This is a genomic window from Desulfovibrio sp. 1188_IL3213 (genome assembly GCF_036763145.1).
In the GTDB taxonomy this organism is placed as follows: domain Bacteria; phylum Desulfobacterota; class Desulfovibrionia; order Desulfovibrionales; family Desulfovibrionaceae; genus Desulfovibrio.
The window spans coordinates 1-54,330 of sequence record NZ_JBAIYR010000001.1 but is presented as its reverse complement, the minus strand read 5'-3'; the positions used below and the strand labels follow the sequence as shown (position 1 = coordinate 54,330).

46 protein-coding genes are annotated in these 54,330 nt (G+C 55.6%); 26 read left to right on the top strand and 20 right to left on the bottom strand.

Annotation, left to right across the window (positions count from 1 at the left end):
• Both V6C16_RS00230 and V6C16_RS00225 read right to left on the bottom strand, forming a co-directional pair.
• Nucleotides 1-915, bottom strand: a 915-nt coding sequence (locus V6C16_RS00230; protein ID WP_333542706.1) for an NAD(P)H-hydrate epimerase, incomplete at its 3' end; no start/stop codon positions are given.
• Nucleotides 915-1,289 (bottom strand): holo-[acyl-carrier-protein] synthase, encoded by a 375-nt coding sequence (locus V6C16_RS00225; protein ID WP_333536475.1) that lies wholly within the window; start codon nt 1,287-1,289, stop codon nt 915-917. The genes V6C16_RS00225 and V6C16_RS00230, both read right to left, overlap by 1 nt.
• Nucleotides 1,290-1,462: 173 nt before the next feature.
• Between V6C16_RS00225 and V6C16_RS00220 the strand changes: the two genes are divergently transcribed.
• The gene (locus V6C16_RS00220) at nt 1,463-2,797 is read left to right on the top strand and encodes a UDP-glucose dehydrogenase family protein (RefSeq protein ID WP_333536474.1); all 1,335 of its coding nucleotides are present in this window, start codon (nt 1,463-1,465) and stop codon (nt 2,795-2,797) included.
• A gap of 363 nt (nt 2,798-3,160) precedes the next feature.
• A complete protein-coding gene (locus tag V6C16_RS00215) occupies nt 3,161-4,729 on the top strand; it encodes a sigma-54 interaction domain-containing protein (protein WP_333536473.1) in 1,569 nt (522 codons plus the stop codon).
• A 220-nt stretch (nt 4,730-4,949) separates the two neighbouring features.
• On the opposite strand, the gene V6C16_RS00210 is transcribed toward V6C16_RS00215, so the two are convergent.
• Complete coding sequence (locus V6C16_RS00210) at nt 4,950-5,096, bottom strand: hypothetical protein (RefSeq protein ID WP_333536472.1); 147 nt, start codon at nt 5,094-5,096, stop codon at nt 4,950-4,952.
• A gap of 148 nt (nt 5,097-5,244) precedes the next feature.
• Between V6C16_RS00210 and V6C16_RS00205 the strand changes: the two genes are divergently transcribed.
• From V6C16_RS00205 to V6C16_RS00185, 5 genes are all read left to right on the top strand, one after another.
• Nucleotides 5,245-6,450 carry an ammonium transporter gene (locus V6C16_RS00205; RefSeq protein ID WP_333536470.1) on the top strand — a complete coding sequence of 402 codons (1,206 nt, stop codon included), beginning with the start codon at nt 5,245-5,247 and terminating at the stop codon, nt 6,448-6,450.
• An 18-nt stretch (nt 6,451-6,468) separates the two neighbouring features.
• Nucleotides 6,469-6,807 (top strand): P-II family nitrogen regulator, encoded by a 339-nt coding sequence (locus tag V6C16_RS00200; RefSeq protein WP_333536469.1) that lies wholly within the window; start codon nt 6,469-6,471, stop codon nt 6,805-6,807.
• A 51-nt stretch (nt 6,808-6,858) separates the two neighbouring features.
• On the top strand, nt 6,859-9,051 hold the full coding sequence (locus V6C16_RS00195; RefSeq protein ID WP_333536468.1) for a glutamine synthetase III family protein: 2,193 nt from the start codon (nt 6,859-6,861) through the stop codon (nt 9,049-9,051).
• Nucleotides 9,052-9,413: 362 nt separating this feature from the next.
• Nucleotides 9,414-10,277 (top strand): diaminopimelate epimerase, encoded by an 864-nt coding sequence (gene dapF, locus V6C16_RS00190; RefSeq protein ID WP_333536467.1) that lies wholly within the window; start codon nt 9,414-9,416, stop codon nt 10,275-10,277.
• A gap of 20 nt (nt 10,278-10,297) precedes the next feature.
• Nucleotides 10,298-11,524 (top strand): LL-diaminopimelate aminotransferase, encoded by a 1,227-nt coding sequence (locus V6C16_RS00185; RefSeq protein ID WP_333536466.1) that lies wholly within the window; start codon nt 10,298-10,300, stop codon nt 11,522-11,524.
• 259 nt (nt 11,525-11,783) lie between these two features.
• Here V6C16_RS00185 and gdhA read toward each other — a convergent pair whose 3' ends face one another.
• Nucleotides 11,784-13,133: an NADP-specific glutamate dehydrogenase gene (gene gdhA, locus V6C16_RS00180; protein ID WP_333536465.1), complete on the bottom strand. Its 1,350-nt coding sequence runs from the start codon at nt 13,131-13,133 to the stop codon at nt 11,784-11,786.
• 540 nt (nt 13,134-13,673) lie between these two features.
• Between gdhA and V6C16_RS00175 the strand changes: the two genes are divergently transcribed.
• The 6 genes from V6C16_RS00175 to V6C16_RS00150 all read left to right on the top strand — a co-directional run bounded on the left by V6C16_RS00175 (nt 13,674) and on the right by V6C16_RS00150 (nt 21,933).
• Nucleotides 13,674-14,726, top strand: coding sequence for a transglutaminase-like cysteine peptidase (locus V6C16_RS00175; protein ID WP_333542705.1), 1,053 nt, complete (start codon nt 13,674-13,676; stop codon nt 14,724-14,726).
• An 8-nt stretch (nt 14,727-14,734) separates the two neighbouring features.
• Nucleotides 14,735-16,831 (top strand): HD domain-containing phosphohydrolase, encoded by a 2,097-nt coding sequence (locus V6C16_RS00170; RefSeq protein WP_333536463.1) that lies wholly within the window; start codon nt 14,735-14,737, stop codon nt 16,829-16,831.
• Nucleotides 16,832-17,420: 589 nt separating this feature from the next.
• Entirely contained in the window at nt 17,421-18,479 is a 1,059-nt protein-coding gene (locus V6C16_RS00165; RefSeq protein ID WP_333536462.1) for a glutamate synthase, read from the top strand.
• Nucleotides 18,467-20,092, top strand: coding sequence for a glutamate synthase-related protein (locus V6C16_RS00160; RefSeq protein WP_333536461.1), 1,626 nt, complete (start codon nt 18,467-18,469; stop codon nt 20,090-20,092). The genes V6C16_RS00165 and V6C16_RS00160 overlap by 13 nt, the downstream gene beginning before the upstream one ends.
• Nucleotides 20,093-20,114: 22 nt before the next feature.
• Complete coding sequence (locus tag V6C16_RS00155) at nt 20,115-21,248, top strand: 4Fe-4S dicluster domain-containing protein (RefSeq protein ID WP_333536460.1); 1,134 nt, start codon at nt 20,115-20,117, stop codon at nt 21,246-21,248.
• A gap of 175 nt (nt 21,249-21,423) precedes the next feature.
• The gene (locus tag V6C16_RS00150) at nt 21,424-21,933 is read left to right on the top strand and encodes a nitroreductase family protein (protein WP_333536459.1); all 510 of its coding nucleotides are present in this window, start codon (nt 21,424-21,426) and stop codon (nt 21,931-21,933) included.
• Between the two features lie 515 nt (nt 21,934-22,448).
• Here the strand turns inward: V6C16_RS00150 and V6C16_RS00145 are convergent.
• The 4 genes from V6C16_RS00145 to pdxR all read right to left on the bottom strand — a co-directional run bounded on the left by V6C16_RS00145 (nt 22,449) and on the right by pdxR (nt 25,796).
• Nucleotides 22,449-23,156, bottom strand: a complete 708-nt coding sequence (locus V6C16_RS00145; RefSeq protein ID WP_333536457.1) for a DNA-3-methyladenine glycosylase family protein — start codon at nt 23,154-23,156, stop codon at nt 22,449-22,451.
• A complete protein-coding gene (locus V6C16_RS00140; RefSeq protein ID WP_333536456.1) occupies nt 23,134-23,634 on the bottom strand; it encodes a methylated-DNA--[protein]-cysteine S-methyltransferase in 501 nt (166 codons plus the stop codon). Before V6C16_RS00140 ends, V6C16_RS00145 begins: the two co-directional genes overlap by 23 nt.
• Before the next feature lie 45 nt (nt 23,635-23,679).
• A complete protein-coding gene (locus V6C16_RS00135) occupies nt 23,680-24,282 on the bottom strand; it encodes a bifunctional transcriptional activator/DNA repair enzyme AdaA (RefSeq protein WP_333536455.1) in 603 nt (200 codons plus the stop codon).
• An 89-nt stretch (nt 24,283-24,371) separates the two neighbouring features.
• Entirely contained in the window at nt 24,372-25,796 is a 1,425-nt protein-coding gene (gene pdxR / locus V6C16_RS00130) for a MocR-like pyridoxine biosynthesis transcription factor PdxR (RefSeq protein WP_333536454.1), read from the bottom strand.
• A 186-nt stretch (nt 25,797-25,982) separates the two neighbouring features.
• Between pdxR and V6C16_RS00125 the strand changes: the two genes are divergently transcribed.
• The 4 genes from V6C16_RS00125 (at nt 25,983) to V6C16_RS00110 (ending at nt 29,561) form a co-directional block, all read left to right on the top strand.
• Entirely contained in the window at nt 25,983-26,444 is a 462-nt protein-coding gene (locus tag V6C16_RS00125) for a pyridoxamine 5'-phosphate oxidase family protein (RefSeq protein WP_333536453.1), read from the top strand.
• 419 nt (nt 26,445-26,863) lie between these two features.
• Nucleotides 26,864-27,184 carry a cupin domain-containing protein gene (locus V6C16_RS00120; RefSeq protein ID WP_333536452.1) on the top strand — a complete coding sequence of 107 codons (321 nt, stop codon included), beginning with the start codon at nt 26,864-26,866 and terminating at the stop codon, nt 27,182-27,184.
• A gap of 199 nt (nt 27,185-27,383) precedes the next feature.
• Nucleotides 27,384-28,859 carry a DUF438 domain-containing protein gene (locus V6C16_RS00115; RefSeq protein WP_333536451.1) on the top strand — a complete coding sequence of 492 codons (1,476 nt, stop codon included), beginning with the start codon at nt 27,384-27,386 and terminating at the stop codon, nt 28,857-28,859.
• A gap of 348 nt (nt 28,860-29,207) precedes the next feature.
• A complete protein-coding gene (locus V6C16_RS00110; protein WP_333536450.1) occupies nt 29,208-29,561 on the top strand; it encodes a hypothetical protein in 354 nt (117 codons plus the stop codon).
• 149 nt (nt 29,562-29,710) lie between these two features.
• Here the strand turns inward: V6C16_RS00110 and V6C16_RS00105 are convergent, their stop codons facing one another.
• Genes V6C16_RS00105 through V6C16_RS00090 form a run of 4 tightly spaced genes read right to left on the bottom strand, consistent with a single transcriptional unit; the run spans nt 29,711 to nt 34,240 of the window.
• Entirely contained in the window at nt 29,711-30,544 is an 834-nt protein-coding gene (locus V6C16_RS00105; RefSeq protein WP_333536449.1) for a lysophospholipid acyltransferase family protein, read from the bottom strand.
• A 2-nt stretch (nt 30,545-30,546) separates the two neighbouring features.
• Entirely contained in the window at nt 30,547-31,770 is a 1,224-nt protein-coding gene (locus V6C16_RS00100; protein ID WP_333536447.1) for a replication-associated recombination protein A, read from the bottom strand.
• On the bottom strand, nt 31,767-32,525 hold the full coding sequence (locus V6C16_RS00095; protein WP_333536446.1) for a 16S rRNA (uracil(1498)-N(3))-methyltransferase: 759 nt from the start codon (nt 32,523-32,525) through the stop codon (nt 31,767-31,769). Before V6C16_RS00095 ends, V6C16_RS00100 begins: the two co-directional genes overlap by 4 nt.
• Complete coding sequence (locus V6C16_RS00090; protein WP_333536445.1) at nt 32,522-34,240, bottom strand: hypothetical protein; 1,719 nt, start codon at nt 34,238-34,240, stop codon at nt 32,522-32,524. The genes V6C16_RS00095 and V6C16_RS00090 overlap by 4 nt, the downstream gene beginning before the upstream one ends.
• A gap of 274 nt (nt 34,241-34,514) precedes the next feature.
• On the opposite strand from V6C16_RS00090, the gene V6C16_RS00085 reads away from it, so the two are divergent.
• The 3 genes from V6C16_RS00085 to V6C16_RS00075 all read left to right on the top strand — a co-directional run bounded on the left by V6C16_RS00085 (nt 34,515) and on the right by V6C16_RS00075 (nt 37,573).
• Nucleotides 34,515-35,555 (top strand): GAF domain-containing protein, encoded by a 1,041-nt coding sequence (locus tag V6C16_RS00085; protein WP_333536443.1) that lies wholly within the window; start codon nt 34,515-34,517, stop codon nt 35,553-35,555.
• 2 nt (nt 35,556-35,557) lie between these two features.
• Nucleotides 35,558-36,583, top strand: coding sequence for a rod shape-determining protein (locus V6C16_RS00080; RefSeq protein WP_333536442.1), 1,026 nt, complete (start codon nt 35,558-35,560; stop codon nt 36,581-36,583).
• Between the two features lie 204 nt (nt 36,584-36,787).
• Nucleotides 36,788-37,573 carry an inositol monophosphatase family protein gene (locus V6C16_RS00075; RefSeq protein ID WP_333536441.1) on the top strand — a complete coding sequence of 262 codons (786 nt, stop codon included), beginning with the start codon at nt 36,788-36,790 and terminating at the stop codon, nt 37,571-37,573.
• 60 nt (nt 37,574-37,633) lie between these two features.
• Here V6C16_RS00075 and V6C16_RS00070 read toward each other — a convergent pair whose 3' ends face one another.
• Nucleotides 37,634-38,149: an NUDIX hydrolase gene (locus V6C16_RS00070; RefSeq protein ID WP_333536440.1), complete on the bottom strand. Its 516-nt coding sequence runs from the start codon at nt 38,147-38,149 to the stop codon at nt 37,634-37,636.
• Here V6C16_RS00070 and rimI point away from each other — a divergent pair.
• From rimI to V6C16_RS00050, 4 genes are all read left to right on the top strand, one after another.
• Nucleotides 38,148-38,621, top strand: coding sequence for a ribosomal protein S18-alanine N-acetyltransferase (rimI, locus tag V6C16_RS00065; protein WP_333536439.1), 474 nt, complete (start codon nt 38,148-38,150; stop codon nt 38,619-38,621). The genes V6C16_RS00070 and rimI overlap by 2 nt on opposite strands.
• 17 nt (nt 38,622-38,638) lie before the next feature.
• Complete coding sequence (tpiA, locus tag V6C16_RS00060) at nt 38,639-39,406, top strand: triose-phosphate isomerase (protein ID WP_333536438.1); 768 nt, start codon at nt 38,639-38,641, stop codon at nt 39,404-39,406.
• Between the two features lie 53 nt (nt 39,407-39,459).
• The gene (gene secG, locus V6C16_RS00055; protein ID WP_333536477.1) at nt 39,460-39,852 is read left to right on the top strand and encodes a preprotein translocase subunit SecG; all 393 of its coding nucleotides are present in this window, start codon (nt 39,460-39,462) and stop codon (nt 39,850-39,852) included.
• 77 nt (nt 39,853-39,929) lie between these two features.
• Nucleotides 39,930-41,024: a Smr/MutS family protein gene (locus V6C16_RS00050; protein WP_333542704.1), complete on the top strand. Its 1,095-nt coding sequence runs from the start codon at nt 39,930-39,932 to the stop codon at nt 41,022-41,024.
• 214 nt (nt 41,025-41,238) lie between these two features.
• Here V6C16_RS00050 and V6C16_RS00045 read toward each other — a convergent pair whose 3' ends face one another.
• The 6 genes from V6C16_RS00045 to xerD all read right to left on the bottom strand — a co-directional run bounded on the left by V6C16_RS00045 (nt 41,239) and on the right by xerD (nt 49,511).
• On the bottom strand, nt 41,239-41,649 hold the full coding sequence (locus V6C16_RS00045; RefSeq protein ID WP_333536434.1) for a DnaJ family domain-containing protein: 411 nt from the start codon (nt 41,647-41,649) through the stop codon (nt 41,239-41,241).
• Nucleotides 41,642-44,428, bottom strand: coding sequence for a DNA mismatch repair protein MutS (gene mutS / locus V6C16_RS00040; protein ID WP_333542703.1), 2,787 nt, complete (start codon nt 44,426-44,428; stop codon nt 41,642-41,644). The genes V6C16_RS00045 and mutS overlap by 8 nt, the downstream gene beginning before the upstream one ends.
• Nucleotides 44,429-44,559: 131 nt before the next feature.
• Nucleotides 44,560-44,997 carry a LapA family protein gene (locus V6C16_RS00035; protein WP_333536578.1) on the bottom strand — a complete coding sequence of 146 codons (438 nt, stop codon included), beginning with the start codon at nt 44,995-44,997 and terminating at the stop codon, nt 44,560-44,562.
• Nucleotides 44,998-45,146: 149 nt separating this feature from the next.
• On the bottom strand, nt 45,147-45,701 hold the full coding sequence (locus V6C16_RS00030; RefSeq protein WP_333536577.1) for an HIT family protein: 555 nt from the start codon (nt 45,699-45,701) through the stop codon (nt 45,147-45,149).
• 163 nt (nt 45,702-45,864) lie between these two features.
• Nucleotides 45,865-48,573 (bottom strand): CBS domain-containing protein, encoded by a 2,709-nt coding sequence (locus V6C16_RS00025; protein WP_333536579.1) that lies wholly within the window; start codon nt 48,571-48,573, stop codon nt 45,865-45,867.
• A gap of 5 nt (nt 48,574-48,578) precedes the next feature.
• Nucleotides 48,579-49,511 (bottom strand): site-specific tyrosine recombinase XerD, encoded by a 933-nt coding sequence (gene xerD, locus V6C16_RS00020; protein ID WP_333536576.1) that lies wholly within the window; start codon nt 49,509-49,511, stop codon nt 48,579-48,581.
• A gap of 176 nt (nt 49,512-49,687) precedes the next feature.
• Between xerD and folK the strand changes: the two genes are divergently transcribed.
• Entirely contained in the window at nt 49,688-50,212 is a 525-nt protein-coding gene (folK, locus tag V6C16_RS00015; protein ID WP_333536575.1) for a 2-amino-4-hydroxy-6-hydroxymethyldihydropteridine diphosphokinase, read from the top strand.
• A 110-nt stretch (nt 50,213-50,322) separates the two neighbouring features.
• The gene (locus V6C16_RS00010; RefSeq protein WP_333536574.1) at nt 50,323-50,616 is read left to right on the top strand and encodes a transcriptional regulator; all 294 of its coding nucleotides are present in this window, start codon (nt 50,323-50,325) and stop codon (nt 50,614-50,616) included.
• A gap of 204 nt (nt 50,617-50,820) precedes the next feature.
• Here the strand turns inward: V6C16_RS00010 and V6C16_RS00005 are convergent.
• The coding region (locus tag V6C16_RS00005) for an acyl-CoA dehydratase activase-related protein (protein ID WP_333542702.1) at nt 50,821-54,330 on the bottom strand (3,510 nt) is incomplete at its 5' end.

Genomic DNA, 54,330 nt, shown 5'->3' with positions numbered 1-54,330 from the left:
GTCTACGGCAGCCGTCGGGGCCGCTGCCGTTACCAGACCGGCTCCGGCTCTCAGCGCGGCACGCGAGGCCAGATGCGCTGCACCGCCATCTCCCGGCGCACCGCCGAGAACCAGCACATGACCAAAAATGTTTTTAAAGCTGGTTTCAGGCAGACTGTCGGAAGAACCAAGCCGCGCAATGCAGCGCCCATCTATAAGATAGGCAGAGCAGGGCGTTTGGTGGCGCACTATTGTCGGGATGCCGATGTCGCATACGTGTACCCGTCCTGTCCAGGGGCGGGCGCAGGGAAGAGCCAGCCCCGGCTTGCCCGCGGCAAAGCTTGCAGTGACCGTAGCCCGGACAGCTTCGGGCTGCGGCAGACCGGTGTGCGCATTCAGGCCGGAGGGAATGTCCAGCGCCAGCACCAGCCGCTGTGCGGCAAGGCTGTTGATGGTTTCGATAAGGGTCAATGTCTGTGGGCGCAGCACCCCGCTGAAGCCCGTCCCCACAATGCCGTCAACAATAATATCAGGCAGATTGTCTGTGGGGAGACGCCACTTGCCCCTGCTTTGGCGCAATGGGAAAAAGGGAACGCCCGAGGCTCTGGCAATGGCGACATGTCTGGCGCATGCGCCCTTGCAGTGGCTCAGCGCTTTTGCGTGGAGCACCAGGGGGCGGGCGTGTGCATCAAGAAGCTGGCGCGCAAGGCAGGCAGCATCGCCGCCGTTGTTGCCGCTGCCCATGAAAAGCCATATGCTTTTTCCCGTCAGATCCGGGCAGTGGCGACGCAGAACATGCAGCGCCGCGCGTGCGGCATTTTCCATAAGCAGGATTTCCGGCAAACCGAGAGCCGCCGCGTCCTTGTCCCAGGCGCGTAATTCTTGCGGCAAGGGCAGCGGAGGGAAAAGGGGCGGATCGCAGACAAGCCCTGTCATTACAGCGCCTCCAGGACTACCACGGCCACAGCAGAGGAGCGGTCATGGCTGATGGTTACATGACAAGCGGTCACGCCCATATCCCGGGCGCGTTGCAGGGCTGCCCCATGCAGCCGCAACTGCGGTTTGCCGCCGGGAGTTGCCACGGTTTCCACAAGAGCGGGACCGATGCCCTGGCTGAAACCCGTACCCAATGCCTTTACGGCAGCCTCTTTGGCTGCAAAACGTCCGGCTACGTAGTTGACGGTCAGCGCGGGCATGGCAGACAGCTCTTCTGGGCCGAGAATTTTTTCGGCAAAGCGGCGTCCGAAGCGCGCGAGGTTTTTTTCTATGCGCGCAAGTTCAACAATATCAATGCCCAAGCCGACAATCATGCTCCGTCGCTCCCTTGTGAAAAAAAGTGTGTTCCAGGGGCTAGGCCCCTAAAGGGCTGGTTGCCCAATGAAAAAAAATGTCGTATATGCGGCCATTCGGAAAACTATTTTGACCCGTTCCCGGCTGTAAGGTCAAGAGCGCAGCCAGGTTTGGACGCAGGAGAACGTCATATATGAAACTGTGCATTATCGGCACCGGCTATGTTGGCCTGGTCAGCGCCGCATGCTTTGCGGAAATGGGCAACACCGTAACGTGCGTTGATGTGAATCCCGAGGTGGTAAAAAAGCTGAATGCGGGATCCGTGCATATATTTGAACCGGGCCTTGAACCGATGGTGCGCCACAGCCGCGCTGACGGCCGGTTGACGTTCACCACCAGTCTTGAAGAAGGCATTGCTCAGGCCGATTGCGCTTTTATCTGCGTCGGCACACCGCCACAGCCTGATGGTTCGTGCGATTTGAGCTTTGTGCGGCAGGTTGCCTGCGAAATCGGCCAATATATGCAGAAAGATATGGTCGTCGTGGACAAGTCCACCGTACCCGTAGGAACGGCGGATGAAGTGCGCGGCATTATTAAAAAAGAATTGGAAAAACGTGGCGCTGACCTGCGGGTGGACGTGGTTTCCAATCCCGAGTTCCTTAAGGAAGGCGACGCCATTGCCGACTTTATGAAGCCCGATCGTGTGGTCATTGGCACGGATTCGGAGAAGGCCGCCACACTTATGCGCGAGCTTTATTCGCCTTTTGCCCGTACGCGGGACAAAATCATTGTCATGGGCGTGCGCAGCGCAGAGATGACCAAGTATGCGGCCAACTGCATGCTCGCCACAAAAATTTCATTCATTAATGAAATTGCCACCATATGTGAACAGGTGGGCGCGGATGTGCGCGATGTGCGCACGGGCATCGGCTCGGATTCTCGCATCGGCTATCAGTTCATTTACCCCGGCGTGGGGTACGGCGGTTCGTGCTTCCCCAAAGACGTGAAGGCCCTTATCCGCACTGCGGAAAGCGCCGGTGTCGAGCCAAGGCTGCTTAACGCGGTTGAAGCCGTCAACGCCAGGCAGAAAAAATACATGGCTGCCCGTGTGGAAGGGTATTTTGCGCCTCAGGGCGGCGTGGCTGGCAAAACCCTGACCATGTGGGGATTGGCTTTCAAGGCCAATACCGACGACATGCGCGAAGCCGCCTCCATTACCATTATTAATGAGCTGACGGCCAAGGGCATGAAAATTCGTGCGTTTGACCCTGTTGCCGCTGACAATGCCCGGAATATTTTTGCGGACAACAAGCTGGTGGAGATCGTGGACGATCAGTACGCGGCCTGCCAGGGAGCACAGGGACTTATGGTTGTGACGGAATGGAACCAGTTCCGCAATCCCGACTTTGAAAAGGTTCGCGGGCTGCTCACAGCCCCCCTGCTGTTTGACGGGCGTAATCTGTATTCGCCTTCTGCCATGGCCGAGCGCGGCTTCGCCTATTTCTGCATTGGCCGGGCCAATGCCTAGCTCATAGCAGTGCCGGGTTTAATAGCCTTGCAGCAAGGGGGTTGAACGGATTACGTTCAATCCCCTTGTTTATCTGTGAAAGGCGCCTGTTGCCGCGCTGGGGCAGGGTGCAGGGCGACAGTCGGACCCTGTCCTGCGAACTGCCGATCGCCCCTCGTGCTGGAAAAAATCGCAGAACGGGCCATTCATCCATGCATGCATGCGTGCGTGCCGCTGTCCGGCAAGCGGAAAAACGGGAAGTACGGCTCCCGGCATATGCGCTCTCCATGCGGTCTGGCGCAGGGGTTCTACGCATTGCATGCCCGGCGCTGCTGGAGTATACCGACCAGAGTGAACAAACCTATTTTATTCAGGCAAGAAATTATGCAGCAGACAAATCTTGTTCATGAAAATGCCAATAAGCTTCATGAGCAACAGCTCAGCCTTTTATATGAGCTTGCGCAGATCATGAATTTTACGACAGATTTGACTCAGGCTCTGGATAAGGCGCTAAAACTTATGGCTCGGCAGCTGCACATGATGCGCGGGGCCATAACCCTCATTTCGCCGCATACCGGAGAAATACGCACTGAGGCAGGTTATGGGCTGAAGCCCGCAGAGTTGCGCCGTGGCCGCTATGTGCGCGGTGAAGGCATTACGGGCAGGGTCATTGAGAGCGGGCGACCCATGTACATCTCCAATGTGTCTGAAGAGCCGCTGTTTTTGAACCGTACCCGTTCGCGCGATTTGAACAAGGAAGGCATTTCTTTCATATGTGTGCCCATTCGCCTCAACGATCAGGTGGTGGGCGCTCTTTCCGTGGATCATCTGTTGGTGGACGATGCTACCCTGGAAGATGAAATGCGCCTTCTGACCATAGTGTCCACACTGCTTGGCCATGCCGCGCTGGAAAGTCAGGGGCGTATGGACGAAGAAACTTCCTCCCCTCTGCGGCCCAGAGGCTTTGTGGGTAATTCCGAAGGAATGCAAAAGGTTTATGCCCAGATAGCCCAGGTGGCTCCTTCAGTGACAACCGTTTTTCTTCAGGGTGAATCAGGCACGGGCAAAGAGCTTGCCGCCCGTGCCATTCACGCCGGCAGCGCCCGTGCCGGCAAGCCATTCATCTCGCTCAATTGCGCGGCCTTGCCGGAAAACCTCATAGAGAGCGAACTGTTTGGTCATGAACGCGGGGCATTTACCGGGGCCAGCGCCACGCGCAAGGGGCGGTTTGAACTGGCCCACGGTGGTACCCTGTTTCTGGATGAGGTGGGCGAGTTGTCGCTCATGACCCAGGCCAAGCTTTTGCGTGTCTTGCAGGAACGCGCTTTTGAGCGCCTGGGTGGTATGGATACGCACTATGTGGACGTGCGTTTTATTACTGCCACCAACAGAAACCTTGAACACATGGTCGCCAAGGAAAGTTTCCGCCGCGACCTTTTTTATCGCTTGAACGTGTTTCCCATCTACCTGCCTCCGCTGCGCGGCCGCCCTGAAGACATACTTCCGCTTGCCAACCATTTTATCCGAAAATTCGCCCAGGCCAATGGACGGGAAAATGTGCGCCTTTCCCTGGCTGTGATGGACATGTTGCAACGATATGCCTGGCCCGGAAATATTCGTGAACTGGAAAACGTCATGGAAAGGGCGGTGTTGCTTTTGGGCCGTGAAGGTCTTGTGCTGCCGCAGCACCTGCCCCCGGCTTTGCATGGCGCGCACTGCGCCGGCATGAATGGAGAAAACGCCTGTGCCGCGCGCCCGGGCTTTTCCGGCAGCCTTCAGGACCAGCTGGATGAGCTTGAACGGGCCTCCATCGTGGAAGCGCTGGAGTTCAGCCAGGGGCAAATGGGCAAGGCCGCTGCGAGCCTTGGCCTTACGGAGCGGATTATGGCCCTGCGCATGAAAAAGTATGATATCAGCTACAAGGAATTTCGTCCCAAGCATAACCGTTCATAGTGTGGTGTCGTTTCTGCTGCCATATTGTCTCAAAAGACTATAAAGGGCATAAAATTACAGATTTGTAGTTTTATGCCCTTGTTCTTTATGGGGTGCTTTTAATAAAAAATCTATTTATTATATATCATTATAATGATTTTGATGCGCAAAAAAGCAAATCGGACATGAAAAGCAACAAAAATGTATAAAATTATAATATATTGATATAATTTATTTAAATTTAAATTTTTCCAATAGCACGGTTTTCACTGTGCTCACATGTCTTTTTTTCTACAAAAACGTAAAAAATTTCATATTTTTTCAACCAGCCACCACAGCCAGTCACAATACCATAAAATAAATATCCTTCAATATCAGAGCATTGCAAATGATCTCCTCCCTGCATTTGCCTTGGCACAGTTAATGCTTTTAGGGGGACAGGCAGCGATATTGTATCGTTGCTGCGGATCCGGCGCCGGGCCGCTGAAGAAATTCAGCAACACGCACCTCTTGTGCGTAATGATCAAGGACGCTCTATGAATACCCCTGATACTGCCTTTGTCATTATCTGCGCCGCCATGGTCATGCTCATGCTTCCGGCTTTGGCCCTGTTTTATGGCGGCCTTGTCCGCGCGAGCAATGTTCTTTCAACCCATATGTACAGTTACGCCTGTCTTGGGCTTGTTTCCGTGCTTTGGGCGCTTGTGGGCTACACGCTGGCCTTTGGCGATGATGTGGGCGGCCTGGTGGGAAATTTCAGGTTTGCCCTGCTCAACGGGGTAAACGGCAGTCCCGCCCCAATGGCCCCGCAGTTGCCGCATACGGTCTTTATGGGCTTTCAGTGCATGTTCGCCGTGCTCACCGTGGCCTTGATTTCGGGAGCCTATGCCGAACGTATGCGTTTTTCCGCCATGCTGCTTTTCTCTGCCTTGTGGCTCGTTTTTGTGTATGCCCCCGTGGCCCATTGGGTGTGGGGCGGTGGATGGATGGGCCGCATGGGCGCTCTGGACTTTGCCGGTGGCGCAGTGGTGCACATGTCTTCAGGAGCCGCGGCGCTTGCCTGCGCCCAGGCTTTGGGACCCAGAATTTCAACCGGATCAAGCCATGCTCCGCACAATCTGCCGTTAACGCTTCTTGGCGGCGGTATCCTCTGGTTCGGCTGGTTCGGCTTTAACGCCGGCAGTGCTCTGGCTGCGGGAACTCTTGCGGGGCAGGCGCTGGTCACCACGCACATGGCAGCGGCCTGCGGCATTCTTGGCTGGATAATCATTGAATGGAAGCACACGGGCAAGCCTACCAGTCTGGGAGCGATTTCCGGCGCTCTGGCAGGGCTTGTGGCAATCACCCCGGGTGCGGGCTTTGTGGAGGTGCTGCCAGCCATGCTCATAGGATTTATAGGCGGAATGGTGTGTTACGGCGGCGTGTTGCTGAAGAGCCGGTGCGGTTATGACGATGCCCTTGACGTTGTGGGCATACACGGCCTTGGCGGAACCTGGGGCGCGCTGGCTACAGGCTTGTTCGCCAGTGCGGCGGTCAACGGCGTGGACGGTCTTTTTTACGGCAATCCCGAGCAGGTGTGGATACAGCTTGTGTCCATCGCAGGAACCTGGGCGTTTGTTTACGTTGCCACCCGCATCATCGTTCGCCTTGTGGATGCCGTGGTCGGATTGCGGGTTGCTCCCGAGGAGGAATACAGCGGCCTTGATCTCGGTGAACACAATGAACGTGGCTATAATCTGTAATCCGGGAGAGGCAGCGCCATGAAAAAACTCGAAATAATTATCCGTCCCGGCATGTTTGAAAAAGTCAGGGATGTGCTTTCAGAGTTGGGCATTCACGGGATGAATTACACGGAAATAAAGGGCTTTGGACGGCAACGCGGCCACACTGAAGTGTACCGTGGCTCCATCATGCAGGTGGACTGCCTGCCCAAGATAAAGATTGAAGTGGTTTTGCATGACGCCATGCTTGAGTCGGCAGTGGACGCGGTAATGCTTACTGCCCGCACGGGGCAGGTAGGGGACGGAAAGATTTTTATCAGCCATGTGGATGATGCCGTGCGCATCCGCACAGGCCAACGCGGCGATGCGGCCCTCTAGGCCGGAAGTTTGACGGCAAGATTCACCTGTCCAACTGAAAGGAGTAAAGGCATGAGTTCCACCCGCAAAAAAGCTTTATTCATGGCTATAAATACCGCGCCTGTGGTTCCCGCTCACAGGGAAGGACCCGCCTGCCGCGTGGAAGACAACTTTGGCCGTTATGTTTTTGGTCTTTCCACCATGCGCAAGCGCCTGCCCAAGGATGTCTACAGCAAGCTGGTCAAGACCATTCGCGATGGCGAACGGCTGAATCCGGACATTGCCGATGTGGTTGCCAATGCCATGAAGGACTGGGCCATAGAAAATGGCGCAAGTCATTATACGCACTGGTTTCATCCCATGACCGGCCTTACGGCCGAAAAGCACGATGCCTTTTTGTCGCCCACGTCCGATGGGCAGGTCATAAGCGAATTTTCGGGCAAAATGCTTATCAGTGGTGAACCTGACGCCTCGTCCTTTCCTTCGGGGGGCCTCCGCTCCACCTTTGAGGCGCGCGGCTACACCGCCTGGGACCCCAGTGTGCCGGTTTTTATCATTCCCGCGCCTTATGGGGCGACACTGCACATTCCCACATACTTTTATTCGTATTCCGGCGAGGCCCTGGATCGCAAAATTCCGTTGTTGCGCTCCATATCCGCCTTGTCCCGGCAGGCCATGCGCATACTTCGCCTGTTCGGCAACGACTCTGCGGCATATGTGCGCGCCATGGTGGGACCGGAACAGGAATACTTTCTTGTGGACAAGCATCTTGCGGCCCTGCGGCCGGACCTGCTGCTGGCAGGACGCACCCTCCTGGGGGCGCCTTCGGCCAAAGGACAGGAAATGGAAGACCATTACTTCGGCGCAATTCCTGCCCGGGTAATGAGTTTCATGCAAGATGTGGAAAAAGAGCTGCTGGCTTTGGGCATTCCTGCAAAAACCAGACACAATGAGGTGGCTCCGGGCCAGTTTGAGCTGGCCCCGGTTTACGAAGAGGCCAACATTGCCTGCGATCATAATATGCTCACCATGAACATGATGCGGCATATGGCCGCAAGGCACGGCTTTGTCTGCCTGCTGCATGAAAAACCTTTTGCCGGAGTAAACGGCAGCGGCAAGCACAATAACTGGTCCATGAGCGATTCCGACGGCCAGAATCTTCTCAATCCCGGAACAACGCCGCAGGATAATGCGCAGTTCCTTGTTTTTCTGGCCGCCGTTCTGCGCGCGGTACACAAACACAGCACGGCCTTGCGGCTTGGGACCATAAGCGCGGGCAATGACCATCGCCTGGGGGCCAACGAGGCCCCTCCGGCCATTCTTTCAGTCTATCTCGGTGAGCAGCTCACCGGGGTGCTGGAGGGCATCATCAGCGGTCAAGGACACAAAAGCAAAAAGAGCGGCTTTATGGAGGTAGGCGTCTCAACGCTGCCGCCTCTGCCGGTGGACCTTTCCGACCGCAACCGCACAAGTCCTTTTGCCTTTACGGGCAACAAGTTCGAATTCCGTTCGGTTGGCTCATCGCAGTCGGTGGCCCCGGTCAATATCGTCCTTAATGCCGCAGTGGCCTGCGCCCTGGACGACATTGCCACCGAGCTGGAAGCTTCCGTCTCCGCCGGAGCCGACCTTAATGCCGCGCTTCAGGAACTGTTGCCGCGCATGTTCAAGGAGCATATGCCGGTTGTTTTCAACGGAAACGGTTATGCGGCATCGTGGAAAACAGAAGCCGCCAGGCGCGGCCTGCCCAACCACAGCAATACGGTAACAGCTCTGGAGCATTACAGTGATCCGGACGTTATGAATGTTTTTCTGCGGCACGGCATCCTGACGGAACGCGAGATACTGTCACGCCAGGAAATATTGCTTGAAAACTACTGCAAAACCATCTGCATCGAGGGGAATCTGATGCTGGACATGCTGCGTGCTTCTGTAGTGCCTCAATGCCTTGAGGCGCAGTCACGGGCGGCCGATGCCGTTATCAAGACGCGCGCCGTTTTGGGAGACAGTGGAGCCGCACCTGAAGAGAGGTATTTTAATAAGCTGCATGCAGACCTGGCGGCGCTTCAGGGCAATATGGAAGAACTTGAGCAGGCCCTTGTCAAAACGGCCAGCATCAAGGGAATTCTGGAAGAAGCCAAGGCTGCCCGGGACGGCGTGCTGGTCGCCATGAACCGGTGTCGTGAACATGCCGACAACCTTGAAAGGCTTGTTGACGACAGCCTGTGGGTCTTGCCCAAATATGCTGAGTTGCTGTGGTCGCATTAAGGTCGCTATGAAAAATTCACTGCGGCAGTAAGTGCTGTTTCAATATGAATTATTTCGGAGGCGTAAGGGAAAAACAGACTTTGCAATGTTGATGGCAGAAGCCTCATCCCGGGGGGGAGCGTGGCCTTCATGCCGTCAGCCCCTGCGCATGGCGCGGGGAGTCTCCGGCCAGGGTCGTTTGCCGCAACGAACGGCTCTGGCCGGAGCCACAAGGCGGAGAGTCTGGCGGCTCTTCGCCTTTCATTGCGGGGCGGGTACACCGCGTTTACTTTTGATTTGAATCGGAATACTTTCTTTATACATCATATTGTCAAAGATGTTTTTTTGAGGCGCTGAGCGCCTTTGAAGAAAAAGGAGCAACTATGGCTGTGGCATTGCGCTTTACCAAGATGCAGGGCATCGGCAATGACTATGTTTATATCAACGGCTTTCAAGAGCGTATTGACAGCCCGGGAGAACTCGCCAAAAAAATCAGCGACCGCCATTTCGGCATCGGCTCTGACGGGCTTGTTCTTATTTTGCCGTCTGCATCGGCCGACGTGCGCATGCGCATGTTCAACGCTGACGGCTCGGAATCGGAAATGTGCGGCAATGCGGTGCGTTGCGTAGGCAAATATGTTTATGATCACGGCATACAGGTCAAAGACGTTATTACGGTGGAAACCCGCGCAGGCGTCAAGATTGTTCGCCTTTTGTTTGAAGCGGGGCAGGTTTGCGGCGCCACTGTGGACATGGGCGAGCCTGAGCTGAATCCGGCCAGAATTCCCGTGCTTACCGAAACATCAGGGGACGGCAGCCAGCAGCGCTTTGTGGCCCGCCCTGTGGACGTGAACGGCCAGCTCTATGAAATAACCGCCGTATCTATGGGTAATCCCCACGCCGTCATTTTCACGAAGGGCATTGACGACCTTGACCTTCCGCGCATCGGGCCGCGCTTTGAGCATCACCCCCTGTTTCCCAAGCGCACCAATACGGAGTTTGCGGAAGTCATATCCTCCACCAAGGTTCGCATGCGCGTGTGGGAACGCGGTGCGGGAGAAACGCTTGCCTGCGGAACCGGCGCCTGCGCCGTTGCCGTTGCCTGCGTGCTGAACGGCTATGCCGGACGCGAGGTGGAGGTTGAGCTTAAGGGCGGTTCTTTGCATATCCACTGGGATGAAGCCAGCAATCACGTGTATATGACCGGCGGCGCGGTGACCGTCTTTTCCGGAGAGTATTACATCTGAACCTGATTGAAGAGGATGGCATGACTACCATAAACAGCAATTTTCTTAAGCTTCAGAGCAATTACCTTTTTGCGGATATCGCCCGCAAGGTTTCGGCCTATAAGGATGCCAACCCTGGCAAGCGCGTTATCAGTCTGGGTATAGGCGATGTTACACGTCCGCTGGTTCCCGCTGTCATTCAGGCCCTGCACAGGGCTGTGGACGAAATGGGAGATGCGGCGCATTTTCACGGTTATGGGCCGGAACAGGGCTACGCGTTTTTGCGTGATATCATCATGCAGTATGACTATAAGGCGCGTGGCATTGCCCTTGACCCTGATGAAATCTTCGTCAGTGATGGCGCAAAGCCTGATGTAGGCAACTTTCAGGAGCTTTTTGCCCAGGACAGCATCGTGGCGGTTACCGACCCGGTGTACCCGGTATACGTTGACTCCAATGTCATGGCCGGGCGCTCGGGCGAAATGAAAAACGGGCAGTGGAGCAGGATTGTCTATCTGCCGTGCGTAAAAGAAAACGATTTCGTACCGGATTTTCCTGCCGTCCGGCCTGATATCATCTACCTCTGTTATCCCAACAACCCTACAGGCACAGTGCTTTCACGCGCAGCCCTGCAAGGGTGGGTGGATTATGCCAGGCGCGAGGGCTGCGTCATTCTGTATGACTCGGCCTATGAAGCTTTCATCACCGAAGCCGACATTCCCCACAGTATTTATGAGATTGAAGGCGCGGAAGAAGTGGCTGTGGAGTTTCGCAGCTTTTCCAAAACGGCCGGCTTTACCGGCCTGCGATGCGCCTATACCGTAGTACCCAAGGCTCTGCGCATCAGTGACGGAAAAAACGGTTCGGTGAGCCTTAACGCGCTTTGGAATCGCCGTCAGTGCACCAAGTACAACGGTTGCCCCTATGTTGTGCAGCGCGCCGCCGAGGCCGTATACAGCGAGCAGGGGCAAAAGGAAGTCATGGGGGTTATTGCGGGCTATCTGCGCAATGCCGCCATGTTGCGCACGGCGGCAAGTGAAATGGGCTTTGGCGTCTATGGCGGCGTGAACGCCCCTTATATCTGGGTGCGCGTGCCTGACGATACAGACTCCTGGAGCTTCTTTGACAAACTGCTGCAACAGGCGGCGCTGGTCTGCACTCCCGGAGCGGGCTTTGGCGTTTCAGGCGAGGGATATGTGCGCCTGACGGCCTTCGGCACGCCCGAAGATACGGAAGAAGCCATAAAAAGATTGCGCGGTTTGTGCTGATACATTGTTTTTTGCAACCGTGAAGGATGCGCAGGGGCCGCCGGAGAAAAACGGCGTTCTCCATGCCAGGCTCTCGGGCGCTGCTGTTTCAATTGTTTCTTCAGGGCGGGACAACGTGGCATGGTTGTTCCGCCCTGATGCTGTTTGGGGCGTACCTGCGGGCATAGCTGTGCGTTTAATAAAGGCATATATGTAAAAAACCGGAGGCCCCGCAGGACCACCGGTTTTTTACAAGACAGGCAGAAATGGTTTCTGGCCGTTATACGCCCTGGGCAACCATAGCGTTGGCAACCTTGCGGAAGCCAGCAATGTTGGCGCCCATCACAAGGTTGCCGGGCTCTCCGAATTCTTTGGCAGTTTCGGCGGCGCTCATATAAATATTGCGCATGATTTCGTGCAGCTTGCTGTCCACTTCTTCAAATGACCAGCTTTGCATGCTGGCGTTCTGTGCCATTTCAAGCTGGCTGGTGGCAACGCCACCTGCATTGGCGGCCTTGGCAGGGCCGTAACAGATGCCCGCCTCAAGGAAGGCATGCACCGCGTCAAGGGTAGAGGGCATGTTGGCCCCTTCGGCCACGCACTGGCAGCCGTTGGCAAGCAGAACTCTGGCGTCTTCAAGATTCAGTTCGTTCTGGGTCGCGCAGGGGAATGCGGCGTAGCAGGGAACAGACCACACGGCATTGCGACCGTCAGCGTATTCGTTCACCGGCGTATACACAGCGGAAGAAACCAGGTCAGCGTAGCGGGTGAGGGATTCGCGTTCCACTTCCTTGATCTGTTTAAGCACATCCAGCTTGATGCCTTCCGCATCGTAAATCATGCCGCGCGAGTCGGAAACGGTAAGCGGAGTGCCCCCCACCTGATAGAGTTTTTCGCAGCAGTAGATAGCCACGTTACCAGCGCCGGAAACCGTACATTTTTTGCCTTCAAGGCTCTGGCCTTTGCCCTCAAGCATGCTCTGGGCAAAGTATACGGCGCCATAGCCGGTGGCTTCGGTGCGGGCAAGGGAGCCGCCGAACAGCAGGTTTTTCCCGGTCAGTACGCCTTCATAGCTCTGGGTAAGGCGCTTGTACTGGCCGAAAAGATAGCCAACCTCGCGGCCGCCGACACCGATGTCACCGGCGGGAACGTCAATGGTGGCTCCGATATGGCGGTAAAGTTCGCTCATAAACGCCTGGCAGAAGCGCATGACTTCCATTTCAGACTTGCCCTTGGGGTCAAAATCCGCGCCGCCTTTGCCGCCGCCAATGGCAAGTCCCGTAAGGGAGTTTTTGAAAATCTGCTCAAAGCCAAGAAATTTCAGAATGCCCTGGTTAACGCTTGGGTGAAAACGCAGGCCGCCCTTGTAGGGTCCAATGGCGGAGTTGTATTGAACACGAAAGCCTTTGTTAACCTGAATCTGCCCTTTGTCGTCAATCCATTGAACGCGAAATGATATGGTGCGCTCTGGCTCTACAATGCGCTCAAGAATCTTGTAACGTTCGTACTGCGGGTTTTTGTCCAGCACGGGCTGTAGGCTTTGTAGCACCTCTTGTACAGCTTGCAGGAAGATGGGTTCGTAGGCGTATTTATCTTGAAGATTACTCACTACACGCTGTACATAAGACATTGTCGCTCTCCTTGTGGCGATGATCAGGAAGTTGCCCTGAAAAGGCGTTCCTGTTTTTGGGGCGGGTTACTAAGTAATCCAAAATCGCGGCGTCTGACAAGGCTTTTCAGGCCCGGAAACCGACAAGAGAAAAAAATATTTGCGCCCCTGTCTGATATTTTTTCCTGCACGGCATGTTTCAAAAAAAACGTCATGCAGACCAATATGTTTGCGCAGCCCCAAGCCCCCTCTAACACCCTCATGGGAGCCGCGTGGAACACTGTGCGGGACTTCGGCCGGGGCGTGCAATCTTCAGTCGCGCGCCTTGCATTTCTTGCGGCCTGTCTCGCGCTCTGTCGCAGCGGTCGGCTGGCCCTTGGGGGTATATCATAGAAGGAAGAAAGGTCCAGCGGCAGGCAAGGGGCAGAGCAAGCATCACGTAAAACTTCTGGGGTGACAGATACAGGATCAGATGCTTGTGTCCGGACCCGACGAGTGTTAGCGTGCGCTAGTAAGAACGTATGCCGATATCTTTCCGCAACGCATTGTGACAATCCATTCATGAAGCATTCCCGCATATTACGCGTCTCAATTCTCATAGCACTGTTTGTGGCGGTGGTCTTTTTTTTGTCTGCCCTGGCCTGGCGGCATGTTGCGCCTGCCACTGCCAGGGCTGAGCAGGACTACCGCGCCGAAATAGTCGCCGGTAAGCCCATTGGCGAAGCTGCCGCGCCGGAGCGTCCTCTTTCTGCCAGCCTGGATGCGGTGGACGATGTAAAGCCGGCTTCTTTGGAAGATGCCGCTGCGCCCCCCCAGCCGCTTGTTTCAGCACCTGACTTTGAAACTCCTGATGCCTCTGCGCAGTCCGAAAACGCCGCCGCTTCGGCTCAGGAAGACAAAGCTTCGGTTCAAGGGGAGGCCGCCAATACGACTGATGCCGCTGAGGCAGCAGAAGAACCGCCCCAATCCGCCGAGCTTGCGGCCCAATCGTCTGCCGATGCAGGAAGCAGCGCCGCACAGGCAGCCGTTGCGCCAAAATCCAGTACGCAAAGTTCGAGGTTGCATCTTTTCGGCACCGTGGAATTTAAGCGCCCTTTATCTTCATTGCCGGGTTGGCTGGACGTCCTTAAGCGCAATAAAAAGGATCCGATCTTTATTCCCGGTAAGTATTTTAAAAAATCGGTTACCTGGGACAGCTTTAAGAAAAATGCTCAGGGCAAAAGCCCCATGGAACTTTTGCGCTATGTTAACGGCTTCTGGAATACCTGGCCCTACAAAGAAGACATCGTTAATTGGGGTGTAGAGGATTATTGGGCTATCCCGTCTGAATTTTTGAGAAAATCAGGTGACTGTGAAGACTATGCCATTGTCAAATATTTCACCCTCAAGGAATTGGGCATTCCGGCTGAAAACATGCGTATAGTGGTTGTGCGCGACACGTTGCGAAACCTGGCGCACGCCGTTTTGGCCGTTTATTTGAATGGTGACGCATATATACTTGATAATCTTAGTAATACTGTTTTGTCACACAGCAGGATCAGGCAGTATAGTCCACAGTACTCGGTCAACGAAGTTGGCCGATGGGCGCATCTCAAAGGGCGCAAGCTGAAGTAGGAAAATTTATGAAAATTCAAGAGATGGATGTCCAAAGTGTCGTCAGCAAGTACCGGTTGAGAAAAGCAGTGGTTGCTGCGGTAAGTTTGGCGTTTTTTCTGGTGGCGGCCTCTGTGGCCTACGTGCTGTGCGCGCTCCAGATCAAATATGCCACGCAAGATTTTTTGCACAATCAGAGAGAGATAGAGCAGCTCTGGCTGGAAAAATCCCTTGAGGGTGTCCGCACATGGCATAACAACCTTGTGGAGCAGGCGCGCTTTGTCAGTTCTGCGGAAATGTTCCGCCTGTATGCTGTGGATGTGCGCAATCTTGGACCCGATGGCGCTGCCCGGCTTGTCGCGCCTGACGCCTCGGCCAGCAGCAGCGAAGCTCTGCGCTCGTTGGCCGAACAGTTGCCATACATGCAAGACCTGCTGCAGGACTTTGCAAAGAGCAGACAGTGGACAGCAGCCCGTATTGTTTTGCCTGACGGCCAGTCGCTGATCATGCAGGAACATGCAGCGCCCCTTGGGGAGGCCCAGGCAGACATAGTGCGCAGGGCCATTGCCGGAAAATCCATTGTTTTTGGCCCTGTACGTGCTCTGGGACAAGACTTTGTCATGGATCTTGCCGACCCTCTTTATGAGGTGCTCGGTCAGGGCAGCACCGTGCCGGTGGCGGCGTTGCTGGCTACCGTGCCGGTGGACAGGGCGCTGGTTTCATTTCTGGCTCTGGGGCAGGAACAGTATCGCGACATTCGTCCGTGCATTGTGCAGGAGAATGATAAAAGCATGCAGGCAATACGCCTGCACGACGGCAAGGCGGAACTCGCCCCGATCTCTGCAGATCTGAAAAAGGGCAATTTGGCCTTCCAGCGCCGACAAGGCATTGCAGAGCAGGGCGACGTGTACTCACTGGGCAGCTATCTAAGCGCTTTCAACTGGTGGGTTGTGGTTGAGGTTCCTGCAAACATTGTTGATTTCTTTCTGGAGCGCCAGAGAACGCAGATATATGGTCTGGGCATTCTCGGCAGCCTGGGTACAGCCCTGCTGGTGGCCTTCGTGTGGGCCAGCATTGCGGGGCGTTCATATCGAGCCACGGCCAGACATTTCCAACGGCTTTATACGCTTATCAAACAGCAAAAACTCATGCTCGACAGCGTGAATGCTTCCCTTCAGGCGGGCCTTATGCTTGCCGACAGCCGAGGGCAATTGCAGATGTATAATCCGGCTTTCAGCGCCATGACCGGAAAAAGGGAAGCAGAACTTGCGGGCAGCAACCTTTGCAACGTCTTGCCCGAATCTGCCGCAAAAACGCTTCTGGATGGCATGCGAAAAGTCGTCAAAGAAAAAGCTGAAGGAAGCCTTGAAGTTTCTCTGGGGCAATCCCAGGAAGCACGCCTGTACCGGGTAACGCTTTTTCCCTTTGAAGACAGCTTGATGGAAGAAACTGCCGAACCCGGCGGATGCGTCGGCATTTTTCAGGACATCACCGAGTTCCGCCGCCGGGCCGAGGCCGCCCGCGAACGCCAGGCCAGCAGTATTGCAGCCCTTGTGCGCGCCATTGAGAGCGTGGATGTCAATCTCATCGGCCATTCACAAAAGATGGAGCAGGTTGTGGAACTGCTTGCCGAAAGTCTGCAGCTTTCTGACAAGGACAAAGAAACGTTGCGGCTTGCTGCACGGCTTTCTCAGGTGGGCAAGATATTTGTGCCGCACCACCTGCTGAGCAAGACCGGCAAGCTCACCCCGGAAGAGCAAAGCGAAGTTATGCGCGCTCCCGAATATGCATACAGGGCCTTGTGCGACTTGCAGTTTGGACTGCCCGTTCCGGACGCTGTATACCAGATGGGCGAGAGGCTCGACGGCACAGGGCAGCCCCGCAAGCTCAGCGGCGACGCCATTACGCCCAATGCGCGCATTCTGGCCGTGGTTAACGCCTTTTGCGCAATGGTCAGCTCCCGCTCATACCGGGCAGGCATGGATGCGGACGAGGCCATTGCCCTGCTTAAACGCGATCATGGTTTTGACCAGGAAGTGGTGGCAGCCCTTGCGGCCTTGCCGGTAGACAAGCTGCAGAAGGCTATTGACGACGTCATAACCATGCAGGCAAAAAGCGAAGAGTAAGCCTGACGGCTGCGGAACAGATTTTATTTTTTAGAGTCATGAGCAAAACAACAGACCGCCTGTCACAGGGCGGTCTGTTGTTTTGCTCATTGCTGTCTTTGGGGGAGGGATAAAATCGGTGCTGTTTCATGTGGGCAGGCAACCCCCTGGCATTAGCCGCACCTGGCCGTGCGACGTGTCACGCACTTGTCATGCCATTGCGCGTATGGGAGCGCAGAGATTAATTTAAATTATTCATGCCGGTTAAAATTTTTGCTGTTTTTTGAAGATAAATTCTTGCCTGTCGGGGCTGTTTGTAGCAATCTTGCTCTTCCCCCCCTATCGTGACCGAAACTACCCGCCAGTATGGTTTCGGCAATCCGTCAGGATTGCCCGGCTGCCCGCAGTCGTAAAGACCGAAGTTCGCTCACAGCCTTGCGGTTGCGCCATGCGCTCCACAGGGTTTTCACTCTGACCATCCATAGTGCGTACACATCAGCGTTGCGGCTGCCGCGTATTGCGGGCCGGTCTTTTCGTGACGCTTTTTATCGAGGTTACAACCATGTGCAGAATAGGCGCTATCAAGAGCGGAATGCCGGTGCCTCCCTCCGTGGCACTCAATCTCATGCTGCCGCAGCAGGAAGGACACGACAATTCCGGCTTTGCCATGATCATGCAGGATTTGGAAGGGGTGTTCAGCCATTATAAGAACAAACCCTTGCTTTCACTGGCCTGTACGCCGCAGGGCGTGCAGCTTGCCAATGATTTTATGGAAAAAAAGGGTTTTGTGCAGGTGGCGCAGTGGGTTCCTGACGTGGACAGGCAGCCGGGTCTTAAAATTGAGGCCATGCCCCGCTATATATTTAGAAACTATGATTATCCTGAAATATATCGCTATCGCAAACAAAAAGAGCGTGATGACCTGCTGCTTGATACGCGGCTTGAGCTGCGGGCCTTGCTGGAAAAAAACAATGACGGCTTTGTCTACTCTTTCTGGCCTGACACCCTGACGCTGAAAGAGATAGGCGATCCGGCAGATATCGCCACCTATTTTCGTCTCTGGAATGATGATGAACGCCTTACCGCCAGAAACATTGTGGTCCAGTGCCGCCAGAACACCAACTACGACATTGTGCGCTATGCGGCTCATCCCTTTTTTCTTCAGGGGTACACTGTTTGCGCCAATGGCGAAAACACTTTTTTTACCAGAAACAAAGAGCTTCAGAGCGCGCTGCACAGGGGATATGTGGGTTTTGAGTCCGACTCGCAGACTTTGTTGTACACCCTGCATTATGTGCTGCATGAGCTTGAGTGGCCCATAAAATACTTCAAGCACGTGATTACGCCCTTGCCCTTTGCGGAAGCGGAACAACGCGCTGACGGCAAGGTGCTCACCCTTATACGGGAATCTCTGGCGCATCTTGAAATCAATGGTCCCAACGCCATTATCGCTCTTTTGCCGGACGGAAGCCTGATGACCTGCTGCGATTCAAAAAAATTGCGGCCCCTTGTTGTGGGACGCCATAGGGACATGGTGGCAATTGCCTCCGAGGTCTGCGGGCTGAACGCAATTTTGCCTGACCGCAATGTGGCAGAAGATATCTATCCGCATGAGCGGGAGATGGTGGTCGTGGACAATGACTTGGCGGTGCAGCGATGGAATCAGTAAAAACTCAGGACATCAGCGTCAATGACCTGTTCTGGAAGATAGAGTTCAGGCCGAATATGTGTATCGGATGCGGCTCCTGTGCGGCTGCCTGCACCTTTGCGGCCATTGAGCCGGCCAGGCTGCGTCGCCGTGCCGTGTCGCGCACGGCTGCGGAGCCTGCGAAGGAGAATGCCGCTCCTTTTATCATCATGCAAAAGTCTTCAATCCAGCATGCCTGCGTTGGATGCGGCATGTGCGAAAAAAGTTGCCCCACCGGAGCCATACGCCCCGTACGCAATGCCGATCAGCGTGTCGGCTTTCTGGCGCGTGAGCATGGCCCCATAAAGCGCGGTGGACGGAGCAACCTTGCCATGCCGCGCACCCTTGATTCTATCGTTGTCGGGCGCATCAGCCAGATGACAGACCCCGCCCTTGATTCGGAACGGCACACCTTTGACATGCGCGCACCTCTGGGACGTGTTTTGCCGGCGGGTGATCTGCCGCTCAGGGTAGAAGGAACAAGCCTTGTGCCTGCGGGACGAGCGCCCACGGTGAACTGGATTTATCCGCTCATATTCAGTGACATGAGTATCGGAGCTTTGTCCACGCGGGCCTGGGAAGCAATCGCCCTGGCTACGGCCTACCTTAACGAAAAATGCGGTATGCCGGTGCGCATGTGTTCAGGCGAAGGTGGCATGCCCGGCAGGCTTCTGGAATCAGAGCAGCTGAAATACACGATCCTGCAAATAGCATCGGGGCATTTTGGCTGGAACCGGATCATCAGGGCCATGCCCCATATGAGAACCGACCCGGCCGGAGTGCTCATAAAAATAGGGCAGGGGGCCAAGCCCGGCGACGGCGGCCTGCTGCCAGCGGCCAAGGTGGCGCCGCACATCCAGGCCATACGCGGCGTACCCAGAACTACGCTGCATTCCCCGCCCAATCACCAGGGGCTTTATTCCATTGAAGAGTCTGTGCAGAAGATGCACCTTTCCCTCAATGCCGCCTTTGGTTTTCGCGTTCCTGTGGCGATCAAGTGCGCGGCTTCGGCCACATCCGTTTCTGTCTATAACAACCTGCTGCGCGATCCTTACAGAATCTGCGGCGGTTTTTTTCTTGACGGCATCCAGGGCGGAACCGGTGCTGCCAATGAGGTTTCCCTGGAGCATACGGGCCATCCCATAGTCTCCAAGCTGCGCGATTGCTATCAGGCCGCCGTGGCCCAGGGACTTCAGGGGCAGATTCCCCTGTGGGCGGGCGGTGGCATCGGTTTTTCAGGCAATGCGGCGGCTGACGCCTTTAAAATGATCTGCCTCGGGGCTAATGGGGTTATCGTAGGTAAAATTCTCATTCAGCTGCTCGGCTGCGTGGGCAACGAGCATGGCCGCTGCAATGCCTGCAATACGGGTAAATGCCCCACCGGTATCTGCACACAGGACCCGCGCCTGGTCAGACGCCTGGATGTGGACAAGGGCGCACAAAGCATTGTGGATTACATGCTGGCCTTTGACGCCGAGCTGCGCAAACTGCTGGCCCCTGTGGGCAACAGTTCCATGCCGGTAGGGCGGTCGGATGCACTGGTAACGACAGACAGGGCCGTTGCCGACAAGTTGGGCATTCAGTATGCCTGCTAGTTTTCAGTAAAAGGATAACTGTATGTTGCGAATGAACACGCTGCACAATCACGAACGCATGTCCACTCAGGATCTGCTGCTGGCAATTGAAGACGCAGTGGACAGGGGTGAGACGGTTTTTCATATAGAGGCATCGGGCCAGCACGATATTGGTGGCCCATTATGGAACAGGGACGGCAAAAAGCTCATGTTTACCGTGAGCAATCCCGGCCAGCGTGTAGGGTCCATGTGCCTGCCTGATACAGAAGTGCTGGTTGAAGGATCTGCTGCCGCTGATGTCGGCTGGCTTAACGCAGGCGGGCGCATTACCGTACGTGGCGATGCGGGCGATACTGCGGGGCATTGCGCGGCTGCAGGGGTGATCTACATCGGCGGGCGGGCAGGCACACGCTCCGGCTCACTGATGAAGCACGATCCCATGTATGAGCCGCCGGAACTGTGGGTGCTCAAAAGTGTGGGCAGCTTTTCCTTTGAATTCATGGGGGGCGGACGGGCTGTGGTTTGCGGCTACGAAAGCCAGACCATGCCGTCCATTCTCGGTGAAAGGCCCTGTGTGGGCATGGTGGGCGGCGCTGTCTATTTTCGTGGCCCTGTGGGCAATCTTTCGCCGGATGTGCGCGTAAGCGCCTTGACCGGCCAGGACCTTGCGTGGCTTGAGGCGGGGCTGGAGTCTTTTCTTGCCGCCATTGACAAGCCGCAGTTGCACAAAGAACTTTCTGTCTGGAAGCACTGGAAAAAAATTGTTCCAGTGCCGCAAGAGCAGGATGAACACAAAGGCGTTCAACAGATGGCGCAATTCCGCGCCGAGGAATGGATTAAAAACGGTATTTTCAGCGATGTGGCCCCAGATGATTTCGCGGTCAACGGGCTTGTCGCCGTGGGAGATTATCGCCTGCGCGTCCCGGCATGGGAAAACAGGGGGCATGCCGGGGACGGCTCCTCCGCTTGTTCGCTATCCGTTTCGGGGCCTTGCCGTGATTGCAAGATATGCATCAAATCATGCCCACAGAAAGCAATTCGCCGCAAACAGGTGAATGAAGGTTTTGACTACGCGGCAGATCCCGCGCGCTGCATTGGCTGCGGCATCTGCGCGGCAGTTTGCCCCTGCGGTGTCTGGCGGATGCATGCCAGCCAGGATATGTGCGCAGGGGGCTGAGTGGCATCATTGGCCTGTCATGCCTGAGGCCCGGCTAAAGGAGTGACGGGAAAAGCGGTGCGTATGCGCTAATGCTGTCGGCATGCGGTATTATAAGGTATATGCCTGCTTTTTCTTTTACGCGTTCTGATGCATACTGGAGCGGCGGGACAGTTCTTTTTCAGGAGAGTGCCATATGGACATTTTTGAAGCCCTTTTTACACGCCGCAGCATCCGCAAGTTCACTTCCGAAGATGTGAGCGACGCTGACCTTGAAATCATGCTGCGGGCAGCAATGGCTGCGCCCAGCGCCCATAACCGCCAGCCCTGGCACTTTGTTGTTGTGCGCGACAAAACCCTGCTGGCGGAAATAGCCAACCGCCATCCCTATGCCAAGATGGCCGCCGAAGCGCCCCTTGCCATTGTTGTCTGCGCCGACCCCGCCGAAGCCAAAGAGCCGCGCTACTGGCAGCAGGATTGTACGGCCGCGCTGGAAAATATGCTGCTGGCCGCGCGCGGCAAGAATATCGGCACGGTGTGGTGCGGCATGCATCCGCTTGAAGACAGGGTAGAGCCTATCCGCCAGTTGCTGAAAATTCCTGCGAACATCAATATTCTGGCGCTGGTTGTCGCCGGGCATCCGGCACAGCCCTTTGGCGAAGCTGACCGCTATCGCGAGGACAGGGTTCATCACAACGGCTGGTAGACAACCGCCTGTTACCGAAGGCAAATAAGAGTTCCGCTGTTTTTTGTGCGGGCCGCTCCGGGTATGGTCCGTTGCGGCCCGCCTTTATTTGGAAACAGCCCCCGGAGCGTTCACCGCTTGAAATATCTGCTTAACGGCTAGAGCATTTAACACTTGAAATGCTCGCTTACGGCAGGCAAAAGCCTGCCTTCTCGCATTTCGTGGCAAGGATTTTCAAGAAAATCCTTGCAGAGCAGTTAACTCATTTCATTCGTTAACTGCTCTAAACCTCTCTGCCGCTTTGCCACCTAGAGCAGATTAACTTTGAGAATATACATTCTCAAAGTTTAAGGCACGCTCACTTCGGCGTTTAACCGCGCAGATAAACTGCGCTTACGCCTCCGTAGCGAACGTCTGCTCACGCAGCCGTCCGAGCAATTTAAAAGTTAAATTGCTCTAGCTTCCTCGGCGTAAAAACCAGCATCGCCGTGGTGCGTCATCAGTTCAGGCGGTGTAACGACATGTCACAGACACGGTCACCGCGGTTCCTGGTTTTTCTGCGCTTTGACCGGCGGCTTTTTTGGCGTTTTGGTTTTCTTTTTCAGCGGCGCACAGTCTTTGAGGTTGGCGCAGGCCCCTCCCGCAATGGCCCACAGGTACAGGGCGGCAGTGGTGGCATGAGGGGAGTAGCGTCTTTTGTATCTGGCAAAGAGCGTGGGGGTAATCTGACGATGCCTGTACAGCATGCGCAGCCCGCGTTGGATTGCCAGGTCATCCCAACTCAGGATATCCGGCCGCTGCATGGAAAAAATCATAATCATTTCCGCAGTCCACACGCCTATGCCCTTCAGTTGCACCAAATGTGCGCAGACTTCCTCATCTGTCATGGATGGCAGACGCTCAAGATCGAGACTTCCATCCAGGGCAGCCGCGGCAATGTTTTTTATATAAACGGCCTTGCGCATGGATATGCCGCAGGTCTGCAAGCTCTCCGCGCTTATGCCCATCAGGTTTTCCGGGGTTAGAGGGCAGAACTGTTCCCGCATGCGCCTCCAGACAGTGGCCTGGGCTTTTGTTGATATCTGTTGCCCCACGATGGAATTTAAAAGCGCGCTGAAAATGTCAGGCGTGATTTCGCGCCGGATATGACCGATTTCGTCCATAGCTGCGGCCAAAACCGGATCACGCGACCTGAGCCATGATTTTTCTTTTTCGCCGTATTCAAAATAAGGTGTATTGGGCATGGGCTTTCTCTGGTTGCCATATTTTTTCATGCTCCAGCAGATATTGCTTGACGGCAAGGCCACCCGCATATCCGGTAAGGCTGCCGTCCTGCCCGATGACACGATGGCAGGGAACGATGATGGCTACCGGGTTGCGGTTATTCGCCATGCCGACGGCGCGGCTGCCGCCGGGCTTGCCGATCATGACGGCTATGTCTTTATAGCTGCGCGTTTCTCCGGCCGGAATGGTCTGCAACGCCTGCCATACGGTGGTCTGGAATGCTGTGCCGCCGAGATTCAGGGGCAAATCAAATTCTTTTCTGCTGCCCGAGAAATATTCCGTAAGCTGGCGTTCCGCCCGTTCAATAACCGGGCTTTTCTGTAGCGCAAAGCCGTCAGGCGGAGCCTCAGTGCTGAAAAATACCTGGCAGATGGCGTCATTTTTTTCAGCTATGCCGATCTTGCCGATAGGGGAGGCGTAAAACCATAAATTTGTCATGGTGTAGCTCCGATTGGCGGCGCATTGCGCCGGAAGTGAACTTTTTTAGTGTGTCGCGGCAAGGCGAGCACGCGCGTCACCTGCGCTTGCCGAATGTTGTCGTTGTTTACGGTATTTGGCGGGGCTTGTGCCTGTCTGTTTTTTAAAAAAGGCATAAAATGACGTCAGACTTTCAAAACCGATGGTCGCGGCAATGTCTGTGATGGGCATACCTGTTTTTTCCAGCAACGCGCAGGTCTGCCGCTCCCGAACCTGTCCGAGATACTGTGCCGGGGTCTGGCCGTACTGCTGCCGAAAAATAACCGCAAGATGACTCTGTGATACGCCAAGCCGTCCGAGTTCACATTTCAGGCGGGCGCGGTTGCCGAAGTGCCTGTCAATGAGGTTTTTGGCCTGCCCGGCAAGCAACGCCGCCGGATCATGCTTGTCCAGATCGGGACGGCAGCGTTTGCAGGGCCGCAGCCCGGCTTGTTTCGCCTCCTCTGCTGTGTGGAAGTATAAAACATTTTTCCGCAACGGCGTTCGTGACCTGCATGAGGGGCGGCAGTAAGCACCCACAGTTCTTACCGCATAAAAAAACTGTCCGTCATAGGCCGGATCACAGTCACACAGCGCCCGCCACATGGTGGCATCAGAAAGTTCTGTCATATATAAACCTCACCTGTTTCAAAGCCATAACACAGGCATACGCATGCGTCTTACCCGTTTTCAAGATGTAATTCCTGTCTGGGCAAAGGTCAAAACCATGCATTTTTCAGCCGTCCCAGAGCAGCGATGATATCCGCTTCCGGCAGCGTGCCATAGCCCAGAAACAGGCAATTGGCAGGGCAGCGTGTTTTGTCCTGCCAGAAAGGCGAAGCAGGGTACACACGAACGCCGCAAGCGGCGGCTTTTGCCGTAAGGCGTGTTTCGTCCGGTCCTGCGGGAAATTCCAGCAAAAGGTGCAGACCGGCATTGTGGCCGTGTATACGCACACGCTTGCCGAACAGGCGGCCAACCGTATGTACAAAAAGGTCGTGCTTTTTTTTCTTGAGCAGACAGATTTTTCTTAAATGTTTTTCCCAGTATCCCAGTTTCATGAAGCGGCTCAGAACCGCCTGCTCAAGCCACGGGGCAGTACACTGGAAACCGGAAAAAACAGAGCGGAACCTGTCTGCAAGCAACGGAGGAAGCACCATATACGACATGCGCATGCCTGGCGAAAGTACCTTTGAAAATGTTCCCATATAGATGACGCGGCCATTCTTGTCGATGGATTGAAGCGAGGGAACCGGCCTGCCGTGATAGCGCAGTTCGCTGTCATAGTCGTCTTCAACAATAAAGCCGTTGTTTTTCTTTGCCCATTCCAGAAGTTTCACACGCCTGCCAATGGGCATGACAACGCCTGTGGGAAACTGGTGCGAGGGTGCTATGTGAACAAGTCTGGCGGGTGACGCCGCAAGGCTTTCTATATCGATGCCGTCGCTTTTTACCGGAACAGGAAGCGTGGCTGCGTTGAAAAATTCATAGGCCGCTCTGGCTCCTGCATAGCCGGGGTCCTCAAGGGCAACAAGAGCACATTCATCCTGAAGCAGGCGCATGACGGCAAGAATTGAGGGCTGCAGGCCGCTGCATATGACCACCTGTTCGGGGGCGCAACAAACGCCTCGACTGCGGTAAAGATACGAAACCAGCTCGCTGCGCAGGGCCAGGCTGCCGCAGGCATCTGCATAGGTGTGCATATCTGTAGCCTGGCCGCTGTTTTTTTGAAGGGACGACAAAATGTCGGCCATCAGTCTGCGCCATAGCCCAGCGGGAAAGATAGAGGCATCCAGATTTTCGTAATTGAAGTCATAGTCGATGCGTTGCCGTGATGCCGGATTTTCTTTTTCGGATGCGTCCGTGCGGGCAGCGACGGGAAGGGGCCTGGCGGCATGCATGTCGCGGTATACGGAGTTCACCTTGTACCCGCTGCCAGGGCGAACGCGCACATAGCCCTCAAGAACAAGTTGTGCATAGGCATTTTCAACCGTATTTTTGCCAAGCTGAAGTTCTTTTGCCATAGCACGGATGGATGGCAGTTGAGCGTCAGGGACCATTGCTCCAGCAAGAATTTCGTTTTTTACCTGTTCATAAAGCTGTTGGTAGAGAGGAACACGAGCGGCGGTATTCAGATATAACATGACTTTTTCTCCGGTGCGCAAGGTCGCGCCTTGCGGAGTGCATAACTGGCGCGGGTTCTGTTTTCCGGTTGAAAGGACATAAAGCGTCAGGTTAAAAAAGATAAAACTGTCCCTATTCAGCAGCAGGTATTTTTTGTTATGCAGAGGGTCAAAATATCATAGCCGAGAGGAATTATGCAGACAAGAATGAAGAAATATCCATTGGCTGAAGAAAAAATACACGACCTGCTGGCCACGGAAGCTGTGGGCAGGCTAGCCAGCACGGGGGCGGACGGCTTTCCGTATATCACGCCGGTGCATTTTGTTTTTTGGGAGGGAAAAATCTTTATCCACGGCTTGGCTGTGGGTGAAAAGCTGAGCAATATAAAAAAGGATGCCCGCGTGGGCTTTGAGGTGGAAAGGATGCTCGGCCTTGTGCATGCTGACAAACTGCCCTGCGATACCAACACCAGCTATGAAAGCGTCATTATAAGAGGAAATGCCGTCCTGCTCGAAGACTCCGCGCTGAAGCTCGCCGTTCTGGACGCCTTTGTGGCTAAGTATGCTCCGCACCATGCCGGGAGATCATACCCTGAGTCCATGCTCAAAATGACGGGCGTTATTGCAATGGATGTCCTGTCCTGTACGGGGAAATATTATCCTGCGTAATGGTTTCAATAGGCCGCGCGGTTACGCCGGACTTGTCGTCATGCCCCCTGTACGGATCTTCAGCATCTGGCAGGGGGCTTTTTTTGTGCTGCTGCCTGAAGAGTGTTGCGCCGTTGAAAATACGGTACACAATTTTTCAAACATTATATTTTGCGCGTAACAGTATGTTCTATTTACGCTTAAGCGGCTTAGGGCGGTCGTCTGCTATTGTCGCGGCCATGACCATTGCCTGCTGAAATCGTCAATATGCCTCTTGGTTATTGACAATGAAGTGACGCAGCATATCGTAATACTACGGAGTGAAAAAAATTTTCAATTAATTGTGCGCATGCTCACAGAATCAGATACTCCGTCTGTGTATAGCAAAGATGACAAGCGTGATCACAACATGCAACAGCCGCAAAGGCGAAGGAAAAGCCATGAAGATACTGCAGCTTGAATCAACAAGAGAATTCTCGGCCAATGCCATGAAGCGGTTTTTTCTTGTGGAGGATTCGCCGTATTTCAAGATGATAAATTTTAACCTGGACGCCGGGGTGACTTTTCCTGTCCATTCGCACGACCTGGACGGCGAACTGTCCATACAGGTGCTGGAAGGAGAGGGATTTTTCCTTGGGGCGGACGATGCAAAGCTGCCCGCCAAGGCAGGGGATATCCTTGTGTCTGAAATTCGTGAGCCGCACGGGGTTGAGGCTGTGTCGCGCATGCGCCTGCTGGTGACCATCACGCCGCCTATCTAGAGCAGATTGACTTTGAGGATGGACATTTTCAAAGTTCAAAGCATGCCCGCTGCGGCACTTAACATCGCGAATAAATTGCGCTTACTCACGCAGTCGCCAAAGCAGTTTCAAAGTAAAAATGCTCTGGGTTCCATCCAAGGCTGCCGCTTCCGCATGATCTGCATTGCCGCGCGCAAGCACAGAAACGTCCGAGGTGTCTATGTTGCTCACAAAAGATACGACCATTCACTCCCTGACGAGCGAATATCCTTTTTTGATAGAATCGTTGGCGCTGCATAACAGCAGCTTTGAAAAGCTGAAAAATCCGCTTTTGCGGCAAACTGTGGGGCGTATTGCCACAGTCGAAAAAGCCGCAGGCATGGGCAATGAGGATGTGCTTGCCCTGCTCTTGTTCATTGCAGGAGAGATCATGGCCCAAACAGGGCAGCCGGTAGAAATATCGCCGCCAGAGGTACGGCAGGCGAAATCTTCGGTAACGGCGTCGCGGGAACAGCGGTTGGCGCAACTCAAAGAAATCATCAAGGAACTGCATGACGGTGTGGAATTTGCGGCCCTGCAGGAAAAATTCAACAAAACCGTGGGCGATATCAGCCCCGAAGAAATCGCCTCCCTTGAGCAGAGCCTTGTTAACGAAGGCATGCCGGAAACGGAAATAAAAAAAATGTGTCACCTGCACGCGGCGCTGTTTCAAAATGCGTTGGAAGGGCAGGCGATGCCGCAGGTTCCGCCCGGACATCCGGTGGATACCTACCTGAGGGAAAACGCACAGGCCAAAAAATTCACTGCTGAAATCAAAGACGCCCTTGCGCTGGTCGCCGGTGACGATGGTGAAAAATCGTGGCCCTTCACTGTGGGCAGGCTCAAGTCGCTGACACAGGAGCTGGCCGACATACAGACCCATTACGTCCGCAAGGAAAACCAGCTGTTTCCCTTACTTGAACAGCACGATCTGAGCGCCCCCGGCAAGGTCATGTGGGAAGTGCATGACGATATCAGGCGCTTGATCCGGCGGGCACAGGAGCAGTTTGATGCGGGCGACCGAAGCGGCATCACTACGGCGGTGAAAGAGCTTGTGGATGAAGTTGATGAAATGTTCCGCAAGGAGGAAAATATTCTCTTTCCCATGAGCCTTCAGTTGTTGACCGATGCTGACTGGGGGCGCTGCCGCCGGGGCGACGATGAAATCGGCTATTCCTTCGGTGTGGTGCCGGGCGACCAATGGGCTGCCCCGGAGGCATCCTCTGGAGGCCGTGAAACAGGGCAGGCAGGACTTGTAGACCTTTCCACCGGCCGTTTGCCGCAGCAGGTGGTGGACGCCATCCTTTGCAACCTGCCTGTGGATATAAGTTTTGTAGATGCTGACGACCGGGTTGCCTACTATTCTGACAGCGCTCATCGGATTTTTCCCAGAAGCGCCGCTGTCATCGGGCGCGAGGTGAAAAACTGCCATCCCTCCAAGTCCGTTCACATGGTTACTGAAATACTGGAAGCCTTTAAAAAAGGTGAGAGAGACAAGGCGGAATTCTGGCTGGAACTTGGCGGAAAGTTTATTCACATCCAGTATCTGGCTTTGCGGGATAAGCAGGGAGAATACCTGGGCTGCCTCGAGGTCGGACAGGACGCCACCTACCTTCGTTCGCTGACCGGACAAAGGCGTCTGCTTGAATGGACATGATCAGCCGCGCAGCGGCGCAGGGTTTTCTGTAGTTTTCTGTACTGCAACGGTTTATGGCGGCAAAGGGGAATCCTTTGCCGCCATAAACAATTTGAACGCAAGGCTGTTTTGCGGTTGCGTGGGGCGATGTGCGTCATGGCAGCTACATCACACGGCATCACACGCAGTTTCAGTCTACTGGCTGAAATGGTGAAGACGACAGCGCCCTCCATCCCTGCTCCGCACTTTGCTGAGCGGTGCTACCTTGACCATGTATACGGGCAGAGTAAAACGCTTTGTTCCGCAAGAACGGCGGGGCAGACTGCCGCAGAAAAGCCGCAAGGCAGGGCTGGCGTGGAAAGTTTTTCTATGTCATATTCTGACGCCCAGAAATGGGGCATGCCGGGCAGGGCCGTGTATTTTTACGAAGGTGGAGAGGATATGGACAAGCAGTTACGGAAAGCCAAAGACAGATGCTTTATGTATGGGATATGTGTTTTTTTTGGCATATGCGCCGTCATTCTCAAACTGCATGGCTTTTTAAGCGGCATGGGCTTTGAGGCACGCTCAACCCCCATGATGCTCATTGATTCTTTGCTGTATTTTCTGCTTTTTTTTGCGGTTATCTCCATCCGCCCCATCGCCAATTTTTTCTTTTCTTTGTACTGTAAGCGCCTGCAAAAGAAACTTGATGCAGCCGAATCTTCCGCGCAGGGCAGCTAGGGCGTCTGCCCACGCAGCCACCAGAGTAATTTCAAAGTGAAAATGTTCTAATATATTCTAATTGTATTATTGAAATTTTTCCATAAAAGCGGCCCGCCGGAAATACTGGCGGGCCGTTGCTGTTGCTGCCGGATGCGGGCGAGATCCCATCAGGCTGTCTGGCCGTTGACGCCATCCATGCGCTGCCAGCTATCGAGGTGTTCGGCAATGTGGCGGCAAATGGCGGCGTGTTCTTCCTTGCCTTGCCCCTGAATGCGTACGGGGCTGGCAAAGCAGTACCGTACGGGCATTCCTGGTTTTACAGGCCCAAGTTCCTTGATTTTTTTACCCTGGCCCCAGGCATCGGTTTTAAGGGCCAGCGGTATTAACGGCACTCCGGCTTTGCGGGCCAGCTTGACGCCGATAGTGTTGAAATGCCGCTGGTCAAAAGCGAGCGCGCGCGTGCTTTGCGGAAAAACAATGATGGAAATGCCTTTGCTCAGGCGCTCAAGGCCGCCTTCCAGCACCGCGGTAAGGTCTTCGCGCGGGTTGGACCGCCCAAGCACAATGGGGGCGCGCGAGCGCATGACCGGCCCGAAAAGGGGCATGGTGGTCAGGCTCTTTTTTACCACAAATGTCACGGGCATGCGCGGGCGTATCATGCCCGGCAGCATGAATGTTTCCAGCGTGCTCATATGGTTGGCGACAAAAAGGCAGGGGCCGTCCACTTTTTCAATGGCGTTCATGCCTTGCACCTCAATGGGGCAACCGATGCGCTCCATGAGTTCTGAAACCCACACGCTGGCGTGTACCCATGCACTGTCGTCACATTTTCCTTTGGCTGCCCTGGCGCACAGCCAGCGCAAAGGGCCACCGAACAGGCGGGTGTAAAAGCTCAGCGAGGGCATCAGACGGGTAAAAAAGCCTGTATGTGTTCCCTGGCTTGTGTAGCTATCGCCAGTGAGAAATTTTTTTGCAAATTCGCCTTCAATATAAGGGTGCATACCTAATCTTCCGTCTTTTTGATTTTATGCAGCTTGCGCCACCATTGCGTAAGGCGGGGTTCTTCGCCGTTGTCGCGTGGCTGATAAAAACGCCGCCCTTCCAGTTCTTGCGGCAGGTAGGTCTGCTGGATCCAGGATTCCGGATAGTTGTGAGGATATTTGTATTCTTTGCCGTACCCCCATTCTTTGTGCAACTGCGTGGAAGGATTACGCAGGTGTAGGGGAACCGGATGAGGACCGTTGAGTTTGATCTCGCGCTGTGCATTAAGATATGCCGCGTATGTGGCGTTGCTTTTACGTGCCAGTGCAAGATACGTCACTGTTTCCGCAAGCGGAATGAAGCCTTCGGGCATGCCCACAAATTCCACGGCCTGCTGACAGGCCACGGCCAGCTGCAAGGCGTTGGGGTCGGCCAGACCCACATCCTCGGAAGCGGAAAGAATAAGGCGGCGGCAGATAAAACGGGGGTCTTCAGCGCCTTCGAGAAGGCAAGCCAGATAGTAAAGAGCCGCGTCCACATCGCTGCCACGGATGGATTTGATAAGGGCCGAGGCAAGCTCATAATGGTTGTCGCCGTCTTTGTCGTGGCGAACCAGCACTTCGGGCAGGGCGGCCTTGATGTGCTCGATATCGCGCAAGTCGGCGGGCAGGGCGGCCACGTATTCCACCAGATTCAGCAGGGTACGCGCGTCCCCGTGGGCCACTCCCGCCAGAAGCTCGGCCAGGTCATCGGGCATTTCTGTCTGCAGATCCGCCGCGCCACGGCGCGCGAGTTCCACAAGTTCCGTGCGTCCCAGAGGACGCAGACGGAGCACATGCAGGCGTGAAAGAAGCTGCCGCGTCACACTGAAGGAAGGATTTTCCGTGGTGGTTGCCAGCAGGGTCAGTTCACCCGATTCCACCAGAGGCAGAAAAAAATCCTGCTGCGCCTTGGAAAAGCGGTGCAATTCGTCCAGCACAAGAATTTCAACGCCTGAAAGCGACCGCCGCAAATGTTGCAACCCCGCTTCGGGCGCGCTCAGCCGCAGAAAGGTCTTGCCAGTGGATTTGGCGAGCAAAAGAGCCAGCGTGGATTTTCCACACCCAGGGGGGCCAAAAAACAGCAGACTTGGCAAGCGTTTGGCCTGCATGAGGGAACGAAGGCGGCTGCCAAGATGGGTCTGCCCAAGAAAAAGAGCCAGATCATCCGGACGCATGCGCTCGGGCAGCGGCTTGCTCACACTCATGTCCCGGACTCCTCGCTGGAGCACATTTTTTCAGGCAGTTGCGAGGCCCACCAGTGCAGTCCCAGGCACAGGGTGGCCGCCGTTTCGCAGCGCAGCACACGGTTCCCCAAGCTTACGGCAATAAAGCCGGAATGCTTGAGCACGTCAAGCTCGCGCGATGAAAAGCCGCCTTCGGGGCCGATGACATACACGCTCAGGCCCGGTTGGCCTGCCAGGGCGGGAGTAAGCATGGGTACATTGTCCTGTGCCTCCCACGGTAAAATCCGGTGATCTGCCCCGGCGGCAAGAGCCGCCAGTTCATCAACGCCATTGGTGAGGCCGCGCATTTCCGGCAGCCAGGCATTGCCGCACTGTTTGGCCCCGGCCACAAGCTGCCCCTGGCATGCCTCTGTGGCGGCGGCTGAAAGCTTGCCCTGGCTGTGATCTCCCTGCCAGAGCCATATACCGTGCGCGCCCAGCTCCACGGCTTTTTCCATAAAGAATCCCCGGCGTACGGCCTTGCTGAAAGCAAGGGCAATGACCGCCCGCGCCGTGGGCAGCGGCAGATGTTCTTCATTGAGGCATTCAAGATGAACATTTTTCTTGCCGGTCTTGCGTACAATAAAGCGGCCTTTGCGGCCCCGGCCGTCCAGCAGGCCCACTTCATCTCCGGGACCAAGACGTAAAACCTGGCTCAGGTGGCGGGCTTCCTGATCTTCAAGACAAACTTCCTTTCCCCATTTTTCAGGAGCAAGGTAAAAAAAAGCTAAACTCATGCTATAATATTTTCCTTGCCCGTTCTCGCCTTGCGCACGGCCTTGAAGCCGTCTTGAAGGGAGACGAGGCGTCCGTAGTTCTTGCGAATTTCCAGTCCGGCAGGAGTAAGGCTGTCTTCCGGCTGCTCCAGATATTGACGCTGAAGGTAGCGGTCTCGCAAAATTTTTTCAACGCAGTCAATAACAGCATCAACCAGCGCCGGAAAAAAGTTGACAATCTCGAATTTCAGTTCGTTGAGCAGGGCCACCGTTTCGCTCATCATCTGGCGGTATGTGATGTGCACTCCCTTGCAGGTGCGGCCGCACAGGTCTTCAAGAATGCGCACACGCCTGGCTTGCTGGATATAGCTGAAGCGTGTGCAGACATCCTGATAAAGCTCGCGCAGCCCGTCAAATACCTCGTCATTGTCTGGTGAGTACAGGTAGTTGCACAGCACCTTGCTGACATTTGAAAAAAATTCGTCACTGTAGCTGATCATGCGGCGCTGATGCTTGGTGAGCCAGCTGTACAAAAATTTGAGGCGCTTTTCGTGGGTATCGGTATTTTCCACCACCTCGGTGCGCTTGTAGATGATGCGCCCGGTAAATTCGCCCCGCACAATGTCGTTAAGGCGCAAAAACATGTTTGAGGTGTCTTTGATAAGGTTCAGTCCCTTGAGCGGTTCGCCGGTAAGCGGGTGCAGAACCTCCTGGGCCACCACCGAAAGGGCGCGGTCCTGACGCACGTTGCTGGAATCAAAGCTGTGCTGGCGGTATCTTACACGCAAGATGACCACGCGCCGGGGCTTGTCGAGAAAAAAGCCGTCGCGGTCGATAATTTCAAGCGCTTCGTCATGGTCGGCGTCCACAGCCACCAGCGCAACCTTTTCCAGCAGGGGATAGCGCAAATTTTCCCCTGTGGCGGTATACGTGGTGATGGTTCTGTCTGTCTGGCCGAGAACGCGCAAAAGAAAATGTTCACCCATCTTGTGGAGCTTTCGGGAGAAGAGCGCGCTGGACGTGCGCCGCTCAGACACAATGGGAAAGCCGTAAAGCTCCATAAGGTACTGATAGACAAACATGCGGTTACGTTCGTAAATGTCGCTGTCGCCATAGACAAACTTGCCTATGCGGATGCCGAAGCGCTTGAGCTCGCTGTCAATGTCGGAAGGAAAAGAGGCAAAAATTCCCGCAAGGTGAAACAGGTTGTCCGCATCCCATGCAAGAACCTGCGCCCTGTCCATATTGAGCAGATAGGGCATGAGGGCCGGGTAGTTTTCAAGCAGCACCGTGTCCGTGGAGCGGAACTGGTGGCGAAACACTTCCTGATGCATGCGCGGCAGGCGGGAGGCAAGGGTTTGCAGGTTCTGCCCCATAACCTGGTTTTCCAGCGGGCAGCAGGCCCCTTCGCCTTCTGTTATGACGGGGTGCAGCTTGTCGAACTGAAATATTTCGGAAAAGTAATCAAGCTGGCGGGCAAAGGCCACCATGGCAAAGCCAGGCAGGTCTTTGTATTCGAACATGTCGTTGTCAAAAGAGGGCAAAAGCTCACGCCCTTCGACAACCGGGTAGTTTTTATTTTCCTGGTAGGGTTTTACCAGGCAAAAACGTATGTGTACGGCATCAAGAAAATGCTTGAGTGACGCAAGGTCGCTTATGGTCACTGGAGCGGACAGGCAGCTTGCGTCCTTCCAGGGGTAACCATTTTTGCTGAAGACCTCTTGCCATTTTATCATCCGCGCATCCCGATACCTGATTTTTTAATTTTTTATACTTATTTTAAAAATAATTCCAGTAGTCCCTACAGGTAAATAAGCATTTTTCGCCAGGGGGGCCACCTGCACCTGTTTCAGAATGGCCGAAACTGGCTTGTTTTTCCCTGTAAGCCATCCGCTCTCTGCCTTGAAACGCCGCAAAAGCAGTTGCCGGGGGCGGTACGCTTTGCTACAAGGAGTGTGCCTCTCAGATATTTATGCGGCCAGCCCGCTTCACCATAAAACCCGCATCATCATGACTGAAAACACGTTGGAAAAGCATATACTCAGTATCGTTTGCAGCGTTTTTGACGCATATTCCGTTGTACTTTTCCTGCCCGATGAAGAAGGCGATCTGCATCATTTGGCCGCCTCGTTCAGCCTGGGCGACAAAGTCGGCGGCAATGCCACCGTGCTGCCCGGCAAGGGGCTGGTTGGCTGGATTGTGCGCAATCGCCAGCCTCTGCTCGTGCCAAACTTTGATCAGCGCCAGAGCAATCTTGGCTATTACTCCGGTGGAGAAGAAGCGTCCATCAAGGCCTTCATGGGCTGCCCCGTGCCTACGGGGGGCGCCTTGTGCGTCGACAGCAAGCGGCAATACTCTTTTTCCGACAAGGATCACAAGATTCTTCAGATGTTCGCCGAGCTTGTGGCCCGCCAGCAGGGCAGCAGGGGCCGTCAGGACCTTGCCGGAGACATCCCGCGCTACTTTGTGGAGCTGGGGGTTATCCAGGATTTACGCTTCCGCTATAAACGCTGGCCGCAATTCTTGCAAAACTACCTGCGCATTATGGTGGAAGCCACCGGTTTTGACTACTGCGCCTTTGCCTCTGTCGATACGCCGGGCGAAACCTACTGCGTGGAAGCCGAGTCTGCACGACTGCTGCTTGACGGACAGGAAGAACCGCTGATCTTGCCTATGGGCAGCGGCATAACGGGTTGGGTTTTTCGCAATGACCAGCCTGTCATGGCCGAAGGTGTGGAAGGCGCGCCCTCGGCCGTACTTTTTGGCAAGCTGCCCGACATGCCGGATTTTCAGGCTGCCATCTGCATGCCGGTCATGATCAATAAGAGCACGCGCGGCGTTTTGTGCCTGGCGCATACGCAGCCACGGCAAATTGATGAGTCCATGCGCAGTTTTGTGCGCCAGGCTGTTGACCATCTGGCCCTGTTTCTTGAAAACCTGTACCTCAAGGTTCGCCTTCGCGGCATGCTGCCCAAGGCCAGAGTACACAGTAACGGCCCCCAGGCATACGACCCGGACAATGCCCCCATGCCGCCTGAAAAAGAATATTAGCCATGTTTTTGCGGCGTCTTTTCCGCTTTTTGTCCAAAGACATCGCCATGGACCTGGGTACGGCCAACACGCTGCTTTACACCAGGGCGCATGGCATTGTCGTCAACGAGCCCTCGGTAGTGGCTCTTGATGCGGGTACGGGTAAAGTTCTGGCTGTGGGCGCTGCCGCCAAGGAATATATCGGGCGCACGCCCCGGAGCATTCGCGCCGTTCGGCCCATGAAGGATGGCGTTATCGCGGATTTTGACGTTACCCGGGCCATGATTTCGTATTTTGTGCAAAAGGCTGTTAATGGTCTGCGCCTGGTCAGGCCGTCCATGACCATATGCATTCCCACCGGTATCACCCAGGTTGAAAAAAGAGCTGTCATCGACTCCGCCATGCTGGCCGGAGTTGTTGACATTTCCATGATCGAAGAGCCTATGGCTGCGGCCATAGGGGCTGACCTGCCCATCCATGAGCCTTTGGGCAACCTTGTGCTGGATATTGGCGGCGGCACAAGCGAGGTGGCTGTGATCACGCTGTCGGGCGTTGCCAACTCCCAGTCCGTGCGTGTGGCCGGCGACACCATGAATTTGGCGGTACAGCGCTTTATGCGCGATGCCTTTCGCATGGAAGTGGGTGACAATACCGCCGAAAATGTCAAAAAAATCATTGGCTCGGCCATGCCCATGCCCAATGCGCCCATTCTTGAAGTTTCAGGTAAGGATATGGTGCGCGGCTGCCCCCGCGTGGTTAAAGTGACCGAAGCCCATATCCGCGAAGCGTTGCGCGAGCCAGTACAGGCCATTCTGGAGGTTGTGCTGCGCGCCCTTGAAAAAACGCCTCCGGAACTGGCGGCGGATATTTACCGCAACGGCATGCTCATGGCCGGCGGCGGTTCCCTGCTCAAGGGCCTTGACCAGTATATCTCCCGTGAAACGCGCCTCAAGGTTTTTGTGGACAAAGACCCGCTTACCACAGTGCTGCGCGGCACGGCCAGGGCCATGCTTGACCGGGAGACCTACCGCTCCGTCTTTATCAATTAGAGCAGATTAACTTTGAGAATGGATATTCTCAAAGTTTACTTCGGCGCTTAACAGAGTAAACAAATTGCGCTTACTCACGCCGTCGCAGAGCAGTTTCAAAGTGAAAATGCTCCAAGGGCAGCCGCTGTATTTTCTTTTCATTGTGTTCTGCGCCGGAGCGTCCGGCAGACGGCTATGCCCTCATTCCATGCCCAAGGATTTGCCATGATTGATATTCACCCCATTCTCAAACGCTGTGTAGACATTGTGCTGCAAAGCGGCGAGATCGTGCGCGAGCATTGGTTTCAGCCGAGCAATGTTCGGCATAAAGGCAGTATTGATCTGGTAACCCAGACAGATCTGGCCGTTGAAAATTTTTTAAAGGAAAAACTCGCTGACCTTGTGCCGCAAGCGTGTTTTCTGGCAGAGGAAAGCAGTCAGGAAGATTCCGCCCCCAAGGATACCTGCTGGATTATCGACCCTGTGGACGGCACGACAAATCTCGTACACCGCATTCCCCAGGTCGGCACATCCGTGGCTTTATGGCATCAGGGGCGGGTTGAGCTTGGGATTGTGAACGTGCCGATGCTGCGCCGTTGCTACTGGGCGGCGCGCGGGCATGGCGCGTTTTGCAACGATTCCCGCATTGCTGTCAGTGGAGTAGACAGCCTGAGCGATGCCCTTGTGGGTACGGGCTTTCCCTATGACATTGCCACACGTTTGCCTGAAGTTATGGAGCGCCTTGCCCTGGTGTTGCCCATTGCCCAGGGGGTGCGCCGCATCGGCGCGGCATCCATTGATCTTGCCTACGTGGCTTGCGGCAAATTGGATATTTTTTACGAGGCCGGCCTTAAGCCCTGGGACTACGCCGCGGGCATGCTTCTGGTGGAAGAGGCGGGCGGCCGGGTGAGTGACCTTAACGGTGATCCGTTACAGTTTGGCGAACCTCTGCTTGCCAGCAATGGGCGGCTGCATGCCCTGGCCGTGGACTTGCTAAGCCCGACCAACTGACGAGTGTCTTGATCCGGCAGTTTTATGGATGACCGCGCAAGAACATGGTGGGGTGCGGGTTCATACCGAAAAAAAATACTGTCGTTGGATGGCGGCGCGCATGAGGGGGGAAAGCAGGTCTCCAAAATGCGTCCCCAGCCCCTTCAGCTCATCACGGTCCACCAACAGATGACGGTCCCGGTCGGCGGCCCTGACGGCAATGATGGCGCGCGGCAGCCTGGCCGTAAACAGGTTCAGGAATGTCGCGTCATTTTCAGGGCCTGGGGGAATAAGCCCAAGGGCAGAAACCTGTTTTCCCTCATGCCCCCAGTGGTTGAGCAGCAGCTCCCCAACGCGGCATTCGCACGACATGCCAGCCGGAACACGGCCATGCGACGAAAAGCACCAACCCTGACCGCTGCGAGTCAGCAGGGCGTGTCCATTTTTGTCGCGCACAAGCAAGGCCACAGCGCGGTGCGGCAGGCGCTGACGGAGAACATCCTCGTCAGGCATGATGCACAACGGCCTGTTTTCGCCGTCCACCACTTCAAGGTAGTGGTCAGAATTTTTTAGTCCGCTATAAGGGATTGTTTTCATGAGTATATCCACGGGGCCAGTATGGCGCATGCTGCGGCTTGAGGTACGGCATGCGGCTGAAATGGCCGTCATTGAGCGGGAATGTTTTACTCTGCCCTGGTCCGAAGAGCAATGCCGCGCCGCCTTCGGACAAAAAGCCTTTGCCGCCTTTGGTTTGAGCAACGGCAAAACGCTTGCGGGCTATATCTCCATCTACCACACAGAAGACGAGCTGGAAATACTCAATCTGGCGGTGCGCCCCTGCCTGAGGCGGCAGGGACACGGCTTGCGCATTTTACGTGTTGCCTTGCGTCTGGCGCGTAAAATGGATATGCATAAAGTCTTGCTTGAAGTACGGGATAGCAACACGCCAGCCATTAGCCTGTACGAACGCTGCGGCTTCAAACGTGTCGGCCTGCGACGCAAGTATTATGCCGATACGGGTGAAGACGCCCTTATTTACCAGTGCGAGCTGAATTCCTGTCAGCTTTAACGCCGCAAGGGGTATGTATGCACAAGATTATTGCTGCAAACTGGAAGATGTATAAAGACCGTACTCAGGCCGCCACAACCGCCGGCGAGCTTGCGGCCGCTTTACCCGAAGTTCTGCCTGCGGGACGCGAAGTGGTGGTTTTCCCGCCTTTTACCGCCATTGAAAGCGTGGTTCGTGCTTTTGCCGGTAAAGAAGCTCTGGCCGTGGGCGGGCAGAATTTTTATCCCGCGCCTGAAGGCGCTTTTACGGGCGAGATTTCTGTTGATATGCTGCGTGATGTTGGAGCGCAGTGGGTTCTTGTGGGGCATTCCGAACGCAGACATGTTTTTGGCGAGAGCGATGAGCTTGTGGCCCGCAAAGCGGTGTTTGCCCTTAGTCATGGCCTCAAAACCATGCTTTGCATCGGGGAAAAGCTTGAAGAGCGCGAGCAGGGCAGCCTGTATGCCGTGCTTGAACGGCAGCTGACCGCATTCTTTGAGGCCAGACCTCACGGAATGTCTGGTGAAAGCCTGCCGGGACGTTTGGCGATAGCCTATGAACCTGTGTGGGCCATAGGCACGGGCAAGGTGGCTGGCCCCGGTGAAGTGCGCGAGGCGCACGGTGTTACACGGACCCTGCTTGAAAGATTTGTGGGGGATTCCGGCAAAAAACTGCCTATTCTGTATGGCGGCAGCGTTAAGCCTGATAATGCCGGAGCGCTTATCGCCCTTGACAATGTGGATGGTCTTTTGGTAGGAGGAGCCTCTTTAGAGGCGCAAAGCTTCTTACAAATTATCGGGGCCTGATGCCCAACTTCTGGCGCGCCATCGGGCTGTGGCCGGACGGCGAGGAGGAATACGTGCAGACTCTTATTCTTACGCTGCATATCATTGTATGCGTGTTGCTTGTTATCCTTGTGCTCCTGCAGTCGGGCAAGGAGGGCATGGGCGTCATCTTCGGCGGAGGCAATACTTCTGTTTTCGGCAGCGGCGGCGCCGGCGGCATACTTGCCAAGCTGACTACGCTTATGGCCGTGATATTTGTCATCACTTCGCTGAGCTACACCTATGTGAGCAGCTCTCGCCCCAGCAGCGAATCCACCATTCTCAACGTGAAAATTGAAGATCCCGTTGCGCCGAAATCGGTTCCGGCTCCGGCACAGCAGGCTGAGCCGCTTCAGACAAGCCCGGCAGCGCCCGCTGAAAACCAGAGCGCTCCTGCCGAGGCTCCGGCAGCGCCTGCAGGGCAATAGACCCTCTCTCAATCGGATTGAAAAGCCGCGGTACGCCGCGGCTTTTTTTACAGGCAGTTTTTTGCAGGAGGTGGCATGTGACCGGTTCAGACTCGTTTGGAGAAAATCCTTTTCGTTCTCTTGCTGCCGAAAAATTTCCGGATAAAGACAAAAAACGCCAACCGGGAAAAAGCGTCAGCCAGGAAAGATCACGCCGCATCAGCCGCGCCAATCTGCATAAAGGTCGGACCACAGCAGGAAATGACGGCGCGGATGCCGAAGACTGTGAACTTTTTTTGCATGCTGTCGGTCAGGTCTGCGCACCGGAAAAGGGCCGTGGAAAAAGAAAGCCGAAAGATGTGGAACAGCCCGGCACCTTTTTGCTTGAAGAGCACTGTGCTTTGCCGGGTAAAAAGCTCACAGTCAAAAAAAATAAAAAAGAATCGCCCGCCTGCGCCGCAACACAGGAAAATCCTTCCCTGCAAAAAAAAGAAGCTCAGCCAGCCAGCGGGCCGGGGAGAGCTTTTATGAAAAACCATGCAGTCAAGCCTGGACATGCCTGTGCAGAACCGGGGGCTTGCAGAGATATGGCGTCTGAAAACACGGGCTCGGACCGGGATGCGGATGAAGACGCCGTCTTCATGCAGGCCATGGGGCAGGTGCAACCCCTTCAGGGCCGTGGCCGTGATATTGCCCCCGCTCCTGAGGCAGGCTCTCCACCGCCGCAAGGCCAGCTCGGCTTGCAGGACTTTATGGAAGGCAAGCTGGAATTTGCCCTGTCCTTTACTGACGAATACATTGAAGGACATGTGGTCGGGCTTGACCAGATGATAATGAACAAGCTGCGGGCAGGTTCTCTCAGCCCGGAAGGACACCTTGATCTGCACGGGCTTAACGCCGTACAGGCTTTTGAAGCCTTGCGCGGCTTTTTACGTGGCAGCTGGTATAAGGGACTGCGCACTGTGCTGGTTGTTCCGGGGCGCGGGCGCAACTCGCCTGACGGCATCGGCATCTTGCGCGAAAAGCTGCAAATCTGGCTGACCCAGGAACCGCTCAAAAGAGTAGTGCTGGCTTTCTGTACCGCACAGGCTCATGACGGCGGGCCGGGCAGCGTTTATGTGCTGTTGCGCAAATATCGCAAAAAAGGGCGTATTTACTGGGAGCGACTGCCAGCGGATTCCGACTTGTATTAGCATTTTCTGGCCGCGCTAGAGCAATTTCACTTTGAAATTGCTCTGGCGTCTGCGTGAGCAGACGTTCGCTACGGAGGCGTAAGCGCAGTTTATCTGCGCAATTAAACGCCGAAGTGAGCGTGCCTTAAACTTTGAGAATGTATATTCTCAAAGTTAATCTGCTCTAAATTGTCCGGTGCGATGCAGCCGTCGCGGCACATCAAACCACGTACGTCTAAAATATCTTTTTTTGTTTGCCCGCGGCACAGATTCTGTCCAGCAGCCTGTCGTAATAAGGATCATCCTGCTCAATACACATATGGCGCTGGTAGCGCATACGGGTGCGTACAACCATGAATTGCAGTTTCTGCATCTGCCGTACGCGTTCCTGCTCATCCTCGCATTGATAAAGCAGATCAACAAGGCGGTTCAACTCTTTGCGTTCCGCCAACTCCGGGGGCAAGTAGCCGGCATTGCGGAGAATTTTGTACGCCATGCGCAAGTCTTCCGGCACATGGCTTGTATCCTCAAGCTCAAGAGGACGCCCCTGACCCGGCAAATTGTCAAAGGCCCCACGTGATTGCGCTTCTTCAATGCGCCGTTCGGCAATGAACTGGAGGACGGACCACGGATTGCCGTCAGCCACGGCTGCCTTCTTCCCCGCGTCCCTTGTGGGGATTTTCGCTTTGTGCGGTATCGCTGCCCGGCTGTGCGCCCCAGAGTTTTTTCCATTCCATAAGAGTTTTAAGGGCATCAAGCGGGCTTAATTCTTCCGGTTCCAACTGGCGCAGCAACTCTACCACAGGATGCTCGGAGCGCGGAGGAGCCGCATGTAGAACAGGCATTTCTTCTTCGGGGCTGGCTTCAGGCAGGTCAAGGCCGGGCAGGCACACGGCGGAAACGACCGCTTTGCGCGCCATATCGCGCCCGCGCTCCAGGTTAGCCAGGATAGCTCTGGCACGTTGCACCACGGGAACGGGAACGCCAGCCAGCCTGGCCACCTCAACGCCGTAACTTCTGTCCGCCGGGCCGGGAACGAGCTTGTGCAGGAAAAGAATATCGCCGTTGTACTCGCTGATGGCGATGTTCATTGTAAAAACACCGTCAACACGACCTTCAAGGGCCGTAAGCTCGTGATAATGTGTGGCGAAAAGGGTGCGCAACTCTCCTTGGGCGCGGCGGGCCAGGTCTTCCACCATGGCCCACGCCAGAGCGACACCGTCATAGGTGCTGGTGCCGCGTCCGATTTCATCCAGGATAATGAGGCTGCGCTTTGTGGCCTGCCGCAGGATGCGCGCAGTCTCCATCATTTCCACCATAAAGGTGCTCTGACCCTGAGCCAGGTTGTCAGAAGCGCCCACACGGGAAAAAAGCCTGTCCACAAGGCCGAGACGGGCCGATGTGGCCGGAACCATTGAACCCATCTGCGCCAGCAGGCAGATGATGGCAACCTGACGCAATACGGTGGATTTGCCCGCCATGTTGGGGCCGGTAAGCAGGCACAGGCGGCGTTTTTCATCCAGCCTGAAATCGTTGGGAACAAAGTTGGCGCGGCCGATCATGGCTTCCACCACCGGATGACGGCCCTCACGGATGGTCAGATTGGCGTCGCTTTCCAGATATGGTCGGCACCAGTTGTTGAGGCGGCCCACCTGCGCAAGGCTCTGCCAGTAGTCCAGGTGCGCTATAAGCTGGGCCATGTGGGCAACACGTTCCCGCTGGTTTGACATATGCTGGCGCAGATCCTGAAACAGGCTGTATTCCAGTGCCTTGCGTTTGTCAGAAGCGGAAAGCAGTTCTTCCTCAAGATTTTTAAGGTCCTCGGTGGTAAAGCGTTCGGCATTGGCAAGGCTTTGGCGGCGAATGAAATGATAGGGCATTGTGCCGCTATGGGCCGCCCGTGATACTTCAAAATAATAGCCAAAAACACGGTTATAGCCTAGTTTCAGCTTGGGGATGCCCGTGCTTGCCTGCTCTTGGGCCAGCATGGCCTGCAGCTTCTGCTCACCGTGCTCGGCCAGATCCAGCAGCCTGTCCAGCTCGGCGTTATAACCGTTTTTGAAAAGTCCCCCGTCAGTAATGACCGGAGGCGGATTATCCACCAGGGCGCTTTGTAAAAGTTGTGTGCAATCCTCCATCGTATCCCAGGCCTTGAGAAGTTCGGCCAGGGCGCGGGGCTGCGTGGCGCGGTTTTCCTGCGAGGGGTTTTCTTGGGCGTCGCTTTCCTGGTCAGGCCGCAGCATGAGGGATGTTGTGGGGCCGGTAAGAGCGGCAAAAACCTGCGGCAGGGCAGCCAGACTGTTGCGCAGCGCGATAAAGTCGCGCGGGCTGCCCTGATTGAGGCTGATGCGCGTGGAAAGGCGCTCCATGTCGTAGACGCCGTCAAGGGCCTCGCGCAGCGCGGCCCGGCGGCCGTCATCGGCATAAAACCACTCCACAGCGTCCTGCGTGCGGACTATGTGGGAGCTTTCCCGCCAGGGGTGGCGCAGCATGTCTTCCAGCAGACGGCCGCCCATAGGCGTCATGGTGTCGTCCAGCACATGACGCAGGGTTCCCTTGCCTTTGCGCCCGTTCAGACGGGTGAAAATTTCCAGATTGCGTTCCGTAACCTCGTCAATGATAAGCCTGCGGCTCAAGTCCAGACGCTGGAAGGGCTGCAGATGCTCCGGGCTGCGCATTTGGGTTTGCGCAAGATACGCAAGCAGCGCGCCGCACGCCCGCATTATTTCATCATGGCCTGCAAGGCCGAGGGCAGCGGCTTCGCGTACCCCCTGCGCAGCCAGTACGCGCTCCGTGGAACGTTTGAGATCAAACCGGCTTACAGGCAGGCGCACAAGGCGTATGCCTTCAAGCAACGTGCGGGCTGGCGGTTGAAAACCTTCAGGAACAAGAAGCTCGCGGGGGCCCATTTTTTGAACCCATTGCCACAGTTCCGCCTGCCGTTTGAAATCCACGCCGGACCATTGACCTGTGGAAACGTCCAGCCAGGCAAAACCGCCTTTATCCGCATCGTTTCCGGGGCAGAGAGCGCCAAGGTAGTTATGGCTCTTGGTGCTCAGGTTGGCATCATCAAGCACAGTGCCGGGAGTTTTGACGCTGGTTACGGCCCTTTTCACCAGCCCTTTTGCTGTCTTTGGGTCTTCTACCTGGTCGCAGATAGCAATATGATAGCCTTTGTCCACCAGCTGCGCCACGTACGTGTCCACCGCATGCCAGGGAACGCCGCACATGGGAATGGGATTTTTCGGATCTTTGCTGCGGCTGGTGAGGGTTATCTGAAGTTCACGCGCCGCAAGCTCGGCATCGTCAAAAAAAAGCTCATAAAAGTCACCCATGCGATAAAAAAGCAGAGCATCAGGGTGATCAGCCTTGATGCTCATGTAATGCTCAAACATGGGGGTCATCTTGAAAGTGGGTTCAGACATGGCAGTGCTTCAGGGCAAAAGGGAGCGCGGGAACCGCGTTAGAAACAGCGGAGCAGGCCACTCTGTGCGTGTCTGCTCCGCTGCGCGGCGCTGCCGAAGAACACACGGCAGCGCCCGAAAAACAAAAACGTCTAATGCTTGTCAGGGTCAGGAGCAAGGGCTTCGTCTCCTGTTGCAACCGCTTTGGCTTCAGCCGGAGCAGACTGAGCGCCATCGGTTTTTTCCTTGTTCCGATGCAAGAAGCTCCGCTTTGCGGTTTCCGTGTCGGCCTTCTTGCGAAGCTGGACCATTTCGCGTTCAAGGCTATTGATGTGCCACTTGTGCTTCATCAGGCGGGCCGAAAGGTTCAGCTTGTCCCACACAAGGAAGCTCAAGGTGAGCAGGGCGCCCAGGGCGAAAGCCACAATCACCAGAAAGTAAAACGGCAGCGGGATGGAATGCATGGGCGGAATAAAGAAAAGGTGAAGCGTTAACACCATGTCCTGCGAAAGAGGTCCCTGATTCTGAAAGAAGAACACGAGGGCAAGAAAAAAGACGACGGCCAGCAAGAGAACCTTGATATACCGCATAGACACACTCCTCTCAGGCTAAAGCTATCTCAAAAAATTCACGGGCTTTTTGAGAATGCCGCCCGCCCATGAGGGACACAGCTTGCGCTCTCCAGCCGAATTTTTCACGCCGCCCGGCGTAAAAAACACTTCCTTCGCCACTGATTCCGTCAACTGTTCTGTTGCGGACTGCAACCTTCCTTATGAGGCGAGGAACCGGCGCCGCATGGCTCCCCAGCCAAAGCGCCTTTCGTGAAATATGGTTTCAACGCCGCATAACTGCGGCTTAAATGTTCAGGCATTGTACGCACTTCGTCAAAAACAGCCATGAAAGACGAGTCGCCGGTCCAACGCGGAACCAGATGAAAATGCATGTGTTCCCTGATGCCGGCTCCGGCTGCCGCGCCCTGGTTGAGGCCGATATTGATGCCTTCACAGTTAAAGTGCTTCTTTAATATTATGGAGCACGTCTGAAGAAGATCCATAACTTCATGGGCTTCGCTGGTGTCCAGATCGGCAAGGTTCATGACATGCCTGTAAGGACAAACCATAATATGCCCATTATTGTACGGAAACTTGTTCATGATAACAAAAGAATGCCGCCCTCTGTACAGGACGAGGCGCTGCTCATCCTCCTGTGTGCCGGTGGGAAGACAGAACACACAGGTGTCCGGTTTTGGTCCAAGAATATATTCAATACGCCAAGGCGCCCACAATTGTTTCATAGTTTTTTTCTATACACCGCTTGACCATCAGGAGCAAGCGGAAAACGAACATGGCATAAAATGTTGATATTCAATATGTACAACATATTCAGTGTATTATCTGTGCAAAAAACTTCAATGGCAGCCCTTGCCTGCAGTCCGGGTCAAGACGCGGCCGGTTTGATCATTTGTTGCGCGTAGCCACTGCATGCTTTTCTGCTGAGCCTCCTGGCCGCTGGTGGGCCAGCTTGCGCGCCAGCGCCAGTTGTTCTTCGCGTCCCGGTGCTTCGCCGTCAAGCTTTGCCTGAAGCACCGAGCGCAGGATGTGGCTGAAAAGCGGCCCGGGCGGCAAGCCCATCTTTTTAAGGTCTTCGCCGGTGATATCCACCTTTTCGTGGCGCCATTGGGTAATGTAGCGGGACAATTTTTTTTGCAGCGCTTCGTTGTTGGTCTCGGCCATAAGATAGAGCAGGGATTCCAGCGAAAGAGGGGCCAGCAGCCCACACAGGTCGCTTACCTTGAAGTCCCGCTCGCTTTGGCGCTTTTGCAGGTTTTCCAGGCGTCCTCTCACGGTACGCATCTGTTCGCGCTGGCCCAGTATTTCGTTTCTTTTGTTTTCAGGCAAACCCATGCGCCGGTAGAGCACGGAGGTTTCCGCATAGGGCAGGCCGTGGCAGAGACCAAGAAAATAGACGAGCCAGGACTGAGGCATTTTTTCAAAATACAGCAGGCGGTACCAGGACAGTATATCCTGAAGTTCTTCAAGGATGCTTTTTTTCCCCGGCGTAAGCGCCAACTGTTGAGCAATGGCGGGCAGTATGCCGATCTGATCCAGTCGCTCAAGGCAGGCCAGCGGATTGTCCTCATCGCAGATCAGCTTGAATTCATGAAAAAGGCGCGAGCCGCTGAGCCTGTCCATCAGTTTCAGGCCAAGAGCATTTTTAATAAGCTTTTCCGAGCCTGCCCCTATGCGAAAATCATAACGCTGCTCAAAGCGCACAGCCCGCAGACAGCGTGTAGGGTCTTCAACAAAGCTCAGGGTATGAAGCACGCGTATGATGCGCTCTTTTATGTCCCGTTGCCCGCCGAAAAAATCCACAAGCTGCCCGAATGGGGTGCTGTCCAGCCGCACCGCCAGAGCATTTATGGAAAAATCGCGCCGGAACAGGTCCATTTTGATTGAAGACAGCTCCACGGTAGGCAGCGCGGCGGGATATTCATAGTATTCGAGCCGGGCGGTAGCCACATCAATGCGCGATTCGCGGCCTTCGGCATCTTTAAAGATGACCACTGAGGTCAGAAACTCCTGATGTTCGCGCACTCTTCCGCCAAGCTCCGCAGCCAGCGCCTTTGCAAGGGCAATGCCGTTGCCTTCCACTACCAGATCAATATCCTGGTTGGCCCTGTTAAGCAGAAGGTCGCGAACAAAGCCGCCCACGGCATAGACGGGCAGGCCCAGTTCGCGGCCAAGCTTGCCTGCCATGTGGAGCAGATTTTTTGCGGAAGCGGGCAAGCGGTCCTGTATGAGCTTGCCCACATGGCGTTCCTTGCTGGAGGAATGCTTCAGCACAGGCAAATTGCCCGGCTCATGAGCAAAAACATTGATAAGGTCGGTACGCGTCACAACCCCGATCACATCTTCGTTTTCAACAATGGGCACCAGACGTTGGCGTGCTCCGACAATGGCGGCGGTCAGGTCTTTAAGTACCGCTTCCGGGGGCAAAGCCTGTATGCGCCGTTGCATGTAGTCTTCCACACGGGCGTTTCCGAGTCCGTGGGCGCTGGCGCGCGAAGCAGTCTGGGCGTCCAGCAGGCCCTTGCACCTGCGTGTGCCGGGTATGAAAACAGGCACTGCCTTAAGGCCGAAGTGCAGCATCAGTTCGTCCGCCTGGCGTATGGTGGCTGTGGATTCCACCCCCACAGCCGGAGAAGACATGTATTCACGCGCGGTCTTGTCCGGCTGGGCCTGCGCGTAGAGTTGTCGCAGGATGGCATCGCGCACTTCATGCAGGGTCATGTGGCGCACAGAGGCCGATGCCGCATAAACATGCCCCCCGCCGCCCAGGGCCGCGCAGATATCGCCCACGTTAATGGCGTCACTGCGGCTTCGGGCAACAACCTGTATGCGGTCCCCCATTAGGCCAATGGCAAAAAGAACAATAAATTTCTCCATTTCCATAAGCCGGTGCGCAAGGTAGGCAAAGTCGCCCAGGTAATGCTCCATGGAGGCTTCGGCCAGCACCACCTGCGTTCCGTTTATGGTGTAGGACCTTGCCGACTCCAGCAGGCTGTTGAGAGCCTGTATGTGCAGACTGGTCAGCTCGTGAGCGGCCAGGTCATTGATGCGGTTAACGTCCATCCCCTGGCCGAGCAGCCAGGCGGCAGCCTCAAAATCCGCCGTTGTGGTGGACGAATAGGTGAAGGAGCCGGTATCACCATAAATGCCAAGCCCCAGCAGGGTGGCATCTTCCGATTCAAGGCGGATTCCGGCTTCGCGGAGATGTTGCACGATGAGGCTCGTGACAGAGCCTGTCGGGGCGAAATACAGCTTGCCGGGGGTGATGTCGTCACCTGATTCCGGGTGGTGGTCCCAGATTTCCACGCGCACATCCGGGCGATCCAGCAAAGGGGCCACATGGCTGACCCTGCCGCGCTGGCGCGTGTCCACCACCACCAGCCGGTCAAAAGAATCCCAGTCCAGTGCCGCGCTGTCGGCAAAATTGTAGGCCCGGACATCAAGAGCGGCGTAAAGCTTTTGCAGGCCGCGCTCCTGGCTGCCGGGAAAAAGCAGCACATGGGGTTTATACAGGTGACGGGCAGCCAGCATGGCGGCAAAGGCGTCAAAGTCCGCATTGGCATGGCAGGTTATCAGCGTGGCTTTGGCAGCGCTCACATGGCTCACATCTGGCTCCGGGGATGGAATTTGCGGTGAATGCCACGCAGGCGTTCTGCCTGCACATGGGTATATATCTCTGTGGCGCTGATGTCGGCATGTCCGAGCAAGAGCTGCACTGCCCGCAGATCAGCGCCGCCTTCGAGCAGGTGCGTGGCAAAAGAGTGGCGAAAGGTATGCGGTGAAACCGGACGGCGTATGCCTGCCGCCACAGCGTATTTTTTTACCATTTTCCATATGTATTGTCGTGTCAGGGCGCGGCCGGAACGATTGACGAAAAGCTGGTTGCCTGTGGGCGAAAAAGCCGGACGCCAGTCACGAATATAATTTTCAAGCATGCTTTGCATAAGATCGTGCAGCGGCACAAGGCGCTCCTTGGCCCCCTTGCCGAAAACACGCACAAGGCCGCGCTGAAGATCCAGATCGGGCAGGCACAGGTCGCAGAGTTCAGACACCCGCAAGCCTGCGGCATAAAGCAGCTCAAGCATGCAGCGGTCACGCTGGCCTCCCCTGTCGCGCATGTCGGGCCGTGCCAGCAGGGCTTCCATTTCATCGCGGCTCAGCACTTCAGGCAGATATTGAGGCAGCTTCGGATTGTCCAGCAGTTGTGCCGGATTATTTTTTATGACGTTTTCCTGTATGGCAAAATCGAAAAACGCCCGTAATGCTGAAAGACGGCGCGCCAGTGTGCGCCCAGTATTCTGCCGGGCGCGCAACCAGGCCAGATAAAGAAAAATTTCCTGTTCGTCGGGCTGTGGGCATGGTGACTCGCCATGGGCAAGCTCCTGACGAAAAAGGAAAAAATTTTCAAGGTCCTGCCCATAAGAGGTGACAGTCTGGGGCGACAAACCCCGCTGGGCCAGCAGATAGTCCTGCCACAGCGGCAGCAGGGGGGCCAGCGGACAGAGGAAGGATGGGGCCGTGTCTTGCTTGATCATGCAAGCATGCTAGCCGCCTTGCGCCGGACGGGCAAGTTTTTTACATATTCCACAGCCGTATGCGGTGCAAAACGCGCACGCAGAGGCTTTTGTTCCCTTTGCGCCTGTGCTATCCACAACCGCACATAGATAAAGCAGGAACAGCAACAAACACCCCTTTGAAAGGGGAGAGGCATATGTCCGAAAATTCGTCGGGGGATTCCCTGCAGGCCTATGTGTGTCTTGGGTCCAACTGTGCAAATGCGGAAGAAATGCTGGCACGCGCCCGACAGGGGCTGGCCGCCTTGCCACACATGCGCATCGGGGCGTCGTCGTCTATCTATCGCACCGAGCCGCAGGACTACGCCGATCAGGCATGGTTTTTCAATCAGGTGATCGAGCTTTTTCCCGACGCCTGCTGGACGCCGTGCTCTCTTGTGGATGCCCTGCTGGATATCGAGACAGACCTTGGGCGGGTTCGCAGCACGGACCCGGCCTTGCGCTTCGGACCCAGAGCCATTGACGTCGATCTGTTGCTGTTTGGCTCCACGCGCAGCAAAGACCCTCACTGTCTTGTGCCGCACCCCCGCCTGACACAGAGGGCCTTTGCCCTTGTGCCGCTGCTTGATGTTGCCCCTCACGCGGTCATTGACGGCATACCTGCTTCGGAATGGCTTTCGCGACTGCTGTACAAAAAGGACGGGCAGAGAATTTTTCAGTGACTGAAGGCAGGCCCTGTGGTAATCTTGTCCACGGCTTTCATGAATGTTGCCGGAAGCCGCACCAGAGCCGTACGCGCCCGTGCCTTGCACGGACCTAAGGAGCATGACAGATGTGGAAGTGGCTAATTCTTATCCTGGCGGGCTATGCCCTTTACCGCCTTTTTGCCAATGATGTGCTGAAAAAGAAGAAAGAAAACAAAGAGGATAACGCTGCCGAACTGGAACGCAAGATTGCCGCAGGCGAGATGGTCAAAGACCCCGAATGCGGAACCTATGTTTCTGTTGAGGGCAATATTTCTGTGCGTGACGGGGAAACCGTCCATCGCTTCTGCAGCTACGAATGCCGCGACAAGTTTTTGCAGCGCCTTGAAGAGAGCGGCCGCGAACTTCCCCCGCGCGAATAACGCACACTATAGCTGTTATATTTCACGGGTGAGAAAATGGCCTGAGGGCTGTTTTCTCACCCGTGTTTTTTAGCGCAACTGATTTTAACAACGGCCCTTCATTCCATACTGCGGACGCAGACAGTCCCAGCGTCCGCAGCATGCTTTTGCGGCAATCCTGCCGGACCGAAGCGAGGCTGCCGGCAGCCTGTATCTGAAAAACGCCTATGTCACCCCACAGAGTTTTTTGGCAAAATCCGACTGGTCCTGAAGGTCTCCAAGCCGCAAGATGCCTTGCTCCCGTGCCATTTCTCTGGCTATGGCCATGAAAAGACGGATACGGTTCAGTTGATTGGCCTCGCTGCTGCCGGGGTCATAGTCAATCGCCATGATATTGGCCTGGGGCGCTGCCCGCCTCACGGTTTTAAATGTCCCGCGACCCACCACATGGTTGGGCAGGCAGCCGAAGGGCTGCAGGCAAAGGATATCCTTTGCGCCATGATTGAGAAATTCCAGCATTTCCGCAGGCAAAAGCCATCCTTCGCCAGCGGCGTTCCCCAGTGAAAGCATGGTTTCGCCCATGCGGGCCAGGGTGTCCACATGAGCCACCGGCATGACCCTGTCTGCCAGAGATGAGCGCCCGAGGGCCTGCCGCATGCTTTTGCGCAGACTTTCCACCTTTCTGATTATCAAAGCGCTGCCGAGAGCACCCAGAGCGCTGCCGCCCTGGCGTTGCCAGTCGTATATGGAGTCCCGCAGGCAGTAAAGCATGAAGTTTGTAATGTCCGGCAACAGCGGTTCGCCGCCTTCCTGGCGAATAATGTCAACAATATGCCGGTTGGCGTCCGGATGGTAAGTAAGCAGAATTTCTCCCACAACGGCAACGCGGGGACGGCGTCCTGAACCCAGGCTTATCTGCTCGAAGTCACGCACGAGGCGCTCCATGCTGTGGCGGAACGCCCTGGCATCGCCTTGCCTTACAATGGGAGAAAGCACGCGCAGCCAATGGGCTGTTCTGTCTTCCGTATCGCCGGCGTGCCGTTCATACGTCTGCGTAAAAAGCGAAAGGCGCTGCAGCATGTCACCGCCGAGCATGCCGAGCAGCATGCGGTGGAGCATGTCGCGACCGGGCCGGAAGCCGGGATGTCCCTCTGTTCCAGCAGTGCTCAAGGTGAGGATGGGGATGGAATCCAGGCCGCATTCCAGCAAAGCCTTGCGCAGCAGGGCCGGATAGTTGCTGGCGCGGCAGGGGCCACATGTTTGTGAAAGCAAAAGCGCCACGCGCTGCGGGTCATGTTCGCCGCTCTGCAGGGCGTGCAGCAGTTGGCCTATGGCGACAATGGCCGGATAGCAGGCATCATTGTTCACATACGCCTGACCAAGGCTGATGGCCTCGGGATTGACATGGGGCAGCAGTTTGATGCTGTGGCCGCTGCCCGCGACGCCTTCCGTGATCAGCGAAAAATGCAGCGGAGCCATCTGCGGCACAAGAATGAGCCTTGACTGGGCGTCCTTCCTGGTAAAGACAGCAGGGGGCGGAGGCGGCGCGTGGACAATGTTTTTTTCTCCGCGTCCCTGGGCTACGGCCAGCAGGGAACGGATGCGGATGCGCGCCGAAGCCAGGGCGTTTCCTTCATCCATTTTGATCAGGGTGTACAGCTTGCCGCATTCCTGCAACTGCTCGCGTACCTGGTCTGAGGTAATGGCATCAAGCCCGCAGCCGAATGACGTAAGCTGAACAAGTTCAACGCGGGCATTGCCGTGCGTGGCCTGGCCCACCCAGGCAGCGGCTCGATAAAGGCGCGCGGGATAGGTCCACTGGTTTCGCACGCGCAGGCCGGGAACGGGCATCTTCTGAAGCCACGTCCGGGGCAGACAGTCTTCGCTCAAAACCGTGGCTCCAAGCGAGGCTATGAAGTCCGGCAGGCCATGATGCACCTGGGGGTCGGCATGGTAAGGACGCCCAGCGAGCACAACCAGCGAGCCTCCCTGGCGGCTTGTTGCGTCATAAAGCTTTTTCGCCTCATTGCGAAGTTCGCTCAGATAATGTTCCTGCTCGCGCCGCGCGGCTTTTATGGCAGCGCGTACTTCCCCCTTGGGCAGGTTCATTTCACGGCAAATGTTGCTGACCAGGGAACCGGTATGGTTGAGGTTGACAAAAGGGGTATGCATAACGACCTTGCCCACGGCAAGTTCGGGCAGATTTTCTCGTACAACCTGCGGATAGCCGCAGGCGACAGGGCATGAAAACGCATCGCACATCTCTTCGAACTCTTTGGCTTCACGCGGGATGCAAGGCAGAAAAATGCGCTTTGCGCCTGCCTTGATGAGGGCGAGCACATGCCCGTGTGCCAGTTTGGCCGGGTAGCAGACACTCTGCGAGGGTACAGAGGCCAGCCCACGGGCGAACAGGGCGCGACTTGTGGGAGGAGAAAGCTCAACCCTGAAGCCAAGCTCGGTAAACAGGGTAAACCAGAAAGGGTAATGCGAATAAATCGTGAGCACGCGCGGTATGCCTAAGACGCCACGCGGGGCATCTTCCACGGGCAGCGGCTCATAGTTGAACAGGCGACGGTATTTCCAGTCGTAAATATTGGGTGCCTTTTCAGCTTTTTTGGCGCCGCTGTTGGCGAATTTGTCGCAACGGTTGCCAGAAAAATGCCGTTCGCCATGTGAAAAGCGGGTTTCAGTGAGAAGGCAGTTGTTGCCGCAATCACGGCAGCGAAAGCTGCGGCTGCGCATCTCAAGGCTCCGTATGCGTTCAGCCGTTATGGGCGACCGGGGTTCTTCCTGGGCCGGGCGGGCTTCAAGGGCTGTCAGGGCCGCGCCATACGCCCCCATAAGTCCGGATGACACCGGACGGTGTACATGATGCCCGAGGGTGCGCTCCATAGCGCAGAGCAGGGCGTCATTGAGGAAAGAGCCGCCTTGCACCACCACATGCTGGCCCAGTTCGTCCACATTTTTTATGCGCAGGACTTTGTCCAGAGCATTGCGCACCACGGAATAGCATAGCCCTGCGGCAATGTCGGCGGCCTTCATGCCCTCTTTTTGCGCCTGGGTGACCTTGGAGTTCATGAACACCGTGCAGCGCGATCCGAGATCAGCCGGGTGCTCGGCATAAAGAGCTGCCTGAACAAATGCGTCCATGTCCATGCCGAGGCCGATGGCGAAGCTTTCAAGAAAAGCCCCACAGCCGGCAGAACAGGCTTCGTTGAGGCTTACGCTGGTGATGACGCCGTTTTCCGCCTTGAGACACTTCATGTCCTGCCCGCCGATATCAATGACGTAGCTGACTTCCGGGACGATGCGGTGAGCCGCCTTGAAGTGCGCCAGAGTTTCAACGGTCACGCAATCGAGCTTCAGGGCAGCTTCGGCAAGCTGGGCGCCATAGCCTGTGGCTGCAGCACCCGCAAGCCACGCCTGCGGCGGAATCTGCTCAAGCATGTCTGCCAGGGGCGGCAGAAGAACCTGCAGGGGGTTGCCTCCATTGGAAACATAACATGACGCCAGCAGGCGCTGCTGACTGTCCATAAGGGCGGCTTTGACTGTGGTGGAACCCAGGTCAAGGCCGAGATATAAAGGCCCTTGGGCTTCGCTGAGGGCTGCCCTGGGCAGTTTGTCGTCAGAATGGCGTTTTTTGAAGGTTTCGTATTCGTCCGGGTGGGCAAAAAAGCGGGGCAGGGCCTTGGTCAGCGGGCTGGCCCGTTCGCGCGACAGGCTGCGGGCCTGCCC

Bases quoted from the DNA above. Each gene is read 5' to 3' on its own strand.
- V6C16_RS00225 (WP_333536475.1), bottom strand. From the start codon at position 1,289: ATGATTGTCGGCTTGGGCATTGATATTGTTGAACTTGCGCGCATAGAA.
- V6C16_RS00220 (WP_333536474.1), top strand. From the start codon at position 1,463: ATGAAACTGTGCATTATCGGCACCGGCTATGTTGGCCTGGTCAGCGCC.
- V6C16_RS00215 (WP_333536473.1), top strand. From the start codon at position 3,161: ATGCAGCAGACAAATCTTGTTCATGAAAATGCCAATAAGCTTCATGAG.
- V6C16_RS00205 (WP_333536470.1), top strand. From the start codon at position 5,245: ATGAATACCCCTGATACTGCCTTTGTCATTATCTGCGCCGCCATGGTC.
- V6C16_RS00200 (WP_333536469.1), top strand. From the start codon at position 6,469: ATGAAAAAACTCGAAATAATTATCCGTCCCGGCATGTTTGAAAAAGTC.
- V6C16_RS00195 (WP_333536468.1), top strand. From the start codon at position 6,859: ATGAGTTCCACCCGCAAAAAAGCTTTATTCATGGCTATAAATACCGCG.
- dapF (WP_333536467.1), top strand. From the start codon at position 9,414: ATGGCTGTGGCATTGCGCTTTACCAAGATGCAGGGCATCGGCAATGAC.
- V6C16_RS00185 (WP_333536466.1), top strand. From the start codon at position 10,298: ATGACTACCATAAACAGCAATTTTCTTAAGCTTCAGAGCAATTACCTT.
- gdhA (WP_333536465.1), bottom strand. From the start codon at position 13,133: ATGTCTTATGTACAGCGTGTAGTGAGTAATCTTCAAGATAAATACGCC.
- V6C16_RS00175 (WP_333542705.1), top strand. From the start codon at position 13,674: ATGAAGCATTCCCGCATATTACGCGTCTCAATTCTCATAGCACTGTTT.
- V6C16_RS00170 (WP_333536463.1), top strand. From the start codon at position 14,735: ATGAAAATTCAAGAGATGGATGTCCAAAGTGTCGTCAGCAAGTACCGG.
- V6C16_RS00160 (WP_333536461.1), top strand. From the start codon at position 18,467: ATGGAATCAGTAAAAACTCAGGACATCAGCGTCAATGACCTGTTCTGG.
- V6C16_RS00155 (WP_333536460.1), top strand. From the start codon at position 20,115: ATGTTGCGAATGAACACGCTGCACAATCACGAACGCATGTCCACTCAG.
- V6C16_RS00150 (WP_333536459.1), top strand. From the start codon at position 21,424: ATGGACATTTTTGAAGCCCTTTTTACACGCCGCAGCATCCGCAAGTTC.
- V6C16_RS00145 (WP_333536457.1), bottom strand. From the start codon at position 23,156: ATGCCCAATACACCTTATTTTGAATACGGCGAAAAAGAAAAATCATGG.
- V6C16_RS00140 (WP_333536456.1), bottom strand. From the start codon at position 23,634: ATGACAAATTTATGGTTTTACGCCTCCCCTATCGGCAAGATCGGCATA.
- V6C16_RS00135 (WP_333536455.1), bottom strand. From the start codon at position 24,282: ATGACAGAACTTTCTGATGCCACCATGTGGCGGGCGCTGTGTGACTGT.
- pdxR (WP_333536454.1), bottom strand. From the start codon at position 25,796: ATGTTATATCTGAATACCGCCGCTCGTGTTCCTCTCTACCAACAGCTT.
- V6C16_RS00125 (WP_333536453.1), top strand. From the start codon at position 25,983: ATGAAGAAATATCCATTGGCTGAAGAAAAAATACACGACCTGCTGGCC.
- V6C16_RS00120 (WP_333536452.1), top strand. From the start codon at position 26,864: ATGAAGATACTGCAGCTTGAATCAACAAGAGAATTCTCGGCCAATGCC.
- V6C16_RS00115 (WP_333536451.1), top strand. From the start codon at position 27,384: ATGTTGCTCACAAAAGATACGACCATTCACTCCCTGACGAGCGAATAT.
- V6C16_RS00110 (WP_333536450.1), top strand. From the start codon at position 29,208: ATGTCATATTCTGACGCCCAGAAATGGGGCATGCCGGGCAGGGCCGTG.
- V6C16_RS00105 (WP_333536449.1), bottom strand. From the start codon at position 30,544: ATGCACCCTTATATTGAAGGCGAATTTGCAAAAAAATTTCTCACTGGC.
- V6C16_RS00100 (WP_333536447.1), bottom strand. From the start codon at position 31,770: ATGAGTGTGAGCAAGCCGCTGCCCGAGCGCATGCGTCCGGATGATCTG.
- V6C16_RS00095 (WP_333536446.1), bottom strand. From the start codon at position 32,525: ATGAGTTTAGCTTTTTTTTACCTTGCTCCTGAAAAATGGGGAAAGGAA.
- V6C16_RS00090 (WP_333536445.1), bottom strand. From the start codon at position 34,240: ATGATAAAATGGCAAGAGGTCTTCAGCAAAAATGGTTACCCCTGGAAG.
- V6C16_RS00085 (WP_333536443.1), top strand. From the start codon at position 34,515: ATGACTGAAAACACGTTGGAAAAGCATATACTCAGTATCGTTTGCAGC.
- V6C16_RS00080 (WP_333536442.1), top strand. From the start codon at position 35,558: ATGTTTTTGCGGCGTCTTTTCCGCTTTTTGTCCAAAGACATCGCCATG.
- V6C16_RS00075 (WP_333536441.1), top strand. From the start codon at position 36,788: ATGATTGATATTCACCCCATTCTCAAACGCTGTGTAGACATTGTGCTG.
- rimI (WP_333536439.1), top strand. From the start codon at position 38,148: ATGAGTATATCCACGGGGCCAGTATGGCGCATGCTGCGGCTTGAGGTA.
- V6C16_RS00070 (WP_333536440.1), bottom strand. From the start codon at position 38,149: ATGAAAACAATCCCTTATAGCGGACTAAAAAATTCTGACCACTACCTT.
- tpiA (WP_333536438.1), top strand. From the start codon at position 38,639: ATGCACAAGATTATTGCTGCAAACTGGAAGATGTATAAAGACCGTACT.
- mutS (WP_333542703.1), bottom strand. From the start codon at position 44,428: ATGTCTGAACCCACTTTCAAGATGACCCCCATGTTTGAGCATTACATG.
- V6C16_RS00035 (WP_333536578.1), bottom strand. From the start codon at position 44,997: ATGCGGTATATCAAGGTTCTCTTGCTGGCCGTCGTCTTTTTTCTTGCC.
- V6C16_RS00030 (WP_333536577.1), bottom strand. From the start codon at position 45,701: ATGAAACAATTGTGGGCGCCTTGGCGTATTGAATATATTCTTGGACCA.
- xerD (WP_333536576.1), bottom strand. From the start codon at position 49,511: ATGATCAAGCAAGACACGGCCCCATCCTTCCTCTGTCCGCTGGCCCCC.
- folK (WP_333536575.1), top strand. From the start codon at position 49,688: ATGTCCGAAAATTCGTCGGGGGATTCCCTGCAGGCCTATGTGTGTCTT.
- V6C16_RS00010 (WP_333536574.1), top strand. From the start codon at position 50,323: ATGTGGAAGTGGCTAATTCTTATCCTGGCGGGCTATGCCCTTTACCGC.